General features: G+C 32.8%; 48 protein-coding genes and 2 pseudogenes. 30 read left to right on the forward strand and 20 right to left on the reverse strand.

Translation table 11 applies throughout. The features are described 5' to 3' along the window. Nucleotides 1-197: 197 nt before the first annotated feature. Nucleotides 198-1,091, reverse strand: a pseudogene (locus IW18_RS20325) (YifB family Mg chelatase-like AAA ATPase); the annotation flags it as partial. Between the two features lie 35 nt (nucleotides 1,092-1,126). On the opposite strand from IW18_RS20325, the gene IW18_RS20330 reads away from it, so the two are divergent. Genes IW18_RS20330 through IW18_RS20340 form a run of 3 tightly spaced genes read left to right on the forward strand, consistent with a single transcriptional unit; the run spans nucleotide 1,127 to nucleotide 4,248 of the window. Next, complete coding sequence (locus IW18_RS20330) at nucleotides 1,127-2,914, forward strand: recombinase family protein (protein ID WP_041520010.1); 1,788 nt, start codon at nucleotides 1,127-1,129, stop codon at nucleotides 2,912-2,914. Between the two features lie 27 nt (nucleotides 2,915-2,941). After that, nucleotides 2,942-3,562, forward strand: coding sequence for a hypothetical protein (locus IW18_RS20335; protein WP_041520011.1), 621 nt, complete (start codon nucleotides 2,942-2,944; stop codon nucleotides 3,560-3,562). A 20-nt stretch (nucleotides 3,563-3,582) separates the two neighbouring features. Further along, nucleotides 3,583-4,248, forward strand: a complete 666-nt coding sequence (locus tag IW18_RS20340) for a hypothetical protein (RefSeq protein ID WP_041520012.1) — start codon at nucleotides 3,583-3,585, stop codon at nucleotides 4,246-4,248. 6 nt (nucleotides 4,249-4,254) lie between these two features. On the opposite strand, the gene IW18_RS20345 is transcribed toward IW18_RS20340, so the two are convergent. The 6 genes from IW18_RS20345 to IW18_RS20365 form a co-directional block, all read right to left on the reverse strand. Beyond that, entirely contained in the window at nucleotides 4,255-4,881 is a 627-nt protein-coding gene (locus IW18_RS20345; RefSeq protein ID WP_041520013.1) for a hypothetical protein, read from the reverse strand. A gap of 13 nt (nucleotides 4,882-4,894) precedes the next feature. Beyond that, nucleotides 4,895-5,239 carry a hypothetical protein gene (locus IW18_RS20350; protein WP_041520014.1) on the reverse strand — a complete coding sequence of 115 codons (345 nt, stop codon included), beginning with the start codon at nucleotides 5,237-5,239 and terminating at the stop codon, nucleotides 4,895-4,897. Between the two features lie 12 nt (nucleotides 5,240-5,251). Then, the gene (locus tag IW18_RS20355; protein WP_041520015.1) at nucleotides 5,252-6,289 is read right to left on the reverse strand and encodes an RES domain-containing protein; all 1,038 of its coding nucleotides are present in this window, start codon (nucleotides 6,287-6,289) and stop codon (nucleotides 5,252-5,254) included. 63 nt (nucleotides 6,290-6,352) lie between these two features. After that, nucleotides 6,353-6,499: a hypothetical protein gene (locus tag IW18_RS23245; protein WP_160113229.1), complete on the reverse strand. Its 147-nt coding sequence runs from the start codon at nucleotides 6,497-6,499 to the stop codon at nucleotides 6,353-6,355. Further along, nucleotides 6,500-6,937 (reverse strand): hypothetical protein, encoded by a 438-nt coding sequence (locus IW18_RS20360; RefSeq protein ID WP_165587344.1) that lies wholly within the window; start codon nucleotides 6,935-6,937, stop codon nucleotides 6,500-6,502. Between the two features lie 73 nt (nucleotides 6,938-7,010). Further along, nucleotides 7,011-8,486 carry a BT4734/BF3469 family protein gene (locus IW18_RS20365; protein WP_041520017.1) on the reverse strand — a complete coding sequence of 492 codons (1,476 nt, stop codon included), beginning with the start codon at nucleotides 8,484-8,486 and terminating at the stop codon, nucleotides 7,011-7,013. A gap of 496 nt (nucleotides 8,487-8,982) precedes the next feature. Between IW18_RS20365 and IW18_RS20370 the strand changes: the two genes are divergently transcribed. The 9 genes from IW18_RS20370 to IW18_RS20410 all read left to right on the forward strand — a co-directional run bounded on the left by IW18_RS20370 (nucleotide 8,983) and on the right by IW18_RS20410 (nucleotide 20,823). Then, the gene (locus IW18_RS20370) at nucleotides 8,983-9,597 is read left to right on the forward strand and encodes a glycoside hydrolase family 19 protein (RefSeq protein WP_115098689.1); all 615 of its coding nucleotides are present in this window, start codon (nucleotides 8,983-8,985) and stop codon (nucleotides 9,595-9,597) included. A gap of 59 nt (nucleotides 9,598-9,656) precedes the next feature. Next, complete coding sequence (locus tag IW18_RS22785) at nucleotides 9,657-10,946, forward strand: Clp protease ClpP (RefSeq protein ID WP_052480252.1); 1,290 nt, start codon at nucleotides 9,657-9,659, stop codon at nucleotides 10,944-10,946. Nucleotides 10,947-10,972: 26 nt separating this feature from the next. Further along, nucleotides 10,973-11,893, forward strand: a complete 921-nt coding sequence (locus tag IW18_RS20380) for a hypothetical protein (RefSeq protein ID WP_041520018.1) — start codon at nucleotides 10,973-10,975, stop codon at nucleotides 11,891-11,893. A gap of 92 nt (nucleotides 11,894-11,985) precedes the next feature. Then, entirely contained in the window at nucleotides 11,986-12,558 is a 573-nt protein-coding gene (locus IW18_RS20385) for a hypothetical protein (RefSeq protein ID WP_041520019.1), read from the forward strand. A 92-nt stretch (nucleotides 12,559-12,650) separates the two neighbouring features. Further along, complete coding sequence (locus IW18_RS20390) at nucleotides 12,651-13,046, forward strand: hypothetical protein (protein ID WP_041520020.1); 396 nt, start codon at nucleotides 12,651-12,653, stop codon at nucleotides 13,044-13,046. Then, complete coding sequence (locus IW18_RS20395; protein ID WP_041520021.1) at nucleotides 13,046-14,194, forward strand: phage portal family protein; 1,149 nt, start codon at nucleotides 13,046-13,048, stop codon at nucleotides 14,192-14,194. Before IW18_RS20390 ends, IW18_RS20395 begins: the two co-directional genes overlap by 1 nt. After that, nucleotides 14,187-14,711, forward strand: coding sequence for a DUF6712 family protein (locus IW18_RS20400; RefSeq protein ID WP_041520022.1), 525 nt, complete (start codon nucleotides 14,187-14,189; stop codon nucleotides 14,709-14,711). The genes IW18_RS20395 and IW18_RS20400 overlap by 8 nt, the downstream gene beginning before the upstream one ends. Next, entirely contained in the window at nucleotides 14,712-20,327 is a 5,616-nt protein-coding gene (locus IW18_RS22790) for a hypothetical protein (protein ID WP_052480253.1), read from the forward strand. 49 nt (nucleotides 20,328-20,376) lie between these two features. Continuing rightward, nucleotides 20,377-20,823 carry a phage holin family protein gene (locus IW18_RS20410; RefSeq protein ID WP_165587345.1) on the forward strand — a complete coding sequence of 149 codons (447 nt, stop codon included), beginning with the start codon at nucleotides 20,377-20,379 and terminating at the stop codon, nucleotides 20,821-20,823. Between the two features lie 61 nt (nucleotides 20,824-20,884). Here IW18_RS20410 and IW18_RS20415 read toward each other — a convergent pair whose 3' ends face one another. Then, entirely contained in the window at nucleotides 20,885-21,370 is a 486-nt protein-coding gene (locus IW18_RS20415) for a hypothetical protein (protein WP_052480254.1), read from the reverse strand. Beyond that, nucleotides 21,360-22,136, reverse strand: a complete 777-nt coding sequence (locus IW18_RS20420; RefSeq protein WP_041520024.1) for a hypothetical protein — start codon at nucleotides 22,134-22,136, stop codon at nucleotides 21,360-21,362. The genes IW18_RS20415 and IW18_RS20420 overlap by 11 nt, the downstream gene beginning before the upstream one ends. Nucleotides 22,137-22,321: 185 nt before the next feature. Between IW18_RS20420 and IW18_RS20425 the strand changes: the two genes are divergently transcribed. From IW18_RS20425 to IW18_RS20465, 9 genes are all read left to right on the forward strand, one after another. After that, on the forward strand, nucleotides 22,322-22,834 hold the full coding sequence (locus tag IW18_RS20425) for a hypothetical protein (protein ID WP_123902581.1): 513 nt from the start codon (nucleotides 22,322-22,324) through the stop codon (nucleotides 22,832-22,834). Further along, nucleotides 22,834-24,012 (forward strand): PBSX family phage terminase large subunit, encoded by a 1,179-nt coding sequence (locus IW18_RS20430; RefSeq protein ID WP_052480255.1) that lies wholly within the window; start codon nucleotides 22,834-22,836, stop codon nucleotides 24,010-24,012. The genes IW18_RS20425 and IW18_RS20430 overlap by 1 nt, the downstream gene beginning before the upstream one ends. Beyond that, a complete protein-coding gene (locus IW18_RS20435) occupies nucleotides 24,000-24,620 on the forward strand; it encodes a hypothetical protein (RefSeq protein WP_041520026.1) in 621 nt (206 codons plus the stop codon). The genes IW18_RS20430 and IW18_RS20435 overlap by 13 nt, the downstream gene beginning before the upstream one ends. After that, nucleotides 24,620-25,021 carry a hypothetical protein gene (locus IW18_RS20440; RefSeq protein WP_041520027.1) on the forward strand — a complete coding sequence of 134 codons (402 nt, stop codon included), beginning with the start codon at nucleotides 24,620-24,622 and terminating at the stop codon, nucleotides 25,019-25,021. Before IW18_RS20435 ends, IW18_RS20440 begins: the two co-directional genes overlap by 1 nt. A gap of 2 nt (nucleotides 25,022-25,023) precedes the next feature. Continuing rightward, nucleotides 25,024-25,488 carry a hypothetical protein gene (locus IW18_RS20445; protein ID WP_052480256.1) on the forward strand — a complete coding sequence of 155 codons (465 nt, stop codon included), beginning with the start codon at nucleotides 25,024-25,026 and terminating at the stop codon, nucleotides 25,486-25,488. Beyond that, nucleotides 25,485-26,594, forward strand: coding sequence for a hypothetical protein (locus tag IW18_RS20450; protein ID WP_041520028.1), 1,110 nt, complete (start codon nucleotides 25,485-25,487; stop codon nucleotides 26,592-26,594). The genes IW18_RS20445 and IW18_RS20450 overlap by 4 nt, the downstream gene beginning before the upstream one ends. Beyond that, entirely contained in the window at nucleotides 26,594-28,912 is a 2,319-nt protein-coding gene (locus IW18_RS20455) for a hypothetical protein (protein WP_041520029.1), read from the forward strand. The genes IW18_RS20450 and IW18_RS20455 overlap by 1 nt, the downstream gene beginning before the upstream one ends. 103 nt (nucleotides 28,913-29,015) lie before the next feature. After that, on the forward strand, nucleotides 29,016-31,706 hold the full coding sequence (locus IW18_RS20460) for a hypothetical protein (RefSeq protein ID WP_123902583.1): 2,691 nt from the start codon (nucleotides 29,016-29,018) through the stop codon (nucleotides 31,704-31,706). A gap of 94 nt (nucleotides 31,707-31,800) precedes the next feature. Further along, a complete protein-coding gene (locus IW18_RS20465; protein WP_041520031.1) occupies nucleotides 31,801-32,832 on the forward strand; it encodes a sigma-70 family RNA polymerase sigma factor in 1,032 nt (343 codons plus the stop codon). Nucleotide 32,833: 1 nt separating this feature from the next. On the opposite strand, the gene IW18_RS20470 is transcribed toward IW18_RS20465, so the two are convergent. Both IW18_RS20470 and IW18_RS20475 read right to left on the reverse strand, forming a co-directional pair. Beyond that, nucleotides 32,834-33,163, reverse strand: coding sequence for a hypothetical protein (locus IW18_RS20470; RefSeq protein WP_041520032.1), 330 nt, complete (start codon nucleotides 33,161-33,163; stop codon nucleotides 32,834-32,836). A gap of 210 nt (nucleotides 33,164-33,373) precedes the next feature. Beyond that, nucleotides 33,374-33,634, reverse strand: coding sequence for a hypothetical protein (locus IW18_RS20475; RefSeq protein WP_041520033.1), 261 nt, complete (start codon nucleotides 33,632-33,634; stop codon nucleotides 33,374-33,376). Nucleotides 33,635-33,942: 308 nt separating this feature from the next. Between IW18_RS20475 and IW18_RS20480 the strand changes: the two genes are divergently transcribed. Beyond that, nucleotides 33,943-34,281 (forward strand): hypothetical protein, encoded by a 339-nt coding sequence (locus tag IW18_RS20480; RefSeq protein WP_041520034.1) that lies wholly within the window; start codon nucleotides 33,943-33,945, stop codon nucleotides 34,279-34,281. Between the two features lie 61 nt (nucleotides 34,282-34,342). Next, nucleotides 34,343-34,960, forward strand: a complete 618-nt coding sequence (locus tag IW18_RS20485; protein ID WP_041520036.1) for a recombinase family protein — start codon at nucleotides 34,343-34,345, stop codon at nucleotides 34,958-34,960. Nucleotides 34,961-34,974: 14 nt separating this feature from the next. On the opposite strand, the gene IW18_RS20490 is transcribed toward IW18_RS20485, so the two are convergent. Together IW18_RS20490 and IW18_RS20495 are read right to left on the reverse strand one after the other, a co-directional pair. Continuing rightward, nucleotides 34,975-35,304: a hypothetical protein gene (locus IW18_RS20490; protein ID WP_041520037.1), complete on the reverse strand. Its 330-nt coding sequence runs from the start codon at nucleotides 35,302-35,304 to the stop codon at nucleotides 34,975-34,977. Between the two features lie 4 nt (nucleotides 35,305-35,308). Further along, nucleotides 35,309-35,902 carry an Abi-alpha family protein gene (locus IW18_RS20495; RefSeq protein WP_052480257.1) on the reverse strand — a complete coding sequence of 198 codons (594 nt, stop codon included), beginning with the start codon at nucleotides 35,900-35,902 and terminating at the stop codon, nucleotides 35,309-35,311. Nucleotides 35,903-36,072: 170 nt separating this feature from the next. On the opposite strand from IW18_RS20495, the gene IW18_RS20500 reads away from it, so the two are divergent. Beyond that, nucleotides 36,073-36,867 carry a hypothetical protein gene (locus tag IW18_RS20500; protein WP_052480258.1) on the forward strand — a complete coding sequence of 265 codons (795 nt, stop codon included), beginning with the start codon at nucleotides 36,073-36,075 and terminating at the stop codon, nucleotides 36,865-36,867. A 69-nt stretch (nucleotides 36,868-36,936) separates the two neighbouring features. Then, on the forward strand, nucleotides 36,937-37,188 hold the full coding sequence (locus IW18_RS20505) for a hypothetical protein (RefSeq protein WP_041520038.1): 252 nt from the start codon (nucleotides 36,937-36,939) through the stop codon (nucleotides 37,186-37,188). A gap of 79 nt (nucleotides 37,189-37,267) precedes the next feature. On the opposite strand, the pseudogene IW18_RS20510 reads toward IW18_RS20505, so the two are convergent. Beyond that, a pseudogene (locus tag IW18_RS20510) lies at nucleotides 37,268-37,927 on the reverse strand (magnesium chelatase domain-containing protein); the annotation flags it as partial. A 285-nt stretch (nucleotides 37,928-38,212) separates the two neighbouring features. On the opposite strand from IW18_RS20510, the gene IW18_RS20515 reads away from it, so the two are divergent. From IW18_RS20515 to IW18_RS20525, 3 genes are all read left to right on the forward strand, one after another. Beyond that, complete coding sequence (locus IW18_RS20515) at nucleotides 38,213-38,647, forward strand: GNAT family N-acetyltransferase (RefSeq protein ID WP_041520039.1); 435 nt, start codon at nucleotides 38,213-38,215, stop codon at nucleotides 38,645-38,647. Between the two features lie 36 nt (nucleotides 38,648-38,683). Then, the gene (locus IW18_RS20520) at nucleotides 38,684-39,757 is read left to right on the forward strand and encodes an alanine/ornithine racemase family PLP-dependent enzyme (protein ID WP_041520040.1); all 1,074 of its coding nucleotides are present in this window, start codon (nucleotides 38,684-38,686) and stop codon (nucleotides 39,755-39,757) included. Nucleotides 39,758-40,225: 468 nt separating this feature from the next. Next, the gene (locus IW18_RS20525) at nucleotides 40,226-41,542 is read left to right on the forward strand and encodes an ammonium transporter (protein ID WP_041520042.1); all 1,317 of its coding nucleotides are present in this window, start codon (nucleotides 40,226-40,228) and stop codon (nucleotides 41,540-41,542) included. Nucleotides 41,543-41,812: 270 nt separating this feature from the next. Here the strand turns inward: IW18_RS20525 and IW18_RS20530 are convergent, their stop codons facing one another. The 3 genes from IW18_RS20530 to IW18_RS20540 all read right to left on the reverse strand — a co-directional run bounded on the left by IW18_RS20530 (nucleotide 41,813) and on the right by IW18_RS20540 (nucleotide 46,768). Then, on the reverse strand, nucleotides 41,813-43,918 hold the full coding sequence (locus IW18_RS20530) for a protein-disulfide reductase DsbD family protein (RefSeq protein ID WP_052480259.1): 2,106 nt from the start codon (nucleotides 43,916-43,918) through the stop codon (nucleotides 41,813-41,815). Continuing rightward, complete coding sequence (tilS, locus tag IW18_RS20535; protein ID WP_041520045.1) at nucleotides 43,915-45,228, reverse strand: tRNA lysidine(34) synthetase TilS; 1,314 nt, start codon at nucleotides 45,226-45,228, stop codon at nucleotides 43,915-43,917. The genes IW18_RS20530 and tilS overlap by 4 nt, the downstream gene beginning before the upstream one ends. 253 nt (nucleotides 45,229-45,481) lie before the next feature. Further along, nucleotides 45,482-46,768 (reverse strand): anthranilate synthase component I family protein, encoded by a 1,287-nt coding sequence (locus IW18_RS20540; protein ID WP_041520062.1) that lies wholly within the window; start codon nucleotides 46,766-46,768, stop codon nucleotides 45,482-45,484. A gap of 187 nt (nucleotides 46,769-46,955) precedes the next feature. Here IW18_RS20540 and IW18_RS20545 point away from each other — a divergent pair, with 187 nt between their 5' ends. Both IW18_RS20545 and IW18_RS20550 read left to right on the forward strand, forming a co-directional pair. After that, the gene (locus IW18_RS20545) at nucleotides 46,956-47,852 is read left to right on the forward strand and encodes a DUF4349 domain-containing protein (protein WP_041520046.1); all 897 of its coding nucleotides are present in this window, start codon (nucleotides 46,956-46,958) and stop codon (nucleotides 47,850-47,852) included. 210 nt (nucleotides 47,853-48,062) lie between these two features. Beyond that, nucleotides 48,063-48,440, forward strand: coding sequence for a DoxX family membrane protein (locus tag IW18_RS20550; RefSeq protein WP_041520047.1), 378 nt, complete (start codon nucleotides 48,063-48,065; stop codon nucleotides 48,438-48,440). Between the two features lie 96 nt (nucleotides 48,441-48,536). Here IW18_RS20550 and IW18_RS20555 read toward each other — a convergent pair whose 3' ends face one another. The 3 genes from IW18_RS20555 to IW18_RS20565 form a co-directional block, all read right to left on the reverse strand. Continuing rightward, nucleotides 48,537-49,085, reverse strand: coding sequence for a lipocalin family protein (locus tag IW18_RS20555; protein WP_041520048.1), 549 nt, complete (start codon nucleotides 49,083-49,085; stop codon nucleotides 48,537-48,539). A 166-nt stretch (nucleotides 49,086-49,251) separates the two neighbouring features. Continuing rightward, a complete protein-coding gene (gene lpdA, locus IW18_RS20560; RefSeq protein WP_041520049.1) occupies nucleotides 49,252-50,655 on the reverse strand; it encodes a dihydrolipoyl dehydrogenase in 1,404 nt (467 codons plus the stop codon). A 515-nt stretch (nucleotides 50,656-51,170) separates the two neighbouring features. Further along, a complete protein-coding gene (locus IW18_RS20565) occupies nucleotides 51,171-51,626 on the reverse strand; it encodes an Lrp/AsnC family transcriptional regulator (RefSeq protein WP_041520051.1) in 456 nt (151 codons plus the stop codon). Nucleotides 51,627-51,981 lie beyond the last annotated feature (355 nt).

Below are 51,981 nucleotides of genomic sequence, written 5' to 3' on the forward strand. Positions count from 1 at the left end.
AAACATTTTGGATGCCGTTTTTTGTGATGTTTTTGAAATGGAAAATGGCAAAATAAAAAAGCTTACCTCATATTTGATGTCTAGAAACGCAAGTTTAAAGTTTGAATAAGTATTTAACCGCAAGTTTCTCAACCAACAAACCCGACAGGTTTTAAAAACCTGTCGGGTTTAACATGTAAAATTTACAGTATTAGGTTCTACCCCAACCAACCATCACGATCTAAACTTCTATATTGAATAGCTTCTGCTATATGTTGCGAAACTACGCTTGGAGCATTGTCTAAATCAGCAATTGTTCTGGCCACTTTCAAAATCCTATCATAAGCTCGCGCAGAAAGATTGAGTCTTTCCATCGCTGTTTTCAGCAATTCTTTTGATTGTGTATCAAGCGCACAAAACTCCCTAATTAATTTACTACTCATTTGAGCATTGTAATGTATATTTTCAATTTCTTCGAATCGTTTTGTCTGAATTTCTCGCGCTGCGGTAACTCGTTTTCGAATTTCTACGCTGCTTTCGGCTTTTCGATCATCAGCTAATTTTTCGAAAGGAACTGGCGTGACTTCAATATGAATATCAATTCGGTCTAATAATGGTCCCGAAATTTTACTCATATAACGTTGCATTTCGTGTGGCGACGAAGTATTTGGCATACTTGGATCATTAAAAAAACCACTCGGACTTGGATTCATACTGGCCACCAACATAAACGATGAAGGATAAGTTACTGTAAACTTAGCTCTAGAAATAGTAACTTCTCTGTCTTCAAGTGGTTGGCGCATCACCTCCAAAACATCCCGTTTAAATTCTGGTAATTCATCCAAAAACAAAACTCCGTTGTGTGCCATCGAAATTTCGCCCGGTTGCGGATAACTTCCACCTCCAACAAGCGCAACATTAGAAATTGTATGATGCGGACTTCTAAATGGTCTTTGATTCATTAAGCCTACTTCTTTTAATTTTCCAGCAACGCTATGAATTTTAGTGGTTTCTAATGCTTCGCGCAAAGTCATTGGCGGCAAAATACTTGGAACTCTTTTTGCTAACATTGTTTTTCCTGCTCCGGGTGGACCAATCAAAATAAGAATGTGTTAAAGAAATACCACTTTTATATTATCTTTGTTCAATGGAAAAGAAGCACGCAATATTACTTGTAAGGGTCTCAACTAGTGTTCAAGACTATGAAGCTCAAATATATGATTTAAGACAATACGGAAATAAATTTGGTTATACTGATTTTCATATTATTGAAACCAAAGAAACGGCCTTCGCTGATTTTGACCAAAAGATTGGTACAAATGAAATGTTTCGTTTTATTGAAAGTAATCCGCACTACAATACAATTTTTATAACTGAACTTTCACGCCTTGCGAGACGACAAAGTATTTTGCATTCAATAAAAGAATTATTTATTAATTCCAGAATACAATTGTACATCAAAGATTCAGAATATAAACTATTAGATGAATCGGGCAACATTACCCAACAGGCCGAAACGATGTTTACTCTATTCGGTTTATTTGCCGAAGCTGAAATTAAACAAAAGTTAGAACGCTTTCAAAGAAAGAAAAAGGAACTCATGGAACTAGGCTTGTCCATTGGTGGTAAATTACTTTTTGGGTATGATAGATTTATGACCGACAATAAAAAGAATACACTGGTTGTAAATGAAGAACAAGCGTTAATTATACGAACCGTTTTCAATTGGTACATCAATGGTTTAGATGAAGTAAAAAGTCCATCAGTGAAAAGAATTTCAATTGAATGTATTAAGCGTGGCTTCCACCCCTATACCCACAGTAAACGGAACTTAAATAAGTTACTTAAAGAAGAAGCTTACACTGGTGAAAAGATTACCAATAATAAGCGTAAGAATCCAAAGTATAAATTGGTTCCAAACGAACCTGAATATTTAATCTCGAATAATAAAATTAAGTATCCTGTTATAATTGAAAGTGAAACTTATAATTCGGTACAGGAAAAACTTAAATCGAATATCACTAAAGGCGATAAAGAGACTAAACATATAACAATACTTTCAAAATTAATTAACTGCCCTTCATGTGGCCGTAAATTATCGGCAAATTACAGAAGTACAACTGGTGCAAGTAAAAATAGTTACAGGTGTACCAGCAGGACTGATACACAACCTTGCGGTAGTTCTAAAAGTTTGTCAATGAATTTAATTGACAGTGCAGTTTGGGGATTGATTAAAGCAGATTTACCAACACTATCTAAAAGGATTAATGAAATAAATCCAGACCAATACTTACTGCAATTAGATTCGCATCTGGGCAATTTTATTGAAAGAGAAAAAGAAATAGAAAATGAAATTCAGGAAAATGTACAAGTTGTAGATTCAATGGGTAAAATGCGTAATGTAAACGTTATTGAATTGGTTCAAAAGTCAGCAAAGAAAATTGAAAAACTTGAAACTGAACTTGATAAAATTGCGCAAGAGAAAGCAAGAATTGCATCAAATAAATTGCTGATTCAAGATAAGCAAGAAAATGTTGAATCAGTGATAAAGGACAATCTTTCAACCATTGAAAATTCAAAAGAATTATTGAAGAAATACATAAACAGTTTTGTTGACCAGATAAATATTCTGGAACATAATGTGAGTTATACTGTATTAGAAATTGTTCTAAATGATTTCACCGTGTCGCAAGATTACACGGAATATTTTGGTGATACGTTGCCGATTCAATTGGAGTTGGATTACATTGTAATAGATAAGCGTGTAACACGAGATATAAAATTAGCATATATGAAATCACAAAGTCCAAGTACAGATTTTACACGCTTTACCAAATTAACTTTTGAACAGATTATTCCACAGGTTAAAAAAGAAATGAATACAAATGATTATGATTTGTCCCTTCCAATACAATACTCCAAATTATTATTTTAAATTGCTATATTTAAATCAAAAAAATAGATGGATATTCTTATCAATATTGTCATAGCATTTGTTTGTGGTCTAGTTCCTACTTTACTAACACTTTACTTGAATGAAAGGGTAAAATTGAGTGTAAAAAATTCTTTTGACGAGAAGTTAGAAGTTCTTAAAAAAGAACACTCAAAAGAAATATCTCAGTTTCAATCAGAGCTAAATCATCTTAAATCCAAGGAGAATTTTAAGTTTACCAAGTTGCACGAAATTCGACTTAAAGTTCTTGCTCGAACTCATCATATCTTAAATGATAATATGCAGTTACTGCAAGATTTTATATCACCTACTAAAATTATTCCTGAAGGTAAAACTGTTGAAATGTATGAAAAGGAATTTAGTTTGAGATATAAGGAGAAACATAATAAATTTATAAGGTACTTCAATCACTATGCTATTTATTTTTCTGAGGATTTGGAAAAATTAATACGAGAATATGTTGCTTCGTCTGCTAAAGTTTTTGACATATATGACAGAAAGGTGCATTTCCCAAAAAGTGATGACCAAATTTTACAGGAAGCTTACAGTGTTTATAGTAAAATGCCTCTTGAAATCTATCCTTTGAAAAAACAAATTGAAACTAAATTTCGTGAGTTATTAGGTGAATAAAATTTTCTAAACATACTATTATGACTTACCCAGAATTCATATACCAAATACTAGGTTTTGTTGGTTTACCAGCATTATTCACACTGTATTTAACTGAAAGAGTTAAAGGCAACATTAAAAACACATACGACCGAAAGCTCGAAGAAATTAAAAAAGAAAACACAAAAGAAATTGAAGAAGTTAAAAAGCAACATTCGATAGAGATTTCTCGATTTCAAGCTGATATAAATCAATTAAAGTCCAGAGAGAATTTTAAGTTTACAAAACTGCACGAAAAGCGATTTGATGGTTTAGCGGAAATTTACAGTTATCTGTCACAATTAATGGAACTTTTACATATATACAGTGTATACGTAAAGAATCAAAAAAATAGCGATGTAGACAGTATTGAAATTGCTAACGCTCAAAATAGTTTTATAAATACCTACGCTGATTCAACAAAATATATATCTCGAAATATGTTATTTTTTGATGACAAAACTGAAGTAATGCTTATAAATTATATGATACATTGTAGAGACTTTTTTAATACATATGACCAGTATAAGCATATGCAAGAAATCAATAAAGAAGATAACTTAGGTTTCACATTTAACTTTGACTCTGAATATCAAAAATTGGAAAAATTGATATTTCCTCTTAAAAAAGAAATTGAGAAAGAGTTTCGTAAATTTTTAGGAGAATAATAATTATCATTCTCTTAGTCCTAATTGTTTTTTAAATACTGTTTCACGATACTCTACATATCCTTTATTCTCACTGCCTAGATTTATAACTTCTACCAATCTGGCAGTCATCCGATTCACAAGCTCAAAGACCTTTTCTGTAGTTGGCAAAATTTCTGGAAATTCATCTTCTTTTACTTTTAAATCTCTAGATTTTAAGACATTTATTATAGCTTCAAATAATTGAGAGTAACCAATTATTTGAAACTTAATTTCTCCAGTTAAATAAGCATTAGCAAGTACATTCAATCGTATAGTTAAAGTAAATAAGTCTTCAATTTCAACCTTTCCATTCGTTTTTAGTATTGCTCTTCTAAAATTTTCATTAATTGCCTTTCTAGTTTCTTCTGGTATTTCAGTGCTTAAACTTTTTTCAAAAAGAATATACGCATCATATAAATGACCATATTCTACTGAAAGAAGCACTACTAATTCATAAATTTCTTCAAATTTTCCGACCAAGATTTGTTTACGATTATCTTCGGTGGTTCTTTTAATTGCTTTTCTGGCATAAATTAAAGCGCCAATAGCAGCAAAAGCCGCTATTGCGCCACTATATTTGTTGACCAGTTCGAATATGTCAATTATTCCCATTTTAGGTATTTAATTACTTGTTTTCTTTAACGAAATTTTGAAATTCTAATGTTATACTTTGTCTGCTTTTGCTTCCTGACTTTTTAATTTCCTGATAAACTATAGCATCTAATCCATACTTTATAAGGTTCTGTAATTCAATAGGTGTTTTTAAATGAACTCTGAAAATTGGAATATATGCTTCAGATAATTTCCTTATGAGATATTCAATTTGATTTAAGCTTAAAATATTATTCTCTTTTAATCTTTCAATTGCACCAGTTTGACCAACATTGAATTCACTGAAATAGTAATCAAATATTGCTTGAATATTTTCTTCTGTTTTTGGATATATGTTTTCACTTTTTTTTGGTAACATAAAATTATTGATTTAAATATTACTTATTTCGTCATCATCCCAGTAAATTCTTTCATCATCAAATTTAGTTGCGGTTCTTAATACATTAACAGAGATTGGACTTTCATCTAACTTTGGGTTGTCATAAAAAGTTTCTAATACAATACCTTCTATCAATTTTAACGGCATCAGTTTTTTAATGGATTGCGGTATGATAGCTAAATTTTCAGACTCATGCTTTACGGCAATGGAGGGATATAGAATACCATCATAATGCGCTATTGGTTCTTCGATATCTGGCAATGGTTCAAAATCATTTTTTAGGATTATATCTGCGAAGTAAGCACTAAACAAATATTCATATTTTTTTTCACTATTAACGGGAATAATTTTTAAAAATTCGGAACTTAAAAATTCTAAATGTAAGCCTAAAATTTCAGCAAAATAAGGGTTTTGATTTTCCATTTTTTGTTGAAAAGATGTCGTAGATAATTTTAATCCTTCATTGTCTACTGTTTTATCATTTGTTAGTAAATACGCTATGAAATCATGCTTATCTTCTTTATACCATTCAGCAATAATAATTCTTTGACCAACTTTTGGTTTTACTTCTAAAATTGCTACACTTGGAATGAAAGCACAATAAAAAATTGTTGAATCAGGGGTGTTTGCTCTGTTGTAAACTCCATTTTTTTTATTTACCTCTAATGGTGGATTTTTTATGAAACCTAAATCTCTAACTTTTCCATCTTCTAAAAAAATATCTATTACAGTCGTAACTCTATACAAATAATTAAAATATAATTTGCGCTGTGTTATGAGTTCCATATAAAAAACCGATTTAATAAACCGAATTAATTCTGCTAAATCACCTTCTTCAATTTCAGATAAATTAATTGATTTTAAATAAGCAAATGCTTCTTTATAGTATTCAATACAAACTTTTAAAATTTCTTCTTCTTCAACAGTGATTATTTGATTAGTTGAAATTTTCATCAAAATTTGTTGCTCTTCAGATAATTTGGTTTTATAGTTTCTACAATCTGGCTGTTTAGGAAAATTGAATTTCATTCATTAAATATTAGGTTTTAAATATATACAAAAAAAGCTACTTAATTCTAAGTAGCTAAATTTTTATTCATCATCTAATATTTCATTTGACGTTATAATGAAGTCATCAATTGCTTCAAAAAATTCTAATTGATTCTTTTTGTATCGTTCAATTTGAATCATGATTAGTTTCAATATTTCGTCTTCTGGCGTTAATTCTTTTTCTTCCATTTATTTTAGAGATATCACATTTTTGTTATCAATTGGAATCTTTACAAATTCCTTATTTATCAGTTCAGTATTTCCCATTGTCGTTGCTTGCGTTGGACATACAAATGTTTCATAACCGCCAGTTTTTAGTTTCTCAAAAAACACTTTATTATCTGCAAAGAATACGAACAACATCGGTTCATATTCTGTTTGGTTTGTGGATGCATGAATTGCATCCAATTTAAATGATTCAATTATTGTGGTTGGATACTGGTCACTTTTCGTTTTTCTATTTTTTACTTCAAATGCAACTTTATTACCAGTGCTTCCAGTAAAATAACCATCAATGTTATCAAATGTATTCGCCTCTGTGAATTCATAATGTTGAACGTTGAATTGTTTAAATAAAGCAATCATATTATCACGTTCGGCTTTTTCTGCTCTTTCAAATTTTGTCATATTTTTTTGTTTATTATAAATATGTCTGAAATTCCAAAAGTTCAAATTATTTTTCGAAATCATGAAAAATATTTTAGTAGGCCATTCGTTCTTCCAATTCTTGCAATGTTGATATCTGGCCATTATCAATTTCATCTTGGATTAATGCCCTTTGAATGTATTTGATATTTGCGTGGTTCAAAATTTCTGATAGATAATCTGAGTCAATAGAATCAAGTTCCACTTCATCTTTCTGATTAATTTTTTCAATTAATTCATCTGCATATACAGCAGCTGATTCTTTCATCATCGCCAAGAATAAATCATCTTCGCTTAATTCAATAACGTCTATTTTAGGCTCTGAATTCAACTCTACAATACTATTGTTGTTTTGCTTATTTCCGTTGTTTAAATCAACTGTATAATCCTTAAAATTGTTCCAATATCTTTTTATGGTCACAATACTTTTACCAGATTTTGTTGCCACTTTTTTCTGGGTAATCTTACCATCTGTTTCAAAATCCCAATTTTCAATTACTTCGTAAATTTCTTTTTCTGTTTGACCACGTTTTATTTTTCCCATTTCTTGGCCTGATATTTTTTGTTTTTCTTTTTTATCCATTTTAATATTTGGATTGAATAATAATCTTCTTTCTTTATTTAAGTATGGTTGAAGTGTTTGTTCTTCTCGCTTTTTTATAACACTTCCAATAATTCCTTTTAACTCACCTTCATTTAGTGGTGGGTGAATGTTTTTATTAATCACATTTGCGCATGCTCTTAGAAATGGTTCTCCTTTTGATTCATTTAGCAGTGCATATTGTGATAAGATGAAGAACATTGTTGAATTGCGATTTCCTTCTTCAATTGACCGTGGAATGAATGGTGAACATATTTTTTCTTTATTCTCAGTAAACACAACGTAAGGTGTATCATCATTGAAATATTCATCAATGTTATTGAATCTTAATTTATCAGTATCCTTATTGAAAAAGGTATCATCTAGTAGTATACATCTTTCTCTCTTTTCCTTAATACTACTAGATGATACCTTTTTTGAAACCTGATAAGTTAAACTACTTTCGTTGTAATATAAATTTGGGTCGTATGATAAAACTGTTTGTTGCGTAGCTTTCTTAGCACCAATATCAGTAGTGATACCAAGTAATTCTGAAACTTCATTGTAAGTGTTTGAGAAGTTTTCTAAAGTAAGACCTTCAACCTTAACCAAGATTCCAAATCCTGTTTCAGAGATTGATTTCCAACTCGCCATAACGTATTCGTTTGTGGTAATTGTGGTCTGAGCATCGACATCAATATAAATTAAACCAGTACTGGCTTTTATGTTATTATTGGTCGCCTTTTGATTGAAGTTAAAATTGAAACGATATGTTGGTAGTTTCGAGATTTTAATGTCATCAAATAAGTTGTTGGCTTTGCCAATTTGACGTAGTGAGTGAATTGTTTGAAGGTTTGAATCACCTTCTTTGATTGTTTTTAATATATCATGAATTGGTAACGATGATATTACGTTTGAGTTTTTTCCATTCTGGAATTTGTTGATTAACATTGTTCATATTGTATTCTGTTTTTCGTTAGATTCTGTTTTTTGATGGGTAACAGAACCAGCAGTAGATGGCCGTCTATTTATCTGCTGGAAACCCAAATTTTTAAAAGTTTATTCTTTTGTCTTTATATAAATATCTGCCTTTTTTAAAAAGAAGTAAATATTTTAAAAATAAATTCTTTGATTTATTTTTTTAGGCCTCGGTGTGACCTAAATTTTAATTAATGGCTAACAGTAATTGGTTGTTTGTACTGTTATTACAAAGATACTTCTCAATGCAGTTTCAACCCAACCGCTTAAAGTCACTTTTTTTGATATTCTTTTAAAAAAGGTATCATTTAGTAGTATACACCCTTCTCTCTTTCCCTTAATACTACTAGATGATACCTTTTTTGTTTCTTCTTAATACAAATAGATTGCACGTTTTTTTCCTTATTATCAATAAACAATACCTTTTTAAAGACTTTACAAAATCCAATAGTTGTAGTAGAGTTCTATCATGAACCAAATACAACAATTTCAATCAAATTATGGCCTAATTGCCGATGGTATTATAGGCAAAAAGACACTTTTAAAACTCAAAGAAGTGTTGAAAATACAGACCAATGAAGATTTATCACATTTCATCGGCCAAATTGCTCACGAAACTGGCGATTTCAATTCGGATACTGAAAATCTCAATTATTCAGCAAAAGGATTGATAACAACCTTCAAGAAATACTTTCCAACATTAGATTCAACAAAAGACTACGCTAATCAACCACAAAAGATTGCGAATAGAGTTTACGCTAACAGAATGGGTAACAGTGACGAAAATTCTGGCGATGGTTTCAATTATCGTGGCCGTGGCGCATTACAATTAACTGGTAAGGCTAACTACAAGTTATTCTCAGATTATGTTGGAGAAGATTGTGTAAAAAGTCCGGGATTAGTTTCAACAAAATACTTCTTCGAATCAGCCAAATTTTTCTTCGACAATAACAAATTATGGAACTTAACAAAAACAGTTAATGACGCTTCAATTATAACTGTTTCAAAAAGGGTAAATGGCGGCACAAATGGCCTTCAAGATAGAATTTCTAAAACAAAAGATTTCTATCGATTGCTTCAATAATCCCTAACAATAATTAGGTACTACTTTACAAGCAACCATTGTGTAAGTACTATTCAGTTATGATAGGAACAATTTACATAAATGGTGTAATAGGCGAAGACACAACATTGCTTGATGTCATTAAGCAAGTAAAAGCACAATCAACAGCGGAATCATTTTTAGTTAAAATTGATTCTCAAGGTGGATACGTTGATGCTGGAAATGACATATACAATTACTTAAAAAACTTATCTCAATCAATCACAACATATACAACACGTGCATTCTCAATTGCAAGTGTAATTTTTATGTCAGGTGATAACAGAATTATTCCAGATGGTGCTGAAAATGCATTGATGATTCATTTGCCTTGGTTAGAAGCAGCTGGCGATTACTCAACTCTAAATGAATATCTGGGAGAGCTAAAAGCAACAGAAGATAAACTTGTGAAATTCTATGCTGAAGCACTTGATTTGGATAGGGACACGATTCACTCATTACTTAAAAGTGAAACATATTTAAGCGCAACACAAGCGATAGAATTAGGCTTTGCAACACAACTTCAAGTTGCACCGAAAGCGGTAGCCATATTACACAATAACAAAGAAGAAAAAGAAGAAAGTTTAATGAATAAACTAAACAAAAAAATTGATGCCTTAATGAATCTGGTATCGAAAAAAATTAAAGCTGAATTAGTTCTTCAAGATGCAACAGGTGTTGAACTTGTTTTTCCTGATTTAGATGCTACAGAAGTACCAGCAGTTGATGCAAAAATTGTTGTTGATAACAAACCAGCGGAAGGTGAATTTATCATGCCTGATGGGTCGACAATCATTGCTTCAAATGGCGAAGTAAAAGAAATCAAGACTGCCGAAGAAGAAGTTTCAGCTGATGAACCAGAAATTGAGGAACCATTGGCAAAAGCTGAGATTATCAAAGAAGTTGCTAAGTGGGAAATGGATGTTATTAATACATCTTTTGAAATTGGTGAAATACTTAAATACACTTATGAAGAAGTTGAATATAGCTGTGGAGCGGGTGAATATGAACTTGCTGATGGTAGTAGAATAATCGCTGATGCTGACGGTAAGATTGTAGAGGTTAAGCCAGCAGTTGCAGAACCAGAAACGGATGAAGCATCAATTGACGAACCAGTTGAAAGTAACAATGAAGACATTGAAAAATTACTAGGAATTATTGAAGTAATGGCTCAAAAGAATGTTGAATTGGAAACCAAATTCCAAGCATTAGCCAAAAATATCGGTTCAGATTTCAATCCAACAAACACAAAAGAAAACAAAACAAACGTGAAAGCATCTACTGAAAATACCAGCCGTGCCTTTCAAATATTAACCTCAAAAATAAAATAACATAAGAAAAAAACAAAAAATAAAAAATGGCATATAATGTAAGTCAATTGGCTAATTACACGGAAGAACAAAACTTTCCAATTTTAAAAGCTTCAATCTTAGGAGCAAAAACAGCCTCTTTATTCCAATTGCAGACAGGAATTAAATCAAGTTCTGCCATCAACTTAATGGATGTTGATGTTGTATTACAAAACAATTCAGTTGGTAGTGATGTTGCTGGTGGTGGTGATGTGAAATTTTCACAAAGGATGCTTAGTGTAGCACCAATTGCTGTTCGTGAATTCTTCGACCCAAAAGTATTAAACCAAAAATTTATCCAATCTCAAATGAAAGCTGGTTCAGCTGATGATGAAATTGTATTTGAAAAAGAAATTGTTGATGCTGTAACTGATAAAGTTGCCGCTAAAATGGAGAATGCTTTATGGAAAGGTGATACAACCTTAACCTCAAATTCTGATTTAAAACACTTTGACGGTTATTTAAAATTAATCAATTCTGCTACTGGTGTAACAGCAACTTCAGCTGCAACATTTACAGCTGCAAATGCTATCGCAAGCATTGATGCCTTATACACTGCAATTCCAGTTGAAGTATTAGATGCTGAAGATATGGCAATCTATATGGGTAGAGATTACTTCAGAACTTATACAACTGCATTAAAAACTGCAAACTTATTCCACTACAATGCTGATTCGACTGATGGAGAAATTACAATTCCTGGAACACAAATTAAAATCATTGCTTTAAATGGGTTAAACGGGTCAAAAGCAGTTGTTGCTGGTAGAAAATCAAACTTCTGGATTGGAACTGATTTAGATGGTGAAGAAGATAGTGCTTCAACTGTTTACATCGATGCAATCGAGAAAGTAAAAATGAAAATCGCTTTCAAATACGGTGCTCAAATCGCATTCCCATCTGAAGTAACAGTATTAAAAGTAACTGCATAATTAGGAAAAATATAACATGAAGAAATGGGTGCTTTAGATAAGCACCCAAATCTTTAATAATAACATAAAAAGAAAAAAAGATGAAATAAAATATGTCTTGTATAAATAAAGTAACTGCTAATATTGCTTATGACTGTTCAACTAGTAACAGAGCAAAGGGTGGTTTAGAATCAAAAGCTGTTCTTATCAACACAATTGATATCGATAGAACTGCTTTAACGCAAAGTGGTGGAACTGTTACCAACTTAACATTAAAATCTGGTTCTACAGGTTTTGAAATTGGATTTATTAAACAATTAGGAAATACAGCTGCTGAATTTACAATTAATGATGGTCTTGATTCTTTCAAACAATCATTTGCTTGTAGAGTTTTCGGTCAATCATCTGCTGATGCTGAAAGAATAAAAGAACTTTCGCAAGGTGAATTTGTGATGGTTGTTGAAACGAAATTCAAAGGAACAAATAACGTTGATGCTTATAAGGTTTTTGGTATAGATAACGGATTAAAAATGTCGGAAGGAACTTTTTCAAGTATTGAAAATGATGGTTCTTTCGTATTCAAATTATCAAGTGTCGATGGATTCGGTGAAGAGTACGCTTATAAAACTTATTTAGAAGGTACTTATGCCGCTACTAAAGCCAAATTTGAAGGTTTGTTTAGCTAATAAACTGCTTTACAAAAACTAATAACAATAGTATAATTAAAGGTAGATAGTCATAAAAGCTATCTGCCTTTTTTATTATAAAATAATGAAATATGAATAGAGATAGATTAAAAGAATTATTAGAAATACCATTATCTGAACTTGAAGATGACAAAGAATTGAAACTTGAAGTCGTTGAATACTATCAGCGTATTTATGATAAAAAACCTTGTACAAGTTGTAAAAATAAATTCCCTCAATACTATAAAGAATTACTTGAAAATGGTCTTGAACTCTTAACCGAAAAGGAAAGCAATTTCAAATTAAGAACTGATTTAGGTGTAAGTAAGATAACTTTTGACAATGGCCAATTTATTAGCCAAACTCATGCCGATGATGATGTTTGTCTTGGATTCTTAGAAGCAAATCCAAAGAGAATTACAATGTTTGAAAAGTATCCTGAAAACTGGATGGAATTAATAACGCAAATTGAAACTGACAATGAATAGTGAAAATAAAATTAGTAGATGTTGATAACAGATTATCAATAAAATATAGTAAGCAAGATGATGTATATGCTTGGGGTGCTGATAATGCTTATCCTTCTTTGGTTAAAACCCTTGTCAATTCCTCAGTAACTGCAAAGCAATGCGTGGATTTAAATAGTAAATATATTTATGGAAAAGGTTTTGAATTTACTCAAAATGTCACCAATAAAAATAGTTTAATTGTAAACAGACGAGGCCTAAACATTAATCAATTACTAAGAATAGTTTCACGTGAGTTTTCAGAACAAAATAATGTGTTTTTACACGTTAACTACAATGCTTTATACGAAGTAACTAGTGTTGATTTACTATCATCTGAAGATTTAAGAATCGGAAGAGCTGATTCAACTGGTTATTCAGGGAAATTCGTCGATTACGATAATTGGGATAAATCAAAAAGCAAAAAGATTGAAAAGAAAGATTTCAATATCATCGATAGATATAACGCTTTACCTGCAATTATCGAAGCACAAGTTCAAGCCGCTGGGGGTTGGAATAAATACAAAGGGCAAATACTTCATATAACAGCCGACTTTAATGAATTGTATTCCTTATCAGATGTTGATTCAGTTTTATATGATGCTGATTCAGAGTATCAAGCTTCTGTGTTTAAAAATTCAGGATTGAGAAAAGGTTTTTTCGGAGCGAAATTATTTGTTACCAAACCATTTACGGATGATATGGAAAGAAGAGACTTTGAAAAAACTATTAACGACTTAAAAGGTTCTGAAAATTCATCAGGTGTTTTATTACTTGAATCAAATGAAGCTTCTGATACACTTTCTGAGCAATTTGTTATTCAAAATATTGATTCAAATATTGATGATAAGCAATTTGAATCAAGTGAACAATCTTCTGCAAGAAATATTAGAAAAGCTTTTGGCGTGCCATCAATCTTAATTGAAGATGGTGATAATTCAATATTCGGCCAGTCTGGTGAACTATTGAAAGAGGCAAAAAAAACACATTGGGAAAACAAAGAAGAAGAAAGAAGCATCATTACAGATGCATTTGAATTATTGTTTTCAAATTTTCATGCTACAATAAATCCAACCAACAATTGGAAAATAACACCAATTATTCAAACAATCCAATCAACAAATGAATAAACTATTAACACCAGAACAAATACAAACCTTTAAAGATATTGGTGAAAAAATTGATGCTAAAAAGATTAATCCAATTATTGAGCAAGCACAAACAGTTGAACTTAAAACAACACTTGGTGACCGCTTTTATTTTGATGTTTTAGCGAATAAAGACAATGCAGATTATGCACCACTATTTAGCGGTTGTTCATTCACATACTTTGATATAAACTATTATCAAGATGGATTGAATTCATTATTGGCCGATTACTTTATGTCAAAATATGTTCTTCAAATAAATACAAATTTCACACCTTTTGGTGCAACAATAAAGTTGGGTGCAAATGGTGAACCTGCTGATAGAAATTCACTTAAAGATATTTCAACACAACAATTACAATTAGCTGGCTCACGCTGGGAAATAATTCGCTTATACCTAAACGCAAACCCAACCTTATTTCCTAATTGGAAAAATAACATATACGGTTCTGAATCAGCACCAGCTGGTGATAGAACATTTAGATTTCGCAAAATATAAATGCAAGTAATTCAAAATATTAATTCTACAAGTTTCACTTTAAATGGATTAAAATATGTAAAAAACTTTATCGTAATTAAGCAAGGTAATACGAATATTGCCATACATAATTACTTTGATACAAATTTTCAATTAATGCCTAGCACACCATATAATCAAGTGCAGGTAAACGGCAGTATTTATACAAGTCAAAGTCAATTAATGTCTGTATTAGCACCTCTATTATTTACAAAAGATGGCGGTTCAGGTGGCGGTGATGTCGAATCTGTTAATGGAAAAACTGGTGTTGTAATATTGACTAAAGCTGATTTAGGATTATCAAATGTGGATAATACGTCTGATGCTGATAAACCTGTTTCAACTGCTCAACAAGATGCAATCGCTAATAGTCGTGTTTTTGTTAATGGAACATCTTCATCTTCAATCAAATCAAAATATTCAAATAATGTAGCTTCTGGGGATTTCTCATTTGCTGTTGGTTTCGAAACGGAAGCTCAAGGTAATACTTCATTGGCGCAAGGTTTCAAAGCTAAAGCCATTGGTGATAACTCAGTTGCTTTAGGGACAAATGTAATAGCTCAAGGTTATCAATCAACAGCTTTAGGGGTTGATTCTATTGCATCAGGTTTCGGTTCAACTGCTTTAGGTTCTGGTTCAACCGCTAATGGTTATATTGCCTTAGCTGGTGGTTTCGGTAACAGAGCAACAGGTACAACTGCTGTTGCATTGGGTGAGAAAAATATTGCTGGTAACTATGCATTTGCGGCCAATGCACAAAATATTGCTACGGGAGATTTCTCGCTGGCTTTGGGTTACCAATCAAAAGCTATTGGTCTTCACTCAAAGGCTATAGGTCAACAAGCTACGGCTACTGGTTTAAATGCTTTAGCGACAGGATACTTAACACTAGCTTCAGGCGAGAATGCCTACGCAGAAGGTGAGGAAACTAAAGCTATTGGTGAAAACTCACACGCTGAGGGTTTTTTATCTCAAGCTAGTGAATTCGCATCGCACGCAGAAGGCCAAAATACAAGAGCATCTGCTAAATATGCGCACGCAGAAGGTTATCAATCAGAAGCAATGGGTTTGGCGTCACACGCTGAGGGTTATTCTATTGCTTCTGGAAACTATTCTCACTCTCAAGGTTACCAATCGGTTGCTAACGGATTATACGCTCACGCTGGTGGTTTTAATAGTAACGCAATTGGAACTTATTCATTTGCTCACGGTGATAGAGTAAACGCTACATCACCAAGTACTCTTGCAATGGGTTCAAATACTGTTGCTAGTAATTTTGAGGCTGTTGCGTTAGGTAATTTAACTGTAGCTTCAGGTTCAACTGCTGTTGCTACAGGTAATGGTGCAATTGCTGGTGGATTTGTTTCAAATGCTCAAGGTTTTAATACATATGCACAAGGTAATTATTCTCACGCTGAAGGTAATTCAACAAGAGCTACAGGTGAAAACTCACACGCTCAAGGTATAAATACTATTGCTGGCGGTTCTTCATCACACGCTCAAGGTGATGGAACTTATTCTATTGGACAAGCTTCGCACGCTGAAGGTTTTGGTACATCTGCTACAACTTATGTTGCTCACGCAGAAGGCCACTATACTCAAGCTTTAGGGTATGGTTCACACGCACAAGGTGCTTTAACAATCGCTAGCGGTGAAACATCAAATGCACAAGGTAATTCAACTAAAGCTATGGGTGAAGCCTCTCACGCTGAAGGTTGGTATACAACTGCCAATGGTTCTTGGTCTCACGTTGAAGGTCGTTCAGGTGTTGCCAATGCAATCGGTTCTCACGTAGAAGGTTTATCAGGTTCAACAGCAATTGCAGCAATTTATTCGCACGTTGAAGGTATTGGTTCTAAAACCGCTGGAGAATATGCCCATGCTGAAGGTTATTTCACAGAAGCTAATGGAAATTATTCACACTCAGAAGGTGCTGGAACACGAGCATATGGCCAACAATCTCACGCTGAAGGAGTTTCATCTATTGCTAGTGGAACAAGTTCACACGCTGAAGGCGCATTTACTAACGCTATTGGTAATTATAGCCACGCAGAGGGTAACTCAACTGAAGCACAAGGATTAGGTTCACATAGTGAAGGTGGTCTAACTGTTGCCATAGGCCAATATTCGCACGCTGAAGGTTATTCATCTGAAGCGAATGGACAGTACTCTCACGCAGAAGGTTTCGATACATCTGCTTTTGGTGTATACTCTCATTCTCAAGGTAAAAATACAACGGCAAATGGTTATGCATCACACGCAGGTGGTGTTGAAAGTGTCGCTTGGGGTGCAGCTTCTTTCGTTCACGGTTCAGGTTCAACTGCAAATAACGACCACGTTATTGTTTTAGGTCGTGGTATAACAGGAAATACAGCCGATACAACATTTATTGACCAATTAAATATTAAAAGAGTTGGAACAGGTGTTGTTGTAAATAATTTGGGGATTGATTCAACTGGTAAAGTTATCATTGGCTCAGCTGGTTCTGGTGGAACTGGAACAAACTATTGGACAGCATCAACTGGTTCAAATTCATATGTTACAGTAAATTCAAATTCTATTGCTTCTGGTGATTACTCAATTGCTACAGGTCAAGGTTCAAAAGCAACAGGGTATACTTCAAACGCATCAGGCTTTGAAACTGTTGCAGGTGGTAATCAATCTCACGCTGAAGGTTCAACTACAAAAGCTTTGGGTAATAACTCACACGCTGAAGGTGGTGGAACGCTTGCATCTGGAAGTGAATCTCACGCTGAAGGGATAAATACAGTTGCTACTGGTAACCAATCTCACGCAGAAGGTTATGGAACATCTGCAACTACACAATCGGCTCACGCTGAAGGTCACTATACCAAAGCAGGTGGTTCTTATTCACACGCTGAAGGCTACGGTTCACAGGCTCTTGGTTTCTATTCTCACGCACAAGGTGTCAATACGATTGCTTTAGGTGAAGCATCCTTTGCAAGTGGTAGAGAATCACAAGCATCAGGTACTTTTTCATTCGTTCACGGTAATGGTTCAACTGCTGTTGGTGTTAATTCAACTGTATTAGGTGCAAATATTATTGGAAGTTTTGATAATACAACACACGTTGATGGATTGTATATCAAAACAATAGCTGGAGGTACACCATTATTCAACTTAGGTTTAGACGGTAATGGTTTAGTTGTAACTGGTACAACTGGCGGTGGCACATCTTATTGGTCAGCTTCTACTGGAACGAATGCATATGTACCTAGTGAGTCAAATTCTGTTGCTTCTGGGAATTATTCAATTGCCGAAGGTTTTGAAAATATTGCTAGTGGTTATTCATCACACGCTGAGGGTTCAGGAACTACGGCAGGTGGTGACGTTTCACACGCTGAGGGAAATCAAACAAAGGCCTTAGCTGATTATAGCCACGCTGAAGGTGCATATACATTAGCAAGTGGTTATACATCACACGCAGAAGGCTTGGGAACAATTGCAGGTGGTTCGTATTCACACGCTGGTGGTATTTCATCAAAAGCCTTTGGTGGTAATTCATTTGCACACGGTGATTCTGTAATTGCAAATGGAAATAATTCAGTCGCATTTGGTAGTTCATCAGAAGCAAATAATACAAATACAATTGTCCTTGGTGCTAACATTATTGGAAACAATTCTGATACAACTTATGTTGATAGACTAAACGTAAAACGTTTGGTTACTGGAACGGCAATAAATAATTTAGGTATTGATACTTCTGGTAATATCGTAATTGGAACAAGTGGTTCAACTGGTAATTCATTTTGGGAAGCTGGAAGCGGTGCAAATTCAGTAAAAGTTATTGGTGCGAGTACACAAGCAAATGGAATGTTTTCTGTTGCCGTTGGTACTTCAAGCAGAGCAAATGGATATGCATCTTTAGCAGAAGGATATAACACAAGAGCTAATAGTGATTTTTCACACGCAGAAGGTGCTAGTACAGTTGCTTCGGGACAATCAGCACACGCAGAAGGTAATTCAACTGTTGCTGGTGGTGTTGGAACTCACTCTGAAGGTGTTCAATCTTATGCTAAAGGACAATCAGCTCACGCTGAGGGTACTCAAACTGTAGCAACTGGTGATTACAGCCACGCAGAAGGTTTGGTATCGGTAGCGTCAGGAGCATCTGCTCACGCTGAAGGAGCACATACAATTGCTGGTGGTGACGCTTCACATTCAGAAGGTGCTTTTACTAGGGCATTTGGTCAATATTCGCACGCTGGCGGTTATGTATCAATAGCCAACGGATATTCTTCTTTTGTTCACGGTACTGGTTCTACTGCTAATGGTAATTTTTCAATTGTATTAGGTCAAAATATTACTGGTAACACAGATAACACAACTTACGTTGATAGGTTAAATGTGAAACGTTTAACATCTGGTACAGCTGTAAATAATTTAGGTATTGATGCTAGTGGTAATATTGTTTTTGGGATAAGTGGTTCAACTGGTGGTTCTGGAATTTCAAATAGTTCAGTTATTGGTGTGTTACCAATTACAAGTGATTTATCTGGGAACTTATCTGGAAGTAATATTTCTGTAACAGCTGATAAAACTGTTGTGATAGGGCATTTAATTGAAGAACGAATTATTCTTGACCAAGGATTTGAAACTGGTACTATTTCACCATTAGCTTCAACTGGAGTTAACCCTTGGTTTATACAATCTGCATTTACTTATAATGGAAATTATGCTTTAAGAAGTGGTGCTATACCTGATAATGGTCAAACTGATGCAACATATACGATTACACCAGCAGAGAACTGTTATTTTACATTTAAATACTTTGTTCAATCTGAGAGTAATTATGATTTTTTCAGATTCATTGTGAATGGTAGCGAAGAGTTTAGACGTTCGGGATATAATGGCTGGGATGACTACACTTATTATTTCACTGCTGGTCAAACTTACGAAGTAGTATTCAGATATACAAAAGATAGTGGTGGTGTTTCATTTGAAGATTGCGTATTCATAGATGATTTAAAGGTTACCCAACCCGAAATTTATAATGGTGATGACATCAAGGCTAAAAAACTAATGGCTCAGGCAATTAATATTAAAGACGAAAATGAATATCAGACAATAGAAACTACAGCTGGTGGAGGTTTACAAATTGTTAGAAATAGTAATGATTCAGTTGAAGCGTTATATGTACGTGGAGCTAATGCTGGTGTTTATATAAGTTCTAATGGAACAGCATTAAGAACACAAAGTAATGGTAATTACGGTATTGATTTAAATTTATCTAACTATGTATTCGGTGGTCAAAGAGGTTTAAGAATACAATCACAAGCTCAATCTTCAGATTCATTTGCACAAGAGATTAGACACACAAGTGCTGGTAATGGTTTGATAATTAATAACACATTAGCTGGGACTGGTATTCCTTTCCAAATTACTAAAGGTGATGTGATGAAAGCGAGAATACTTGATAATGGAATTATTGAAGGTACTTCTTTGGTGACAACCCAAGAAGCACCAACACAAGGTGTAACTTCTGGTACAACAGGTCAAATAATAGCAACATCAGATTACATATATGTATGTGCTGGTGGTACGATTTGGACAAGAGCAGCTCTATCAAGCTGGTAAAATAACATAATATTCAACCTATGAGTGAATAAAATTAATGATTAAAAAATTGAAAATAATAACAATATGCGTTTCGATTATCGGAACGTTTTTAACCCCAATCGCTGGCTTACTTTGGTTGATGATGCTTTTTGTCTTGCTTGATACAGCTTTTGGAATATATGCCAGCATTAAATTAGAAGGATTAAAATCTTTCAAATCTCATAAACTTTTCAATATCGTAGTGAAGTTATTTTTTTATCTGATGACGATTATAATGTCATTTCTGATAAACAAACATCTATTAAATGAAACGCTTTTTGGAATCAAATATTTGATACCAAAAGTTGTAACAGCTTTATGGATTTACATTGAAATAAAATCGATTGATGAATCTTCAATAAAGTTAGGAAACAAATCATTCTGGGTCTTATTGAAAGAAATGATTGATAAACTTAAAGGTATAAAATCAGATTTAAACGAACTGATTGAAGATAAAAAAGACAAAAAGGATTAATATTAAAACCACCATGAATTGGTGGTTTTTTATTTTGTTATAATTTGAGACACTCAATTAATCAAAATGGTAAAATACCTATTCTATCATTGACGGTTACATTAATATCCCAAAAGTCAAAATCCATTCTATGTTCACTATGTATTGTTTTGTAAATAGTTTCAGCTTTAGAATCACAAGTTACAAAGCAGTTGATACTTTCTTCAATTGATGCTTGAGCAAACAGTTTTGTATCATTTGGTATAATACTTCTTAATTCAGTGCTGATAGTACCATTTCTTTTGTGTCTAAATACAATTTCAGCAAAACCTCCAGCAAGATGTGCGTGAGTTAAATTGAAGTTTATTATCTGCAAATTTCTTATTGGAATGTCCTCAAAATCTCCTCTTACACAATACTCAGCAACAGAAATTGTAGATATCTTCATTATTATTTTTTCTCTCAAAAAATATTGAAAATAGTCCAATGCATTTTGATGTAAATCGCTGGTGTCATCTAAAAGTTTAATTAAAAAACAAGTATCAATTAGTACAGCTTTAAGCATCATAGCCTCCTCTCATTTCATCAAGCCATTTATCACTATCAAAGCCCTGCCATTTTGGTGTCGCATTTTTTATACAGGATTTGAGATAGTCTTCATCATAATTTGAATCATATTGTACTAGTTCCAAAAACACGATTGATGATTTGTCTATTTCACCTGTACTTGCATGCTGTTTTGTCTTAATTCTTGCACCGAAATTTCGATAAAGAGGATTACCATCTAATTCTTTAATTACATCTTTAGATACTTGTATAGTTAGTGCGCCATATTCTAATGTATCCAAATGCAAATTTGGTTTAGTTTTACCACCAGCATCTGTAAGTTCTCCATATACATATAGTTCGGTCTCTACAAAATAATCCTTTGTTATAACAAATTTGGTTTGAGGGTTTATTTCTAATATTACAGAATCAGATTCCGAAGAACTTATTTCAAATGTATAATTTTTTTGATATGCTACTTTTTGTATTACCTCTATAGCCTTCGCAGTTTGTGGTTCTAAATGCTCGGTGGATTGTGCTTCTTGTACGCTAGCAAAGATTGCAGTAGATGATATAACTGCCTGTATAGTAGTTTTAAATTTATTCAATACAGAACCTTCACCCAATTCATATGTTATGAGGGGGCGGTTTTTTTGATTAGGGTACAATATATCTTCAATGTTAGCCAATAGACTAACAATTTCTTTTATATCATAGTTAGACGGAGATAATTTATTCCCTTTCGTCTCACCTAATACACGTATAACTAGTGTACCTGTATTTTCCATTTACTAGCAATTATACAACAAAATTTTGTTTTGAAGTAAAAATGGAATTACTTTTTTAAAAACTCTTATTTCGAAGTCTATTTTTTTGTGCTTTACAAACAACCGTAACAATAGTATTATTCTATTATAAAGACAATAATATGAATGAAGGAATAGAAAAGAGGTTAGCTGGCAGACCTTTTAAAATGCAAGAATGGGTCGCTGAATTAGTGAATATTTTGAATGAAGAAGACATACTTTTTTTATCAGATAAAGACCTTGTATTTCTAGTAAATCGAAGACTTCCAGAAGAAAATCAAATATCAACATCAACTTTTGAAAAATGGAAGTCTGGGAAATATGCCCCAAATGAGGAAGTCGGAAAAGAATTTGTGGCGTGTATAAATCTAGCATTAATAAGACAGAAGCAATTGCTATCAAAAAAGATGATGGAAGATAACAATGGCCAGTGGACAAGGTACGCTTGGATTATGGAACGTAAGTTCACGGAATGGAATCTTAAACACATCTCTGAAAACATCAATAGAAACGAACAATCTACGGTAATTAATATTCAGGCTGGTACTGAAGAGCAAAGAAAACTAATTGATAATCTTATTAATGCTGATTTCGAAGAAGTAAAACCAATTCAATTACCAAAACCAAAAGAAGTTAAATCATTAACCGATAACGAAAAAGAAGATGAATTGCCGTTTTAATGATTACACCAACAACTGCTTTTACAAAAATAGCAGCACTTCAAAAACCAATCCGTTGCATTCAAGGTGGAACGTCAGCAGGTAAAACATATTCAATATTACATTACTTAATTCTTTATGCACTTAAACGTGATGTATTGATAAGTGTTGTTGCAGAATCGATTCCAGTTCTTAAACGTGGGGCTTACAAAGACTTTCAAGATATTATTACTAAAATGGGTCTGTATGATGAAAAGTTTCACAATAAAACAGATAGAACCTATCAACTAAATGACTCAACATTTGAATTCTTTTCTGCTGATGATTCAACAAAATTACGTGGTTCACGTCGTGATATTCTATTTATAAATGAAGCGAATAATATTTCATTTGAAGCATTTCAGGAATTAAATATTAGAACCAAAAAATTCACATTTCTCGACTACAATCCAACCGCACCATTTTACGCACACACTGATTTAATTGGTCAAGATAATGTCGATTTTTTAATTGTAACCTACAAAGACAATGAATTTTTAGATATTAAAATTGTAACAGAAATTGAAACTTGGAAAGAGAAAGCATCTACTTCTGAATATTTTGCAAACCGTTGGAAAGTAATGGGATTAGGTCAGCTTGGTATCCAATCTGGTGCAATCATTACTGATTGGACAGAAATTGATTCAGTTCCTTTAAATGCTGAATTACTTGGTTCAGGGCTTGATTTTGGTTTTACAAATGACCCAACAGCGTTGGTTAGCGTTTATCGCTATAATGGAGAAATAATAATTGATGAAGTCGTTTATCAAAAAGGATTATTAAACAGTCAGTTGGCTTCTCTCATCAAGTCAAGTGAAGCAAAGAATACAGTAATCTATGCGGATTCGGCCGAACCAAAATCAATTGCTGAATTGAAGTATTACGGTTTAAAGGTTCTACCAGTCATGAAAGGAAAAGACTCAATCAATTACGGTCTGCAACTTATTCAAGAACAAAATTTACGAGTTACTTCCAGAAGCCTAAACTTAATTAAGGAGTTTCAAAATTATACTTGGATGAAGGACAAAGAAGGAAATTCAACATCTGTTCCAATTGATACTTATAACCACATAATAGATGCATTAAGATATTTCTTCTTAATGAAGTTTAGCAAAAAAAGCACACACTTTAATTTGAAATATTCGAAATGGAAAAGATAATCAATTATAAAATTAAGGACTTCTTTCAACTTCAGGATGAAAGTCTTGTCTATGACTATTTGATGATTTTAGATTTATTAAATCCATTAAAGGAAATCAAAAACCCTAACTATAAATGGTATAAAAAGACATCTGAAAAAAACTCTAAGACTATTAAAATAATTGCTGTTCGAGAAATGTCTTTTGAAGACGTTACAAACATCAGAGAAAACTTTAATCAACCATCGATATTTACCATGATTGATTCAGTTAAAATAATTACTGGGTTAAAAGATAAAGACATATTGAACTTTACAATCACACAATTCTATGGTATTATTTCCTATATGAAAAGTGAGTTAATCGAGATAAATAATATGGAAACTAACGAACTATTTGATGATTCATTTGATGTAATTGTTGAAGCTGTTAATGCTAAGCAAAGGATGGGAAAGTTCGGGGTTTTAAACGTTCTGGATTCACTAGCAAATGGAAATCTTCTTCAATGGGAAGCAATAGAAAAATTACCATATATGACTGTTTTTACAAAGTTACGTATGGATAACGAAAAAAATAAGATTCAGTCTGAAATTGCTGAATTGCAAAAGAATAAACAAGCTAAAAATTAATGTATGACATTTTAAAAAACATTGCTAGTGATAATGATTGGGTCTTTGAATACGCACCTTCTGATTATCAAAACTTATATAATAAAGCTACTACCGAAAAAGTTCATTTGTTTATCGACCCCATTACAATTGAAAGTAGATTTTCCGATTCTGGAAATGAAACGCAGACCTTCTCAGGATATTTTATGTTACTCTTTTCATCTGATGTTGATGAAGAGTACACAACCAAATATGAAACTTATATAAAGCCTTTAATTACTACAAGCACACAAGCAATCAAAGATTCTTTATTGTGTTCTGATTTGCAAATAAACAAGTTCCAATCGACTGAGGTAATCAACAGATTTGATTTTAACCTTGACGGTATTCTGGTCAATTATAACATCACATTAATTGATTAAGAATGAATATCGAAGATGAAAATCAACGTATTTTGATTGAAGAGATGGAAGCGATTAAAGCCGATATACTGGCAGTTTATAACGCTTCAGGCAAAAGAACTTCAGGTGAGTTTGAAAACGGCTTAGAACTAAAGTACGAACCAAATAAAGCAACTCTTTTTGGTTATGAATATTTAGCTGGCCGTAGAGCTGGGAAGATGCCGCCAATTGAAGCGATTGAAAAATGGCTAGAGCAAAAAGGGATTAAGCCAATTGAATCTACCATGAAGATTTCAACACTTGCTTATTTGATTGCTCGAAAAATTGCTAAAGAAGGAACACGGAAAGAATCGCAACTACAGATTTATAAGCAGGTTATTACACCGCAGAGAATACAAGACATAATGACAAAAATTTCTCAAATAAATGTTCAATTATTTGTTTGGGAGCTTAACCAGATGTTAGGCAGTTTAGAAGAAAACCAATGATAAATTTTACAAAACAACCGTTAACAATAAATCCAGCCTACAATGATTCAATTATAGAATATTCCTCAACACTTACGGGCGTAACATATTCAAATATTTATGTTGGAACTAACGTATTTAAAACTTATCCAATCGGTGGTATATTCACATATAACTTAAAACCAATCGTATCTGTTCTTATAAATGAAAATCAATTTAAAGATTCAATATTACCTGACTTTACAGCGGCTTATGTATATGAAGACAATACGCTAAACTACAATTTGCAACCAGTTATTCGTGTGTACAATAATAGCACATACGAAGAAACTATTCCAAGCTGGCAGTTTATTAAGTCGGTTGAACAATTAATTGGATATCGTGAAAAATCTGAGGTAGAAAAATCGATTAGAGTCCTATTGCCAACGAATAATAAAACGGATTATTTTCTGCCGTACTTCGAAGGATATCCGACAGATTTTGCCATTTACGGCATTCCAGAAGGTGCAACATATTATTTTAGAAATATTACAACAATCAGTCAATCACCAACTTTTACAGGCGAAACATTCGGAACTCAGCGAGTTTATTTATCGGATGGTGGAAAGAATGAATATGCTTCAAATTTTCTGGGATTGTCTACTACAGAAAACCTTGTTGAATTGTGGGTGAATGGAAGTTTTAATTCAAACATCACCATTAAAAGAAATAATTCACGAAGCGGTGTTTACCTAAAATGGTTTAATAATTCGGGTTCATATAGCTATTGGTTGTTTGACCCAGTTTATACTGAAACAATCCAAACAAAGACACTTGATGATTTAAATGGTGGATGGGATAATTTGCAGAATGTGAGCGCAACAAGTCGCATTGCTGGAAAATCTGCAAGCAAGACCCTTAAAGTTTCAACTCGATACACTTCACAAGAGAAAGAATATATCACTTCAATCTTAACCAGTCCTATGGTTGAAATGTATGTATCTGATAAACCATTTAATAAAACAGATATAAACAAATTTATTGGGGTTACTATCAATGATGGTTCAACAACAAATACTAATAAATCCACAAATAATAAAATGGATTTGACAATAACATTACCAGCTATTTATACCCAAACATTATAATGTCATTAATTGAAAGAGAAAGACTTTTTATAAACGAAGTTGAAATTGAGCTTGCAACTGATGAAAGTGCGTTTGCCCGAACACTTCAGGTAAATGATTTGGTTAACATTGAAAACCGTCAGACTAATTTCACAAAGAATATCAAAGTACCAAAAACACCAAAGAATATTCAAACTTTTGACTGGCTTGGTGTATCAGGGAATGTCTCACAGTTCCCTTATCAAAAGAACACTGCGAAGTATTTGATTGGCAATGAGTTTTTAATCTATGATGGTTGGGCATTAGTTAACCAAACCGATGGTTTCTATAACATCAGTATCTATGACGGGGCAATTGATTTGTATAAGGCGATTGAAAATATAACTCTTGCTAATTTATCAATTGATGAAATTGACCACACTAAAAATATTGAAAATGTTATTGCATCATTTGGTGATGATTTGCAGTACAAATATATCGTAGCAGATTATAATGGACAATCACAATATTCATCAAATGGTGGTACGATGAACGATACAGTAAACATCGATTATTTAGTTCCGTCAACCAAGATTGGGTATCTGTTGGATAAAACATTTGAATATGCAAATGCGACTTATGACGGTAGCATATTTGATACAGATGATTTTAAAAACACATACATTTCTTATCTAAGAAAAAATGATGGAACTGAGGTAAATCAAGTAATTTACAATGGTTCGGGTGAACACTATTCTTATGGTGGTGCTATACAGCCAAATATTGTAAGTGTTAAACATAACGTAACAAGCGGTGTTACAGGTGGCGGTTCATTCGATGCTGATACAATCGGATTCACAGTTGATTCTTCAGGTATTTATGAAGTATCATATTTCTGGTCAATCTTTGCAGACGTTGATTCAGGCAGTTATTTCTATCAAAATCAAAGACTACTTCCAAAAGTGTTAGTCAATGACACATTCTATTATCCACTTTCTTTTAGTGATAGTGAGACAAGCGGAAGTACGCAAGTTCCAATGAATGCTGGTGATACGTTAAAAATAGTTGCCACGACTACACTTGGAAATATTGTATATCCTCTACGGTTCGGAATTAGTGACTGGCTGATACCAATACCATTGTGGTTTCACCTTCAATACAAGTTTGTATCAACAAGTTCTGAAACTTCCAGAAAGGCATTAGGTGAATTCAAAGTAAAAGAGTTTCTAAATGAAATACTTTGGAAGTATGGATTGACTATGTATAAAGATAAGTATAGAAATCATTACACATTCAAAAACTTATCCGAGATAATAAACGAAAACAATACTATTGATTGGTCAGATAAATTCCAATCCGTAAGTAGTGAATCATATTTATACGGCACTTATGCGCAGTCGAATCAATTAGCACTTAAATATAATTCGGATAATGTTAACTATGATGACGGTTATATCACGGTGAATAATAAAAATTTAAATGATTCGAAAGTAGTTATTCAATCCAAGGTTTATGCTAAAGAAGAAGACAAAACTTCTAATCTGGGATACGAGTCAAATTTATACAAGTATTGGGATAAGGAGATTAACGATGAAGGTGAAGTAAATTATAAATCTTTATCGAGTAGGTTTTATTGGATGACATACACTAATAAAAATTATCCTGCTGGAAAATGGTTTGGTTCACAGTCACAAGCAACAAGAGCAAAAGCTTATGTAGTTCCAGAAGAATCAACTACTAATCAATCATTTAATTACACTGTAAGCAAATACTATAGTGAGTTCAATAAAATTCTGGACAATGCTAAGATTGTTACAGCTAATGTATGGCTGACTTACCTTGATGTGATTGATTTTGATTTTAGCAAATTGTATTTCATAAAACAGTTAGGTGCATATTTCTTAGTAAATAAAATCATCAACTTTCAACTAAATAAAAGTACAAGCGTCGAATTAATTCAAATTGATAATCCACTAAGTAGTACAGGAGTTCAACCACCTGCACCATTAAATGCAACAGCAGTAACGCCTTATCAAGATAGTAGTGGCTTTTACTTAACATATGAAATACTGATAGAAGACGGATATACCCAACTTGAATTGGAAGCAACCTTTATGCGAATCAATGGTACTATGACAACCATTGAGAATATTACCAATGTCGGAAACCTGTACAAATTTAGAACTGGTAGAGTTGCAACAACTGCTACTGGTGGAGGGATTTTATTAGATGCAACAAGATTTAATTTCTTCAATGTCTATAATAAGATAATGTCAAGCGGTGCTGTACTTTATTTTTCACCAAGTCAGGTCAGCTCAAACGCACCAAAAGAAATACTTCTTGAATCAATCTACGAGTAAGGAACACAAACAATAACATAAAAAGATAATACTATGAATTAGAATGGCAAACCAAGTAGAGGTTCTACAATTGGATATCAATACATCAGCACTGATTGCTAAAATGACAGCAACACGTGCTGAGATTGATAAAATTAAACAATCCCAAAAAGAATTAACCGCAACAAATCAGCAGTCAACTGACGCATTCACAAAGAATGAAGTTGAACTTAAAAGACTGCAAACTCTGTACGGACAACAAAAGAATGTTGTCACGCAATTAACCACTTCAACAAACGCATTTGCAAATGGCACTGAGGCTTTAACTGAAGCTATTGATAAAGAAATTGTATCCATCGATGCCGCAACTGAAAACAATAAACAGTTAAAGGCAATCAGAAATCAGTTGAACACTTCCACTGAAGAAGGTGCTGAAGCATTGGCGGCCTTAAACAAAAAGATTGATGAAAACACTGCATACATAAAATCAAATGTCAGTGCGGCCGAGCAACAAAAAATGGCGATTGGTGACTATAAAAACCAAATCAAAGAAGCTTTTGCTGAACTTAATATATTCAATGGTGGTCTAGGTGGTTTCATGGAGAAATCCAAAGAAGCAGGTGGTGTTGCTCCAATGCTTAAAGGTGCGTTCGGAACAATCACAACAGCAATTGGTGGAATGATTAAAGCATCATTAGCTTTTATTGCAACCCCATTAGGTGCGGCCATTGCGGCAATAGCAATTGTAGTTGGGTTAGTTGTTGGAGCATTTAAGTTTATGACTGGTGCAATGAATTCAACAGAAGAAGGTTCACAAAAATTAGCTAGAGTTACCGCAACTGTTTCAGGTGTATTCAAAGCACTTTATAAGTTAGTGAAACCATTAGGTGAGTTTATGGGTAACGCTTTCATTGCATACTTTGATGCGGCCGTTAAGATAATTGAGAAAACGGCCAAAGGTGTTTCAACCGCTTTAAAGTTTTTAGGGTTTAAAGATGCGGCCGCTAGTGTTGATGGCTTTACCAACTCAGTTAAACAAGGAGCAAAAGCAGCGGCCGATTTATCAATTGCCACATCTAAACTACAAGTAGAAGAACGTAAGGCACAAAAGATTCAATTAGATTACCAGAAGCAGGCAGAGAAATTAAGACAGCTTAGGGATGATGAAAGCAAATCAATTCCAGAAAGAATGAAAGCGAACGAAGCTTTGGCGACAACTTTAAAAAAACAAAGTGCTGAGGAAATGAAGATTGCTAATCTAAGATTGAAAGTGGCTGACTTAACAATTGCATCTGAAGGTAAAACAACTGAAGCATTAAATCTTAGAGCTGAAGCATTAACTGGTATATCAGATATTCAAGAACGTATCACAGGCCAAGAATCTGAACAGTTGGCCAACTTGAATTCACTTAGAAAAGAAGCGGCCGATAAAGCAAAAGAGAATGCTGATAAAGCAACAGCGGCTAGACAAGCGGCATCTGATAAAGTAATTCAAAAGAACCAAGAAGAACTTGAACTTTATATTGCTTCAGAAGGGGAGAGAAAGAAAACAATGTCAGAACAATTGGCATATGAAACAACCTTAAAAGATAAAAGACTTGCAAATCTTGAAGCAGAATATAAAGCTGGAAAAATTTCAAAAACGAAATATGAAACCGATAAGTTAAATATCACAAATGAATTTGCGAAGATGCAAGTTGATATAGCAATCGCTAATGCTGATAAGGAACTTGAAATATTTCTTGCCACTAATCAAACCAAACTAGATGCTAGTAAGTTCCTGAACGATACATTATATCAACAGGAACTTGACCGTTTAAATAAGATTAGCGAAGCAGAAGCATCAGCACAAACAGTTCGTTTGCAGAATGGTGTTATCAATGCAGAAGAATATGCACTTGCCATTAAAGCAATTGATGATAAATATGCGGCCGATAAGAAAGCTGTTGAACTTCAAAAAGAAGAAGAGGATAAAGCAAAGAAAGAACTTGATTTACAGAATAAGATTATAGCTGATGGTGAAGCATTCGCATTTGATTTAGAACTTCAAACACAACAGGAACAAATTCGTTATGAAGCAGAGCTTGCATCAGCCGAAAAAACTGGTGCTGACACTGATTTAATTAAACAGAAGCATGCTACAATTCAAAAAGGAATTGAAAGAAGTGTTCAAGAAAATAAACTTCAATTAGCATCAGATACACTTGGAAATCTTGCAACAATCTTAGGTAAGGAATCTAAAGCTGGTAAAGCAATGGCAGTTGCACAAGCAACAATGGACACCTATAAAGCGGCAACCAGTGCATATTCTGCAATGTCTGGTATTCCAATTGTAGGTCCTGTATTGGGAGCAATTGCGGCTGGTGCGGCCGTTGCGGCAGGTATCGCAAACGTGAAAAAGATTACATCAACAAAAGAAGCAAGTGTTCCAACACGTGCTGAAGGTGGAGCAATACCAACACTAAGAAACGGTTTAATCAATAACGGTTCAAACGTAGTTCCTTTATCAAATGGTGATGATACACTTGCTTATGTTAAACAAGGTGAGGTTATTTTAAACCAAGAACAACAAGCACGAGCAGGTGGTCACAGGTTCTTTCAATCAATCGGAGTGCCAGGATTTGCAAACGGTGGTTACGTTGGTTCGCCAAGCTATTCACAAGCCAATGCAAGTTATTCAATCGACTACGAAAAGCTAGCCAATTCAATAGCAAAAGCCAATTCAACATTGCCAGCACCAGTTGTGAATGTAACTGATATAACATCGCAACAGAATAGGGTTCAGGTAATAGAAAACTACGCTAACCTTCAATAATAAAACAACCTTCAGTACCTAAAAAATATTGAAGGTTTTTTAGTTTTAATCTGTCCTTTTTGATTTTCTAAGGTATTTATATGTAAACAAATATATGAACCACGAAAAACAAATTATTAACAAAAAGTATTATCAAGACTTATCAAAATTTGATATTCTCACCAATCATGAAATAAAAGATTTATACATCTTAATTAATCAAAATGATAAAACAGCATTCAATAAAATAATTACATCCAATCTAAAATTGGTTGTCCATTTTGCAAAACAATATAAATCAATTCTACAAAAATCCGATGCAATTGAATTAGATGATTTAATAAGCGAGGGAAACATTGGTTTAATGGAAGCAGCCAGAAGATATAACTCCGATTTTAATGTAAAGTTTTCATACTATGCAAGTTTCTGGATTAAGAGAGCAATAACCGAGTTTATCATAAAAGCTGGTAGTACAATTAGAAGTCCACATAATAAAATAATGTCTGATAATAAAATAGCAAAGGCTGTAAATGAATTATATCAAAAGAACCAATACGAAGTGTTCGAAAATGATATTGAAGCCTTAAATCAATTCTCTACATCTGAAATTAATCATTACTTTTTTTCAAAACCAAACACAGTTAGAATTGAAGATGAAACCAATATAAATTGTCCATTTGATATTGAAGAATCAGATATTGATGAAAAGAAAAACAAACTGAAGCATTATATGGAATATTTGAATCCACAAGAAAGAAAGGTCATTAGAATGCTTTATAACTATGGGAGTGAACAAGATGAATCTATGACCACTCAGCAAGTAAGTGAAGAACTTAATCTAACCAGACAAAGGATAAACGAAATAAAATTAAATGCTTTAAAAAAACTAAAAGAAAAAACAACATCAACTAAAAAGATGAACAGATACGAATTATTAAAAAAAAACGAAACAATGACATTTCAATTCGTAAAGAATGGAATCTTGTCTTCAATGATATTAAGAGATATTGAAATATACGAAGCCTACAATGCAATTGATGATGATATAACCAAAGAATTAAGATACATTATACTTGGCGAAAAATACGAATTGTCAGTTAAGAGAATTGAACAAATCATATACAATATGAACAATAATATTAAATAGGTTAAATATTCTCATACGGTGTAATGATAGCTTTATACAATCCTATAGTGGGATTCTTTCCATAAATTATTAATGCATCATACTCAATGTCCAATTGGTGCTTTTTTAATTGAAATGAAATTGGAAATATACCTGTATCAATATTGGCACTTACTATTATTTCAACTTCTCGTTTCGAAGAATCAAAAGTTATCAAAGCTTCGCAGTCAATATAGGTTTCGTGTTGCTTTGTTTTAATATCGAAATTACAAGTGAAATTCTGAGTTAAATCATTTGTTTTAATGAACTCCTTTAGAAAATCCAGATTTCTTATTAACCGATTGCCAAACATACCACTGTGATTTGAATAGTATGATAAATTTACAAATTACTTTTATAAGTCTTTTCTTAAATTTAATAATATTATTACGGCATATACAAAAAGCGGTTCATGATGTTAGTTGAAAGTAGTTCAAAAGTATAGAAATGCGTGCATAAAAGTCGATTCCAGCCAGATTTCACATTTAGAGATAAAAAAACCACCTTTAAGGTGGTTAATTTCTTACTGTAGCTTAGTACCGAAAAGCTTTTTGATTCGCTTCATATTTTTTTCACGAAGTTCAGCGTGCAAGTTCTCTTTATCAAAATATTCATCAGCCATTTGAACAATTTCATCAAGTGTTACACCTGATGCAGCAGCTAATTTTCGTGCTTCTTTTGCTCGGTCTTCATCCATTTTGTGGCCACCAAATATTTTGTCAGCAGTTCCAAACCAGCCACCAATTCTTCTATTTATTTCTTCTAATGCTTCACTGTGCGTCATATCCTGTTTTATTAGTTAGTGTATAAATATAGTAATTTGTTTACAAATAAAATTGTATTCAAATTAGACCCTATTCAATGAATACACTATCAGGCTAATAGATTCACTGATTAATTATTTTTAATTGTATTCAAAAATAAGTATACTTTAATTTGGATACAAATAATATTTAATCGTATCTTTGAATAGTTCAAAAAAGGAACACAAGTTAATTGACATATTGAGATTACCACCAAATAAAAAAGCGGTACTACTAATACCGCTTAATTTATTAGCACCAAATTCTTTCGAATCTAATACATATAACTATGGCAAATTTAAATAAAAGATTTGAGAATATCGAAGAATTGGTTCAACGTGAATTCGACGTTGATGAAACTCTAAAACTGCTTCAACTAAACCAGAATGTTTTTTGGAGTTGGGGCGTTGAGAAAGTACTTAGAGTTAAGAACAAAGGTTTGTTCTTATTGGTTAACGGACATCATCATAAAGGATGGGTCTTTATCGTGTTAGCTTGGAATGATACATACAGTTATTATCTTATAGAAGATGTTAAGAGTATCAAGAAAGAAGTTACCGATGTTTATTTTGATGAACTTCAGAATAGATTGGATAAGGACATTGAATACATTGAAGATTATAAATAATATATAACCTGAAAGAATTGGGTGCTGAGGTGGTTTTCTTAATATACTAAACAAATGCACTATGAAAAAAGCACGATATGTCAGGGTTTCCAGCGGTACACAAAATACCATCAGGCAAACGATTAAACAACACCCAGATGAGCAGGTCTTTATTGATGTTATAAGCGGTGCTGTTGCATTCAATGACCGACCGCAAGCACAACTATTGATTGAAGCAATTGAAGCTGGTACGGTCGATTATTTGACTGTAGAGTCTATAGACAGAATTGGTCGTGATGCGTTCAATATCCAGAGCACAATTCAATACCTCAATTCTAAAAGTGTTAATCTAAAAGTGGAAAATTTAGGAATAGAATCGTTTGCTAATAATAAACCGAATCCAATTTTCAAGATGATAGCAGATGTGTTGGCCAACGTGGCCGAACTCACCAGAAACAACATTAGGGAATCCCAAGCACAAGGTATAGCGGTGGCAGTTGCGCAAGGAAAATTTCGTGGCAGGGTTAAAGGAACGACTACATCAGATAAGGACTTTCTGAAGAAGTATGATAACGTTGTGAAAGAATTAAAAGCTGGTGTTAATTCTTTGCGAAAGATTGCTAAACTAACGGATACGTCTTTATCAACGGTAACAAGGGTTAAAACTATTTTAGATAAAAATGAAAAAGGTATCAATTAAGATACCTTTCTCTATTAATCTATAGCAAAACTAATATCATTGACATATTGCTGAAAACCTCCATTACGAGCTTTTAAACCATTGTAGGCCATTTTATTCGTGAATGTATAATCTTCATAAGCCTTACTATTAATGTACTTCTTAACATTTGTTAGAATATCTTGGTACATATCATTCACTATATTTTCACAATGTTCTTGCGTCAAACTTTCGTCTCGATTCGGAATGTAGGTAATAAGAAGTACAGCTAAACCATCTTCAACTCTTTGTTTGACCACTTCTTTATCCGTGGCAAATGTAACGGTAAATTTTTTATCGTTTATTGTTATATTTTCTTCTTGCATACTTTTATTTTATTGATGAACAACAATTAATAAATTGAATTCCAATTTCTGTTACTGAATAATATACGGGCGAATTTTCTTCTTCACTAAACATAAATCCTTCATTTATAATTCGGTCTATTAATCCGAGTCTTTTTAAATTTGAGATTTGTATTTCACTAATTCTGAAAGATGTAGACCTGATTCCTTTTTTAAGTTGAATTCTATCTAACTCGATTGCTTCACTCGCTGATAATTGATTTAAAATGAAAGGAAATATTGATGATTCATAATGCTGATTTGCATCACTAAATTTTACTATAAGATTCGACCATTTTTTCTGTAAGGTCTCATCCTCTTCAAGTGATGAAAATTCTAAGAGTGGAATAAGCGTTTTAAGATTAATATGTTTTATTGATAGATTATTTTCCTCAGCAATCCTCTTTGCATCTGAAAATATTTTTATCTGGTTTCTTAATCTTCTGGTTCGTATCTTATCAGATAACAGCAGTCCAGCTTCTTCTAATGAAGAACCAGCAAGTTTTTCAATAAATCCAGCGATTAAGTCAATTCCTTTTTCAATTGCTGTTGAAGTGATATCAAACTTTGTATTTTCCATATCTTACTTTTGGTTAAACTGAATGTTAGTCTTGTAAAGTTAATGGAATTAAAGTCGCCAGTGCTGTTGAAATGACTATTATTATTAACGTATTTTGTTTATAAACGTAAAACAACTCTTTATACGTGTCCGATAAAAAATATTAAATTAGCAAAAACATTTAATCGTATATGAGTATTGAACCCAAATTACTTGAAATAAGAAAAATTGCAAGAGAACGTGGCAAGTATGTTATGGGTAAATTATTTGACGATTATCTCACAGGATACTTTGATAAAATTAGAATTCCATCATGCTCGTTTTGCGGTGCAGAAGAAAATCTCACCAAGGAACATATAATACCTAAATGGGTCTTTGAAAGTAATCCAAAAACCTCTTTCAAATCTGATGTGAACCAACTTGACCAATCTTACATTAAAGCTACAATTCCCTTATGTGGAAAATGTAATTCCGAATTATTTAATGCTATAGAACGAGAAGTTCAAAAAATCATTTCAGAGGTAGATTTAAAGAAAAGATATTATAGTCCAGAAGAATGGTTAATTATAATTCGATGGTTGGAAATTATTGATTTTAAATTTCAAGTATGGGATTTGCGGACTGATTTCAAAAGACATAAGAAAGCAGAATTTATACCATTTTTATCTATTTTTTCAATTGCATTTATGCGTGATGGGTCGGTAAGAACGGTTACAACAAAAGCAAGAATGGCACGTAAAAGAATTGCTACAAAGGATAAGACAAAGAATATTTCATCATTAATTGTGGGAACAACAAAGAACAAATCGTTTAATTATTTTCATACATCTAACGAATTCATTTTCTTGGAAATTCCCTTGCATAATAAATGCTTTTTTTACTTCTATCATAGAGAATTTAAAAGCGATACCCAGGCAAAAAGAGCAGCAATGAAGATTATAAAATCTGCATTTTCTGACGATAAGAGTGAAAATCCAACTACTTAATCGGGTACTGCCATACAACAACTGAAAAAATAAATTGTACAAATTATAATAATAAAAAAACAACATAAGATGAGTAATTTTAATACAGAATGTGAACAAGTAGTTGACGATTTTATAATGTCTTTTGATAAGATTAAGGGAAGTAATTTAAATCGCATACAACTATCAAACGAATATACAGCCCTAATAAATGATGTAACTGGTAAACTAGGAAATATAGCAATTAAACACTCAATACAGGATGGTAACTTTGGCGTTTTATATATAGCAACATTTGCATATTCAAGTAGATGTCAACGTTACCTCGAACAAAATATTTAATAATAAATAGCACTTTTCAATATTTAAAGATATTAAATATTTGATAGTCAGATATTTAATAAGTGGTATTTCTTTGCTATATTTTTATAATGTTATGACCTCCGGCAGCAGCAATTTCCATACAGCGTTTTATACTTTCCTGCCCACGAACATCAGAGAAATCAAATTCAGGAAAATCCAGCATTTTATAAAATTCTTCTCGCGTGTCAATTATAGTCGGTTCAAGAGTTCCCTTTCCTGCAAAAAAGTCAATTACTTCTTGTAGTTTTTCAACTCCATAAACATCTAAACCAGTAACTATAGCAGCTTCTTTTACATTTTGAATTGGAAGAAAGAAACCTTTATATCCTTCTTCTTTTGCTTTTATTGCGATAGGCAGTGCACCGCGAATGGGTTGTAAACTTCCGTCGAGAGAAAGTTCTCCCATAATAATATACTTCTCAATTTCTGGAGCTTTTATCTGATCTGATGCAACCAAAATCCCCATCGCTAGAGGCAAATCATAGGCAGAACCTTCTTTTCGCAAATCGGCTGGAGCCATATTGATGGTGATTTTTTTCCCTGGCAAACTCAATCCGTTATTTTTAAGCGCGGCGGCAATTCTATAACTGCTTTCTTTTATTGCATTGTCTGGCAATCCAACTAAATGATAACCAATCCCTTTATCCATATGCACTTCGACTGTAATAGTCGTTGCTTCTACTCCAAAAACAGCACTCCCGTAAATTTTTACTAACATAAAATCCTTTCATTAAATATTTTTAAAACTACTAAAATTAATTTTATTTAACAGTTAAAATATTACAAATAAATCCAAATTAAAAAAGACCTAAAGTCACTAAAAATCAAAAAAGCCTTATTTTATAAAGATAAAATCAGTATTTATGCTTATCTTGCGAAAATATCATCGACAATCTATCGATACATTCGATTTCTAATTCTTGAAATCTTACTGCAATTAATTTTGCTTCTTTACATCTGCTGAAAATTTACAATCGGCACAAATAATCTAAAAATTTAAACAATGGAATTTAAATTAATCAATCCAATTACTGGACCGGACGAGACATATACACCAGAAATCATTACTGCATTTTTGTACACGCATTTAGAACAATATGGTGACGAAAAAGAGGACATTCTAAAAGCTATAACTCATGCAATGAATCCTGAAAAAGGTGGAAATATAATTGTTGGACTAGAAAATGAGAAAATAGTTGGAACTGTAGTTTTAAACAATACCGGAATGAAAGATTTTCATCCTGAGAATCTTCTGGTTTACATTGCGGTCGATAACTCGCAAAGAGGAAAAGGATATGGAAAAAAACTAATGGAAAAAGCCATTGCTGTCGCAGATGGAAATCTCGCGCTACACGTTGAACCAGATAATCCGGCTAAAGCTTTATACGAAAAACTCGGGTTTACAAATAAGTATCTCGAAATGCGATTAATTAAATAATCGCAAATTCATTAATTCAATAAAAAACAAAGCCTAATGGCATTTATAAAATTATACCGTAAAAAACTAAAAGAGAACTACACTTTTCTGAATTCACTTTTTGAATCCAAAAATATTCAATGGGGAGTTGTATCGAAACTTTTATGTGGAAACAAAATTTATCTTAAAGAAATCATTTCACTCGGTGTCAAAGAAATACATGATTCTAGAGTTAGTAATTTAAAAAAAATCAAGTCGCTTGATCCTACTATACAAACTGTTTACATAAAACCTCCCGCGAAACGAAGTATTCCAAACATTGTAAAATATGCTGATGTAAGTTTTAATACCGAAATTTATACTATCCAAATGCTTTCGGACGAGGCTAAAAAGCAAAACAAGATTCATAAAATCATTATTATGATTGAAATGGGTGATTTGCGAGAAGGTGTCATGGGCGAAGATTTAATCGAATTTTATGGCGCTATAATAAGTATGTCAAATATTGAGATTCTAGGAATTGGCACTAACCTAAATTGTTTAAGTGGTGTAATGCCGACGCAAGACAAACTGATTCAATTAAGTTTATACAAGCAACTTATTGAAGCTAAATTTAATATTACAATTCCTTGGGTTTCTGGTGGAACTTCTGTTGCAATACCTTTATTACTTAAAAATGCCAGACCAATGGCTGTTAATCATTTTAGAATTGGTGAAGCTTTATTTTTTGGAAAAGATTTATTTACAGGAGAAACTATTTCGGGAATGCACAATGACGTTTTTAAACTTTTTGCCGAAGTAATTGAAATTACCGAAAAACCAGATATTCCAACGGGCGAACTTGGAGAAAATGTTGCAGGAAACACTTTCTCGATGAATGATACTGAGGATCTGGGAGGAACTTCATTAAGAGCTATTCTGGATATTGGATTATTAGATATGCAACCTCAATATTTAGAAGCGGTTGACAACGAAATTACAATTGTAGATGCCAGCTCTGATATGCTTGTTATTGATATTTCGAGCTCAACAAAAAAATATAAAGTTGGAGATCTGGTTTCCTTCAATATTAAATATATGGGCGCTTTGTATTTATTAAGTTCTAACTATATCGAAAAGAATATAGAATAGATCTATTATTTAGGCGTCTAGTCCAATTTGGGTTTTAAACTTATCTTTCTTTTTTTCAAGCCGAAATTATTTTGATACGATATGATCAAAATGGTTTCGGCTTGATTTCTTCAAATCTCCTCATACAACTCTACACTTTCTCCCGATTTAAATCCTTGAATTTTAATATCTAAAAATATTAAAAAGCTTTAATATATTTCATGTTTAAATCAAATATGACGATTTTAAACAAAAAATACCAATATTCACAAGTAAAACGCCATCTAAAAAATAGGAAAATTACTCGATTTCATAATTAGCTTGAAAAAATCGTTGCCAAATCGTAAATTTTAAGTTCATTTTAACAAATACACGCAAAATACAAGGGGTTAAATTTTAAAATTAACAAAAATTAAACACATCACTCTATTTTTTATAGGGGTGTCGAATGATTTTATACTTTTATAAAAAATTTAAAACTAAATAACTATGCGAAAAATTATTTTAAGTGTGATTCTTATCACTATTTTGGTACTAACCTTTATATCAAACTTTATCTTAACAGATAATCCTATTCCGGCAGAAGCTGTAAAGTTTGACACAGGAGATACAGCTTGGATGATCGTAGCAACTGCATTTGTATTGCTTATGACTCCAGGATTAGGGTTTTTCTATGGAGGAATGGTAGGTAAGAAAAACGTTATCAGTACTATGCTACAAAGTTTTATGGCAATGGTAATTGTTACTATCTTATGGGTTGTTGTTGCTTTCGGATTAGCTTTTGGCCCTACTATTGGAGGAATCATTGGAGACCCTACTTCAAATTTATTCTTTCAAGGTGTTGGTACTAATACTGCATGGAGTCTTGCTCCAACAATACCTTTTATGTTATTCGCATTATTTCAAGCAAAATTTGCCATCATTACACCTGCATTAATCACTGGTGCATTTGCAGAGCGTGTACGTTTCTGGGCTTATTTGTTATTCATGGTTTTATTTATCATCTTTATATATTCGCCTTTAGCACACATGACTTGGCATCCAGAAGGAATCTTCTTTAAAATGGGAGTATTAGACTTCGCTGGAGGAACAGTTGTACATATGAGTGCAGGTTGGGCTGCATTGGCCGGAGCGATATTCTTAGGAAAAAGAAAAATTCAAAAAGTAAATCCTGCTAGAATTACTTATGTATTATTAGGAACAGGTTTACTATGGTTTGGATGGTTTGGTTTCAATGCAGGTTCTGCATTAGGAGCAAACGGCTTAGCAGTTCAAGCTTTAGGAACTACAACTGTAGCGGCTGCAGCGGCTGCAATGGCATGGGTTTTCCTTGATAAAATTTTAGGACACAAATTATCTGCACTAGGAGCATGTATTGGAGCTGTTGTAGGTCTGGTTGCTATTACTCCTGCAGCTGGTTTCGTTAGTATTCCACATGCAATTTTCATCGGAGCGTTTTCTGCAATTGTAAGTAACCTTGTAGTAAGCAAATTCCCTAAAGGAAAAATTGATGATGCATTAGATGTTTTTGCTTGCCACGGTGTTGGTGGTATGGTAGGAATGTTATTAACTGGTGTTTTTGCATCAAAAGCAATCAACCCTGCTGTTGGAGATAATCAAGGTTTAATTTTTGGAACTCCAACTTTATTCATTAACCAATTAACTGCTTTAGTAGTTGTTTCGATCTTTGCTTTTGTTGGATCATATATTTTATTCTTTGTTGTAAATAAAATTACTCCACTAAGAGTTACTGAAGAAAAAGAAGAATTAGGTTTAGATATTTCTCAACACGGAGAATTCTTATAAGAAGACATTAAAACCAAAAACCAACCAATTACAATCAACCAAAAAAAAGCACTCTTATTTTAAGAGTGCTTTTTGCTTTATTGAATTAACCTTTTAATTGTAGATTTCAGACTTCAGATTGTAGAATAAAGAGTAAAGAACATAGAGTATAAACGCATTCTCTTTACTCTTTACTCTTTACTCTTTACTCTTTACTCTTTACTCTTTACTCTTTACTCTTTACTCTTTACTCTTTACTCTTTACTCTTTACTCTTTACTCTTTACTCTTTCTATTTAAAATTCCCAATTCCTTCTTTTAACCAATGCAAATACTCTTCAGTACTAACATAACTAATTGTAGGTTTTGAAGTGTTTAAGTTGTTACCTTCTAAATCAGTAATAACATACAGTGGTTGCGTATTCGTTTTATATTTTGAGATCATAAAATCAGTCCATTTATCGCCAACAGTAATAATTTTATCTCCGGATTTAGTTACAAATTGCTCTTCTTTTGGCAACTCACGTTTATCATCAACATAAAGAGAAATTAATACTACATCATTTTTTAAGATTGGTAAAACAGCAGGATCAGACCAAACATTGTTTTCCATTTTTCTGCAATTTACACATGCATAACCTGTAAAATCAAGCATAATTGGTTTGTTAATTGATTTTGCATACGCAACACCATCTTCAAAATCGTGAAAAACCATAATACCGTGAGGTCCTAATTCTGCACCATCTGGCAAGCCTTTTATTTCACCAACATTACTACCAATTGAAGCAGTCGAAACTCCAAGTCCCAAAGGGCTTTCACTATACTGCATTGGAGGAGGAAATGCGCTAATTAATTTTAAAGGTGCTCCCCAAAGTCCTGGAATCAAATAAATTGTAAAAGTCAGTACTAATAAACCAAATGACAATCTTCCAACTGAAATATGATTTGATGGACTATCGTGTGGCAAAGTAATTTTTCCGAATAAATAGAATGCCAAAGTTCCAAAAATTGCAATCCAAATTGCTAAGAAAACTTCTCTTTCTAACAAATGTAATTGTAAAACCAAGTCAGCATTTGACAAGAATTTAAACGCTAAAGCCAATTCTAAAAATCCTAAAACTACTTTTACTGTATTTAACCATCCACCAGATTTTGGCAATGAGTTTAACCAACCCGGGAACATTGCAAACAGCATAAATGGTAAAGCCAATGCTGATGAAAACCCTAACATTCCAACAATTGGAGCTATTCCTCCGTTTGAAGCTGCTTCAACCAATAACGTTCCAACAATTGGTCCTGTGCATGAAAACGAAACAATTGCAAGAGCCAAAGCCATAAACAATATTCCAATTATTCCGCCTCTATCCGCTTGTTGATCTGCTTTGTTTGCCCATGAATTTGGCAGCATAATTTCAAAAGCTCCCAAGAATGACGTTGCAAAAACGATCAATATGATAAAGAAAATTAAATTGAACCAAACATCTGTAGAAAGTGCATTTAGTGCATCGGCACCAAAAATCTTAGTTACAAGTAAACCTAATACTACGTAAATAGCGATAATTGAAAGCCCGTAAATAATTGCATTTCTAATTCCTTTTGCTCTGCTTTTACTCTGTTTAGTAAAAAAGCTCACTGTCATTGGAATCATTGGAAAAACACAAGGTGTAAATAAAGCAGCAAAACCACCTAAAAAAGCTAGAAAAAATATCGACCATAAACTTCTTGATGATGATGCTAGAGCAGGAACTTCTTCTTGCGCCGAAATTGCAGCTGGGGCAGTTTTCACTTGTGTTTTTACAGTATCAACTGCAACTGGTTTTATCGTATCGACAGCTAAACCATCAACTTTAGTCTCATCTTTTTTAGCTTCGGCAACGACTGGAACTTCACTCATTTTAAAAGTGGAAGGAATCGCAATTGAGAATTTTTTATTTGAGTTGATACAAACTTCTTTACAAACCTGAAAATCAAAATCAACATCAACCGTTTTTAAATTCGGATTAATAATCGTGATTTCTTGTTCGATATGCGCTTTACCTTCAAAGAAAGTTTCGTTCACACCAAATACATCGTTAAAAGCAGTTTTGGTTTTACCTTCTTTAGCTTTTCCTACTAAGTTATAATTTCCTTTTTGATTTTTAAATGTAATTTCTAACGCAAGCGGTCCTCCTTCAGGAGTAAATTGCGAATACATATGCCAATCTTTTTCAATCGTTCCATCAAAAATTAAAACAGCATTATTTCCTGCTTTCTTTTCAATTTTAGCAGTCCACTTTACAGGTTCCAGGATTTGCGCATTTCCTTTTGCAAAAGCAAACAAGAAAAACAGTAAAAACAGAACGGACTTATTCCAGATGTTTTTATACATTATCGTTTGATGGTGTTGATTAAAGTTCATGATTGTAATTCGATTTTAAGTATTCTATTTGTGGTATTTTCGATTTTAAAGCGTTCGTCCTGTCTAATTCCAACAACCCATACAATTTGGTTGTTTGAACACAAAATCCATGTTTTTTCCTTTTCAATTAGAGATAATTTCTCGTCCTTAAAAAGTTTGCTCACTTTTTTAGACTTTCCATTCATTCCAAAAGGATGAAAAACATCTCCTTCATTCCATTTACGTAAAATCAAAGGAAACTGGATTTTTTCAGCATCGACAAATATAGCTTTATTTGAATCTATAGTTATGTGACCTACGTTACATAGCTTCAAATTTAAGGGAAAATTAACTTCTTTATCTTCTTCATTAATTTCAAACTCATCCTTCTCTTCTATTTCAGAAATGGGACTTAAAATCAATGTTTCTCTATTTTTTAGTAATCTAAATTCAGCCGAAAACACTTGTTTTCCTGACTGTCCGCCAACTAAATCATAAATATCATTCCATGCCAAAAAGCCAAATTCATTAAGCCATTGATACAAGTACGATTTATAATTAGGTAATTTTTTAAGATGATTCAAATCAAAATAAATATCATCTCCAACTTCTTTTGCTACTTGCTGATAAATCATTATTGAAGCATCTTCGACCATTTCTTGCGATTCCTGCAAGTATGATTGTGTTTTTTGGAAAGCATTCAAAAAGTTCGGATTGATTTCTTTTAGTATGGGAACTAAATCATGGCGAATTTTGTTTCTAAGGTATTTGTTCGACGCGTTACTACTATCTTCTCGCCATTCAATCTTATTTTCCTGAGCATAAGTAAGAATCTCATCTCTGGAAAAAGGCAAAAGCGGACGAATAATTTTATCATTTTCCTCGGGAATTCCAGTTAACCCGTCTAAACCAGTTCCCCTGGTTAAATTGATAATAAAAGTTTCCAAATTGTCATCGGCATGATGCGCGGTTAAAATATAATCGAAATTCTTACTTTCTAAAAGTTCATAAAACCAACTGTATCGCAACTCTCGAGCAGCAACTTGCGTTGACAATTTATAATCTTTAGCAAAAGCCTCGGTATCAAATTGAGTAATAAAAACGGGAATGTTATTTTGATCGCAATAGTTTTTAATAAAATTCTGATCGCCAAAACTCTCCAGTCCACGTAATTGAAAATTACAGTGCAAAACAGCAATTTCATATGGTAATTGTTTTAACAAATGCAACAAGACCATACTATCTAATCCTCCGCTTACTGCCAGAAATAGCTTTTTATCTCCCAAAAATGGAAATCTAGACGCAATGTGATTTTGAAATTTTGAAAACATTCGATAAATGTAAAAAATTAAATTCGATCTATTTTTAAATGAAATGTTAAGCGTATTTTTTTGTCACGAATTGCGCAATTTTTTTTTGCCACAGATTAAAAAGATTTACACAAATTTTTTAAAGTCATTTTTTGCCACGAATTACACAAATTAGCGCAAATTAATTTTAATAAAATCTAACTAAATCTGCTTAAATCATTTTAGATCTGCGTGAAACAAAATCATTTTAATCCTTTTAATCTGTGACTAACTTTTACTGCAAAACTTCATGCATTGCTTTAGCTTTTAGTAAACATTCTTCGTATTCGTTTTCGGGAATTGATTGCGATGTAATGGCACTTCCTACTGAAAACGAAACATATTTATTTTCTTGATTGTACAAAATACTCCTAATTACCACATTAAAATCAAAGTCGCCTTCTGGAGTAAAATAGCCAACAGCACCACTATACAAACCTCTTTTGGTTTCTTCCAGATTTTCGATAATTTTCATTACCGAAATCTTTGGTGCTCCTGTCATACTTCCCATTGGAAAAGTGGTTCTTAAAACATCAATTGGCGAATATTGCGGATCTAATTTTGAAGTAATAGTAGAAATCATTTGATGTACTTGCAAAAAAGAATAGATTTTACAAAGTGCTACAACTTCTACAGAACCTTTTTGAGCAGTATGCGACAAATCATTCCGAACCAAATCTGTTATCATAATATTTTCGGCACGTTCTTTTGCATCTGATGCTAAGAATTGTTTTGATTTTTCGTCTTCTAAAGGATCTAAAGATCGCTTTGAAGTTCCTTTTATAGGCTGAGAAATCAAATTTCCCTCCACTTTTTTCAGATAACGTTCCGGAGAAGCAGAAAGTAGATAATGCTTATTATTTTTAAAGAAAACCGAAAACGGAGCTTGCGAAATTGTATTTAGTTTCTGAAATTTCTCTAATGGATTTATAATCGCATTTTCGGCAAAAAATTCCATACAAAAATTAGCTTCATACATATCGCCTTTATGAATATGTTCGAGCATTTTTGTTACTTTTTCAACATATAATTCTTTTGAAATACGTTGTTGTACTTTGACTCCGCTCAGCGTGACAAAGGGTTCGGAATTACTTTCTGTAATCTCTTCAAAATCATCTTCGACCTCATCATCACAAAGTAATAAATATTGAATTTCGAGCTGATTTCCTTTTAATAAAAATATTTTTTTAGGCTGAAAAAAAAACAAATCGGGAAAATCTAAACCATCAAAATTAGCGGATTTTAAGTCTTCAACATCATTTTTTAAATCGTATGTAAGATAACCAAAAAGCCAATCTTTGGTAGTTTGTTGGTATTGTTTTAAATCTTCAAAAGCGTTATGAAAATCGGTTTTTAAAGACGTAAACGCATCCACAGCTAACACACAATCAAAACTAGAATATTCTTGCGGATACGAATTGCTATCCAAAAAAACGATTTCTCGAAATTGTTGCGACCAGCTTAAAAGTTGTTGTTTAAAATGCTCTGGATTTGAAATATGTTTATGAATGGAAACTCTCAAAAATAAATAAATTTTAGAGTCCAAAATTACGACAAAAAAAATCCTTCGATAAAGTAATACTCAAAAAATTATTGGCACACTTTTTAGTATATCGAATTAACACTTATTATTTAAATAGCTTTTTAACACAAAATCCAATATTAATAAAACCAAAAACTTTATTTATCAATCAAATTTTAAAACCTTTATGAAAACAATTGCAAAATTAGGACTAACCTTTGCAGTAATCATCGCATTACTATTTTCTTGTAAAAAAGCTGATAATTCTTCGTACGGAGAATCGGCAGATATGAAAGCTTCCGCAGACAGCACCGCGGTTTCGTCATCGGCAGCAGTAGAGCAAAAGGACAGCAAACAAAAATTTATTCGAACTGCGGATATTAAATTTAAGGTCAAAAATGTCGTCAAGTCCACTTATGCAATTGAAAACGCTACTCAAAAATTTGGTGGTTTTGTTACTTATACCAATTTACAAAGCAATATTCACGATCAGATAAAAACTAAAATTAGTCAGGATAGTACACTTGAAACTACTAAATATACGGTAGAAAATAATATTACTATTCGTGTTCCTAACACGCAACTTGATACGGTAATTAAAACAATCGCCAAACAAATTGACTTTCTAGACTTTAGAGTAATCAAGGCTGATGATGTTTCGCTAAAGATGTTAGCCAATCAGCTTTCGCAAAAAAGAAATGCTGGTACAGAAAAAAGAGTCGAAAAAGCAATTGATTCTAAGGGCAAGAAAATAAATGATATTATGGAGGCCGAAAATACTCTGGCCAATCAAAAAGAAGCTAACGACAATCGTACTATTGATAATTTGTCGTTGCAAGATCAGATTAATTTTAGCACCATCACATTACAACTTTACCAAAACGAAACGGTAAGACAAGAAACAATGGCAAGCGAAAAAAACAGCAATGCTTATAAACCAAACTTAGGTATTCAGATTATTGATTCTCTAAAAAATGGTTGGTACATTCTTGAAACATTATTTGTATTTATTATTAATCTTTGGCCGTTCATTTTGATTGGTTTAGGCGGATTTTTCCTTTACAAAAGATACTACAGAAAATAAGAAAAGTGTTAATAAAGTAGCAATTTAATACGAAAAAAATCGTTATATTTGATATAGCATTGTTATAATCCTAAAATTGGGTTATAAAGATTGTAAAATTCTCAATAGAATAGTTTTACAAATTGATTTTCATTTTATTAGAGAATTCAGATTATTAATTTTTCTATAAATAAAGTATACTTTTTTAACTCATTAAAAATCCTAAGTATTATGAAAATTGCTACTATTATTGTCCGCGTTTTGATTGGTCTTTTACTGCTTTTTGCTTCCATTAGTTTTTTCTTTCACCTAATGCCGGCTGAACCTGTAAACAATGATGATTTTAAGGCTTTTAACACTGGCCTTGTTGCTTCTAAATATTTGATGCCGTTAGCCAAGTCTGTCGAATTGATTTGCGGGATTGCTTTTGTAACGGGACGTTATGTAACTCTTGCCAATATCCTTATACTACCTATTACAATTAATATTTTGTTTATAAATTATTTTATGTCTCCGGAAAAGCTTCCTATTGCAGCTTTATTATTTTTGGCAAACATCTTCCTGATCTACAGATATTGGAATAATTACAGAACGGTTTTCACCAGATAATTTATTCACATTTAAAATAAACAAACCCGATACTCAAAAAGTATCGGGTTCCTTATTTAGCAAAAATCTCAACCTTAAAATCTCTACTAATTTACTTTATTGTGTTTTTACTTTATTGTGTTCTACCCAAACTAAGTCAGAAACTTCAAATCCAATCTCTCTAGCCTTAATCAGAAAATCGGCTTTTATACTTTCCGGAATTGTAGTCTCTCTAGAAAGTATCCACATATATTTTAAGCTTTCGCCGGCAACGAGCGCATATTTATAATTTTCTTCAACTGCAATTACATTGTATCCGGCATAAAATGGACCAAAAAAAGAAACTTTCAACATTCCAATATTTTCTTCTTTAACAAATTTTGCTTTACCAATACTTTGCTCCCATTTTTCCTTTTTAACGTCATAACCTTTATTATCGACTTTTATGGTTCCGTTATCATTTAAGGAATATTCTGCGGTAACATTGTTGAGTCCTTTTTCGTATTTAAAATCCAGTCTCGCAATTCCATACCATTTCCCTAAATATTTTGCTTTATCAAAGTTGGTGACCGCAACCGCTTTTTTAGGAATCGTTGATCCACAAGAATAAAGTGTAAGCGCAATTCCTGCTCCAAGTAAAACCGGAGCTATATATTTACTTTTCATAATGTTATCTTTTAGTTTTATAAAGATAGCATTAGATTAAAATATTTATTTTACAGAATTACAATTGCTTTTTACATTTTTTCGAACCTAAAACAGGAATTTTTTAAAAAGAAAAACCGCTACAAAATGAATTGTAGCGGTTTCCTAAATATAATTTTTACGTAAATTATACGTGTAATGCTCTATTATCTGTAGCTGCCAATGCTGCTTCTTTTACTGCTTCGGCAAAAGTTGGGTGTGCATGGCTCATTCTTGAAATATCTTCAGCAGAAGCTTTAAATTCCATTGCAGTAACAGCTTCTGCAATTAAATCTGCTGTACGAGCTCCAATCATGTGAACTCCTAAAACCTCATCAGTTTTTTTGTCAGCAATGATTTTTACAAATCCGTCAAGATCTCCACTTGCTCTTGCACGACCTAAAGCTTTAAAAGGAAAACTTCCAACTTTATATTCAACTCCAGAAGCTTTTACCTGCTCTTCAGTTTGTCCTACGGCAGCAACTTCTGGCCACGTGTAAACTACACCAGGAATTAAGTTATAATCGATATGTGGTTTTTGACCTGCTAATATCTCAGCAACCATAGTTCCTTCTTCTTCTGCTTTGTGTGCCAACATTGCTCCACGAACAACATCTCCAATTGCATAGATATTAGGAACATTAGTTTGTAAATGATCGTTTACTTCTACTTGTCCTCTGTCTGAAATTTTTACTCCGGCTTTGTCAGCGTTTAATCCGTCTGTGTAAGGACGACGACCCACAGAAACTAATGAATAATCTCCTTCAAGAGTAATTGTTTCTCCCTTTGCATTTTCAGCCTGAACCGTAACAGCATCGCCGTTTCTTTCTACTGATTTTACTTTGTGAGAAACGTAGAATTTCATTCCTTGTTTTTTCAATACTTTAGTCAATTCTTTAGACAAAGCACTATCCATTCCAGGAATGATTCTGTCCATGAATTCTACTACAGAAACCTGAGCTCCCAAACGAAGGTAAACTTGTCCAAGCTCGATTCCGATAACTCCTCCACCAATAATTACTAAGTGTTTTGGAACTTCTTTTAAAGCCAAAGCTTCAGTTGAAGTGATGATTCTTTCTTTATCAATTTTAATAAATGGTAAAGAAGATGGTTTTGAACCTGTAGCGATGACAGTATATTTTGCTTCGATAGTTTCAGATGTTCCATCAGCTTTTGCAACTGCAATGTGCGTTGCGTCTACGAAAGAACCTAAACCATTGAAAACAGTAATTTTATTTTTATCCATTAAGTAGTTGATTCCACCTACGGTTTGATCTACAACTGCTTGTTTACGCGCGATCATTTTCTCTAAATTGATTTTTACATCTCCGGAAACTTCGATTCCGTGATCTGCAAAATGAGCAATTTCAGCATAATGATGAGATGATGATAATAATGCTTTTGAAGGAATACAACCTACGTTAAGGCAAGTTCCGCCTAATGAATTATACTTTTCTACAATTGCAGTTTTGAAACCTAATTGTGCGCAACGAATTGCTGATACATATCCTCCAGGACCTGAACCTATAATGACTACGTCAAATGAACTCATAGTTTGTCTATTTTATTTTTAGCGATACAAAATTAAGGAATAAAGTTTTGTTTAAAGTTTAAATTTCAATGTTTTTTATGTGAAATTTTGAGGAAAGGTTTTACCACAAAAAGTGCTAAGATTTTGTTTTAGAATGTAAATTTTACCGCAAAGCGCGCAAAGGTTTTTCGCAAAGATTCGTTAAGTTTTATTTTTTTTAGTCTCGCAAAGTCGCGAAGTCGCAAAGTTTTTTTTAATACATGATGCTGATTGAATTGCCTCCAGCTTTAGCTGGATGGAAATATTGTCAAAATGAAAAGGCTTTAGCCGAATCTGTTTCATTTGGCTGAAGCCCTTCTCTATCTAAATTTTATTCCTCCAGCTAAAGCTGGAGGCAATTCAAAATAAAACCTTTGCGACTCTGCAACTTTGCGAGATTATTTTTAAAACCTTAGAAACTCATCTTGTGTTAGACGCACTGCTGTGCATCTACGGAAAACCTTTGTTCCTTTGCTACTATAAACCTCTGAACCTTCCTAAAAAATCACCGTCGAATTCTTTACTTCGCTAATCATAAACATACTTTGTGTACTGCCGATATGCTGTAAAGAGGTAAGTTTTGTGACCAGAAATTCTCTGTATTCTTCCATATCTTTTACTAGTACTTTCAGGATATAATCGTAATCGCCACTTACGTGATGACATTCCAGTACTTCGTTGAGTTTAATGACTTCACTTTCGAATTTAGTTAGGAATTCTTTGGTATGCTGAATGAGTTTTAAATGACAGAAAACAACGAATCCTTTGTCTATTTTGGTCTTATCAACCAATGCTACGTAGTTTTTGATAATTCCTTCGCGCTCTAGTTTTTTTATTCTTTCATAAACTGCTGTTACGGAAAGATTGAGTTTTAAGGACAATTCTTTGGTTGTTTTTTTACTATCGGTTTGTAGTAAAACGAGAAGTTTTTTATCTGTGACGTCTAAAATCATTTTTGTGGTATTTGAAGTGAAAAAAAATCTAGCAAATTGGGTTTCGTTATTCAAATTTAGAATAATAATCTTTATAAATAAGTTTTAATAGTTTTAAAATCTAATTATAATCCTCATGCTTGATTAATTTTCTAATTATCTGTTATTTTGAAAAGAATTTCTTTAAAAATGAGAGTCTTAGCCCTGATAGAAGTGGAAATCCTTTTGTGCCGGCGTTCGGCACAAAAGATTGAAACGGATAGCAGGAAATAGCTCCTAAACAATAATACTAACTATGAGGATGAGATTGCTTCGTTCCTCGCAATGACATAAAAATGAAAGACTTTAACCCGGCTGACAAAATTCAGGATTTGCA

This window comes from Flavobacterium hibernum (assembly GCF_000832125.1).
Taxonomy (GTDB): domain Bacteria; phylum Bacteroidota; class Bacteroidia; order Flavobacteriales; family Flavobacteriaceae; genus Flavobacterium; species Flavobacterium hibernum.

What these genes read in the sequence shown, in the direction of transcription:
- IW18_RS20380 (WP_041520018.1), top strand. Translation starts at nt 10,973, where the DNA reads ATGGCATATAATGTAAGTCAATTGGCTAATTACACGGAAGAACAAAAC.
- IW18_RS20430 (WP_052480255.1), top strand. Translation starts at nt 22,834, where the DNA reads ATGATTACACCAACAACTGCTTTTACAAAAATAGCAGCACTTCAAAAA.
- IW18_RS22790 (WP_052480253.1), top strand. Translation starts at nt 14,712, where the DNA reads ATGCAAGTAATTCAAAATATTAATTCTACAAGTTTCACTTTAAATGGA.
- IW18_RS20470 (WP_041520032.1), bottom strand. Translation starts at nt 33,163, where the DNA reads ATGTTTGGCAATCGGTTAATAAGAAATCTGGATTTTCTAAAGGAGTTC.
- tilS (WP_041520045.1), bottom strand. Translation starts at nt 45,228, where the DNA reads ATGTTTTCAAAATTTCAAAATCACATTGCGTCTAGATTTCCATTTTTG.
- IW18_RS20475 (WP_041520033.1), bottom strand. Translation starts at nt 33,634, where the DNA reads ATGACGCACAGTGAAGCATTAGAAGAAATAAATAGAAGAATTGGTGGC.
- IW18_RS20355 (WP_041520015.1), bottom strand. Translation starts at nt 6,289, where the DNA reads ATGAAATTCAATTTTCCTAAACAGCCAGATTGTAGAAACTATAAAACC.
- IW18_RS20400 (WP_041520022.1), top strand. Translation starts at nt 14,187, where the DNA reads ATGAATAAACTATTAACACCAGAACAAATACAAACCTTTAAAGATATT.
- IW18_RS20545 (WP_041520046.1), top strand. Translation starts at nt 46,956, where the DNA reads ATGAAAACAATTGCAAAATTAGGACTAACCTTTGCAGTAATCATCGCA.
- IW18_RS20370 (WP_115098689.1), top strand. Translation starts at nt 8,983, where the DNA reads ATGAACCAAATACAACAATTTCAATCAAATTATGGCCTAATTGCCGAT.
- IW18_RS20495 (WP_052480257.1), bottom strand. Translation starts at nt 35,902, where the DNA reads ATGGAAAATACAAAGTTTGATATCACTTCAACAGCAATTGAAAAAGGA.
- IW18_RS20530 (WP_052480259.1), bottom strand. Translation starts at nt 43,918, where the DNA reads ATGAACTTTAATCAACACCATCAAACGATAATGTATAAAAACATCTGG.
- IW18_RS20480 (WP_041520034.1), top strand. Translation starts at nt 33,943, where the DNA reads ATGGCAAATTTAAATAAAAGATTTGAGAATATCGAAGAATTGGTTCAA.
- IW18_RS20515 (WP_041520039.1), top strand. Translation starts at nt 38,213, where the DNA reads ATGGAATTTAAATTAATCAATCCAATTACTGGACCGGACGAGACATAT.
- IW18_RS20390 (WP_041520020.1), top strand. Translation starts at nt 12,651, where the DNA reads ATGAATAGAGATAGATTAAAAGAATTATTAGAAATACCATTATCTGAA.
- IW18_RS20455 (WP_041520029.1), top strand. Translation starts at nt 26,594, where the DNA reads ATGTCATTAATTGAAAGAGAAAGACTTTTTATAAACGAAGTTGAAATT.
- IW18_RS20440 (WP_041520027.1), top strand. Translation starts at nt 24,620, where the DNA reads ATGTATGACATTTTAAAAAACATTGCTAGTGATAATGATTGGGTCTTT.
- IW18_RS20425 (WP_123902581.1), top strand. Translation starts at nt 22,322, where the DNA reads ATGCAAGAATGGGTCGCTGAATTAGTGAATATTTTGAATGAAGAAGAC.
- lpdA (WP_041520049.1), bottom strand. Translation starts at nt 50,655, where the DNA reads ATGAGTTCATTTGACGTAGTCATTATAGGTTCAGGTCCTGGAGGATAT.
- IW18_RS20450 (WP_041520028.1), top strand. Translation starts at nt 25,485, where the DNA reads ATGATAAATTTTACAAAACAACCGTTAACAATAAATCCAGCCTACAAT.
- IW18_RS23245 (WP_160113229.1), bottom strand. Translation starts at nt 6,499, where the DNA reads ATGGAAGAAAAAGAATTAACGCCAGAAGACGAAATATTGAAACTAATC.
- IW18_RS20365 (WP_041520017.1), bottom strand. Translation starts at nt 8,486, where the DNA reads ATGTTAATCAACAAATTCCAGAATGGAAAAAACTCAAACGTAATATCA.
- IW18_RS20505 (WP_041520038.1), top strand. Translation starts at nt 36,937, where the DNA reads ATGAGTAATTTTAATACAGAATGTGAACAAGTAGTTGACGATTTTATA.
- IW18_RS20490 (WP_041520037.1), bottom strand. Translation starts at nt 35,304, where the DNA reads ATGCAAGAAGAAAATATAACAATAAACGATAAAAAATTTACCGTTACA.
- IW18_RS20555 (WP_041520048.1), bottom strand. Translation starts at nt 49,085, where the DNA reads ATGAAAAGTAAATATATAGCTCCGGTTTTACTTGGAGCAGGAATTGCG.
- IW18_RS20415 (WP_052480254.1), bottom strand. Translation starts at nt 21,370, where the DNA reads ATGATGCTTAAAGCTGTACTAATTGATACTTGTTTTTTAATTAAACTT.
- IW18_RS20565 (WP_041520051.1), bottom strand. Translation starts at nt 51,626, where the DNA reads ATGATTTTAGACGTCACAGATAAAAAACTTCTCGTTTTACTACAAACC.
- IW18_RS20460 (WP_123902583.1), top strand. Translation starts at nt 29,016, where the DNA reads ATGACAGCAACACGTGCTGAGATTGATAAAATTAAACAATCCCAAAAA.
- IW18_RS20525 (WP_041520042.1), top strand. Translation starts at nt 40,226, where the DNA reads ATGCGAAAAATTATTTTAAGTGTGATTCTTATCACTATTTTGGTACTA.
- IW18_RS20385 (WP_041520019.1), top strand. Translation starts at nt 11,986, where the DNA reads ATGTCTTGTATAAATAAAGTAACTGCTAATATTGCTTATGACTGTTCA.
- IW18_RS22785 (WP_052480252.1), top strand. Translation starts at nt 9,657, where the DNA reads ATGATAGGAACAATTTACATAAATGGTGTAATAGGCGAAGACACAACA.
- IW18_RS20335 (WP_041520011.1), top strand. Translation starts at nt 2,942, where the DNA reads ATGGATATTCTTATCAATATTGTCATAGCATTTGTTTGTGGTCTAGTT.
- IW18_RS20340 (WP_041520012.1), top strand. Translation starts at nt 3,583, where the DNA reads ATGACTTACCCAGAATTCATATACCAAATACTAGGTTTTGTTGGTTTA.
- IW18_RS20520 (WP_041520040.1), top strand. Translation starts at nt 38,684, where the DNA reads ATGGCATTTATAAAATTATACCGTAAAAAACTAAAAGAGAACTACACT.
- IW18_RS20360 (WP_165587344.1), bottom strand. Translation starts at nt 6,937, where the DNA reads ATGACAAAATTTGAAAGAGCAGAAAAAGCCGAACGTGATAATATGATT.
- IW18_RS20465 (WP_041520031.1), top strand. Translation starts at nt 31,801, where the DNA reads ATGAACCACGAAAAACAAATTATTAACAAAAAGTATTATCAAGACTTA.
- IW18_RS20420 (WP_041520024.1), bottom strand. Translation starts at nt 22,136, where the DNA reads ATGGAAAATACAGGTACACTAGTTATACGTGTATTAGGTGAGACGAAA.
- IW18_RS20445 (WP_052480256.1), top strand. Translation starts at nt 25,024, where the DNA reads ATGAATATCGAAGATGAAAATCAACGTATTTTGATTGAAGAGATGGAA.
- IW18_RS20550 (WP_041520047.1), top strand. Translation starts at nt 48,063, where the DNA reads ATGAAAATTGCTACTATTATTGTCCGCGTTTTGATTGGTCTTTTACTG.
- IW18_RS20350 (WP_041520014.1), bottom strand. Translation starts at nt 5,239, where the DNA reads ATGTTACCAAAAAAAAGTGAAAACATATATCCAAAAACAGAAGAAAAT.
- IW18_RS20435 (WP_041520026.1), top strand. Translation starts at nt 24,000, where the DNA reads ATGGAAAAGATAATCAATTATAAAATTAAGGACTTCTTTCAACTTCAG.
- IW18_RS20330 (WP_041520010.1), top strand. Translation starts at nt 1,127, where the DNA reads ATGGAAAAGAAGCACGCAATATTACTTGTAAGGGTCTCAACTAGTGTT.
- IW18_RS20485 (WP_041520036.1), top strand. Translation starts at nt 34,343, where the DNA reads ATGAAAAAAGCACGATATGTCAGGGTTTCCAGCGGTACACAAAATACC.
- IW18_RS20345 (WP_041520013.1), bottom strand. Translation starts at nt 4,881, where the DNA reads ATGGGAATAATTGACATATTCGAACTGGTCAACAAATATAGTGGCGCA.
- IW18_RS20500 (WP_052480258.1), top strand. Translation starts at nt 36,073, where the DNA reads ATGAGTATTGAACCCAAATTACTTGAAATAAGAAAAATTGCAAGAGAA.